This window comes from Clostridium sp. AM25-23AC, from assembly GCF_003435125.1.
Taxonomy (GTDB): domain Bacteria; phylum Bacillota; class Clostridia; order Lachnospirales; family Lachnospiraceae; genus Pilosibacter; species Pilosibacter fragilis.
Genome location: NZ_QWGI01000018.1, coordinates 34,078 through 78,347, shown reverse-complemented (window position 1 = coordinate 78,347; position 44,270 = coordinate 34,078). Strand labels below are relative to the sequence as shown.

48 protein-coding genes and 2 pseudogenes are annotated in these 44,270 nt (G+C 46.8%); 3 read left to right on the top strand and 47 right to left on the bottom strand.

Annotated elements, in window-relative coordinates:
• Positions 1-271 precede the first annotated feature (271 nt).
• Both DW677_RS11960 and DW677_RS11955 read right to left on the bottom strand, forming a co-directional pair.
• Positions 272-463, bottom strand: coding sequence for a hypothetical protein (locus DW677_RS11960; protein WP_117567369.1), 192 nt, complete (start codon positions 461-463; stop codon positions 272-274).
• A gap of 18 nt (positions 464-481) precedes the next feature.
• Entirely contained in the window at positions 482-1,009 is a 528-nt protein-coding gene (locus tag DW677_RS11955; RefSeq protein ID WP_117567367.1) for a helix-turn-helix transcriptional regulator, read from the bottom strand.
• A 335-nt stretch (positions 1,010-1,344) separates the two neighbouring features.
• On the opposite strand from DW677_RS11955, the gene DW677_RS11950 reads away from it, so the two are divergent.
• Both DW677_RS11950 and DW677_RS11945 read left to right on the top strand, forming a co-directional pair.
• Positions 1,345-1,566, top strand: a complete 222-nt coding sequence (locus DW677_RS11950) for a hypothetical protein (RefSeq protein WP_022356662.1) — start codon at positions 1,345-1,347, stop codon at positions 1,564-1,566.
• 17 nt (positions 1,567-1,583) lie between these two features.
• Positions 1,584-2,573 (top strand): site-specific integrase, encoded by a 990-nt coding sequence (locus DW677_RS11945; RefSeq protein ID WP_117567365.1) that lies wholly within the window; start codon positions 1,584-1,586, stop codon positions 2,571-2,573.
• A 23-nt stretch (positions 2,574-2,596) separates the two neighbouring features.
• Here DW677_RS11945 and DW677_RS11940 read toward each other — a convergent pair whose 3' ends face one another.
• The 23 genes from DW677_RS11940 to DW677_RS11825 all read right to left on the bottom strand — a co-directional run bounded on the left by DW677_RS11940 (position 2,597) and on the right by DW677_RS11825 (position 21,991).
• On the bottom strand, positions 2,597-4,138 hold the full coding sequence (locus DW677_RS11940) for a recombinase family protein (RefSeq protein ID WP_117468782.1): 1,542 nt from the start codon (positions 4,136-4,138) through the stop codon (positions 2,597-2,599).
• Positions 4,123-5,772, bottom strand: coding sequence for a recombinase family protein (locus DW677_RS11935; protein ID WP_117504589.1), 1,650 nt, complete (start codon positions 5,770-5,772; stop codon positions 4,123-4,125). Before DW677_RS11935 ends, DW677_RS11940 begins: the two co-directional genes overlap by 16 nt.
• Complete coding sequence (locus DW677_RS11930) at positions 5,773-7,401, bottom strand: recombinase family protein (RefSeq protein ID WP_117504587.1); 1,629 nt, start codon at positions 7,399-7,401, stop codon at positions 5,773-5,775.
• A 135-nt stretch (positions 7,402-7,536) separates the two neighbouring features.
• On the bottom strand, positions 7,537-7,752 hold the full coding sequence (locus DW677_RS11925; protein ID WP_005361189.1) for a DUF6870 family protein: 216 nt from the start codon (positions 7,750-7,752) through the stop codon (positions 7,537-7,539).
• A 600-nt stretch (positions 7,753-8,352) separates the two neighbouring features.
• Positions 8,353-8,775 carry a hypothetical protein gene (locus tag DW677_RS11915; protein ID WP_015542925.1) on the bottom strand — a complete coding sequence of 141 codons (423 nt, stop codon included), beginning with the start codon at positions 8,773-8,775 and terminating at the stop codon, positions 8,353-8,355.
• A gap of 505 nt (positions 8,776-9,280) precedes the next feature.
• Positions 9,281-9,673 (bottom strand): winged helix-turn-helix domain-containing protein, encoded by a 393-nt coding sequence (locus DW677_RS11910; RefSeq protein ID WP_117504585.1) that lies wholly within the window; start codon positions 9,671-9,673, stop codon positions 9,281-9,283.
• Positions 9,674-9,804: 131 nt separating this feature from the next.
• Positions 9,805-10,062 carry a sugar ABC transporter permease gene (locus tag DW677_RS11905; RefSeq protein ID WP_117504583.1) on the bottom strand — a complete coding sequence of 86 codons (258 nt, stop codon included), beginning with the start codon at positions 10,060-10,062 and terminating at the stop codon, positions 9,805-9,807.
• Positions 10,063-10,637: 575 nt separating this feature from the next.
• Positions 10,638-11,261, bottom strand: coding sequence for a VanZ family protein (locus tag DW677_RS11900; RefSeq protein WP_025580950.1), 624 nt, complete (start codon positions 11,259-11,261; stop codon positions 10,638-10,640).
• Positions 11,262-11,341: 80 nt separating this feature from the next.
• Positions 11,342-11,521 carry a cysteine-rich KTR domain-containing protein gene (locus tag DW677_RS11895; RefSeq protein ID WP_074021989.1) on the bottom strand — a complete coding sequence of 60 codons (180 nt, stop codon included), beginning with the start codon at positions 11,519-11,521 and terminating at the stop codon, positions 11,342-11,344.
• A gap of 128 nt (positions 11,522-11,649) precedes the next feature.
• Complete coding sequence (locus DW677_RS11890) at positions 11,650-12,300, bottom strand: ABC-2 transporter permease (RefSeq protein WP_117468893.1); 651 nt, start codon at positions 12,298-12,300, stop codon at positions 11,650-11,652.
• Positions 12,293-13,153: an ABC transporter ATP-binding protein gene (locus DW677_RS11885; RefSeq protein WP_004611597.1), complete on the bottom strand. Its 861-nt coding sequence runs from the start codon at positions 13,151-13,153 to the stop codon at positions 12,293-12,295. Before DW677_RS11885 ends, DW677_RS11890 begins: the two co-directional genes overlap by 8 nt.
• Complete coding sequence (locus tag DW677_RS11880) at positions 13,146-13,529, bottom strand: GntR family transcriptional regulator (protein ID WP_002578893.1); 384 nt, start codon at positions 13,527-13,529, stop codon at positions 13,146-13,148. Before DW677_RS11880 ends, DW677_RS11885 begins: the two co-directional genes overlap by 8 nt.
• Before the next feature lie 262 nt (positions 13,530-13,791).
• The gene (locus tag DW677_RS11875; protein WP_117468892.1) at positions 13,792-15,201 is read right to left on the bottom strand and encodes a relaxase/mobilization nuclease domain-containing protein; all 1,410 of its coding nucleotides are present in this window, start codon (positions 15,199-15,201) and stop codon (positions 13,792-13,794) included.
• A gap of 88 nt (positions 15,202-15,289) precedes the next feature.
• Complete coding sequence (locus DW677_RS11870) at positions 15,290-15,580, bottom strand: CD1845 family protein (RefSeq protein ID WP_117567363.1); 291 nt, start codon at positions 15,578-15,580, stop codon at positions 15,290-15,292.
• A gap of 85 nt (positions 15,581-15,665) precedes the next feature.
• Positions 15,666-16,010, bottom strand: coding sequence for a plasmid mobilization relaxosome protein MobC (gene mobC, locus DW677_RS11865; protein WP_117468891.1), 345 nt, complete (start codon positions 16,008-16,010; stop codon positions 15,666-15,668).
• Positions 16,007-16,705, bottom strand: a complete 699-nt coding sequence (locus tag DW677_RS11860) for a hypothetical protein (RefSeq protein WP_117567361.1) — start codon at positions 16,703-16,705, stop codon at positions 16,007-16,009. The genes mobC and DW677_RS11860 overlap by 4 nt, the downstream gene beginning before the upstream one ends.
• Positions 16,705-17,625 carry a DUF4316 domain-containing protein gene (locus DW677_RS11855; RefSeq protein WP_117567359.1) on the bottom strand — a complete coding sequence of 307 codons (921 nt, stop codon included), beginning with the start codon at positions 17,623-17,625 and terminating at the stop codon, positions 16,705-16,707. The genes DW677_RS11860 and DW677_RS11855 overlap by 1 nt, the downstream gene beginning before the upstream one ends.
• 13 nt (positions 17,626-17,638) lie before the next feature.
• Entirely contained in the window at positions 17,639-18,271 is a 633-nt protein-coding gene (locus tag DW677_RS11850; RefSeq protein ID WP_117504573.1) for a hypothetical protein, read from the bottom strand.
• A 153-nt stretch (positions 18,272-18,424) separates the two neighbouring features.
• Positions 18,425-18,793, bottom strand: coding sequence for a cysteine-rich VLP protein (locus tag DW677_RS11845; protein WP_117567357.1), 369 nt, complete (start codon positions 18,791-18,793; stop codon positions 18,425-18,427).
• 5 nt (positions 18,794-18,798) lie between these two features.
• Entirely contained in the window at positions 18,799-19,182 is a 384-nt protein-coding gene (locus tag DW677_RS11840) for a hypothetical protein (RefSeq protein ID WP_117567355.1), read from the bottom strand.
• Positions 19,179-21,287, bottom strand: coding sequence for a DNA topoisomerase 3 (locus tag DW677_RS11835; protein WP_117567353.1), 2,109 nt, complete (start codon positions 21,285-21,287; stop codon positions 19,179-19,181). The genes DW677_RS11840 and DW677_RS11835 overlap by 4 nt, the downstream gene beginning before the upstream one ends.
• Positions 21,288-21,290: 3 nt before the next feature.
• Positions 21,291-21,416, bottom strand: a complete 126-nt coding sequence (locus tag DW677_RS11830; protein WP_081017347.1) for a DUF3789 domain-containing protein — start codon at positions 21,414-21,416, stop codon at positions 21,291-21,293.
• A gap of 65 nt (positions 21,417-21,481) precedes the next feature.
• Positions 21,482-21,991, bottom strand: a complete 510-nt coding sequence (locus tag DW677_RS11825) for an SLOG family protein (RefSeq protein WP_055158503.1) — start codon at positions 21,989-21,991, stop codon at positions 21,482-21,484.
• A gap of 149 nt (positions 21,992-22,140) precedes the next feature.
• On the opposite strand from DW677_RS11825, the gene DW677_RS11820 reads away from it, so the two are divergent.
• Positions 22,141-22,455 (top strand): helix-turn-helix transcriptional regulator, encoded by a 315-nt coding sequence (locus tag DW677_RS11820; protein ID WP_005361112.1) that lies wholly within the window; start codon positions 22,141-22,143, stop codon positions 22,453-22,455.
• Between the two features lie 119 nt (positions 22,456-22,574).
• On the opposite strand, the gene DW677_RS11815 is transcribed toward DW677_RS11820, so the two are convergent.
• From DW677_RS11815 to DW677_RS18795, 22 genes and pseudogenes are all read right to left on the bottom strand, one after another.
• The gene (locus DW677_RS11815; protein WP_055158506.1) at positions 22,575-22,988 is read right to left on the bottom strand and encodes a deoxyuridine 5'-triphosphate nucleotidohydrolase; all 414 of its coding nucleotides are present in this window, start codon (positions 22,986-22,988) and stop codon (positions 22,575-22,577) included.
• Positions 22,985-23,752: an FAD-dependent thymidylate synthase gene (locus tag DW677_RS11810; RefSeq protein ID WP_222847488.1), complete on the bottom strand. Its 768-nt coding sequence runs from the start codon at positions 23,750-23,752 to the stop codon at positions 22,985-22,987. The genes DW677_RS11815 and DW677_RS11810 overlap by 4 nt, the downstream gene beginning before the upstream one ends.
• The gene (locus DW677_RS11805) at positions 23,748-24,089 is read right to left on the bottom strand and encodes a hypothetical protein (protein WP_227274983.1); all 342 of its coding nucleotides are present in this window, start codon (positions 24,087-24,089) and stop codon (positions 23,748-23,750) included. The genes DW677_RS11810 and DW677_RS11805 overlap by 5 nt, the downstream gene beginning before the upstream one ends.
• A 59-nt stretch (positions 24,090-24,148) precedes the next feature.
• Positions 24,149-25,147 carry a nucleotidyl transferase AbiEii/AbiGii toxin family protein gene (locus DW677_RS11800; protein ID WP_055158508.1) on the bottom strand — a complete coding sequence of 333 codons (999 nt, stop codon included), beginning with the start codon at positions 25,145-25,147 and terminating at the stop codon, positions 24,149-24,151.
• Positions 25,144-25,761 (bottom strand): DUF6088 family protein, encoded by a 618-nt coding sequence (locus DW677_RS11795; RefSeq protein ID WP_055158509.1) that lies wholly within the window; start codon positions 25,759-25,761, stop codon positions 25,144-25,146. The genes DW677_RS11800 and DW677_RS11795 overlap by 4 nt, the downstream gene beginning before the upstream one ends.
• Positions 25,762-25,942: 181 nt before the next feature.
• Positions 25,943-26,425, bottom strand: a complete 483-nt coding sequence (locus tag DW677_RS11790; protein ID WP_015542949.1) for a hypothetical protein — start codon at positions 26,423-26,425, stop codon at positions 25,943-25,945.
• A 62-nt stretch (positions 26,426-26,487) separates the two neighbouring features.
• The gene (srtB, locus tag DW677_RS11785) at positions 26,488-31,398 is read right to left on the bottom strand and encodes a class B sortase (RefSeq protein ID WP_117468866.1); all 4,911 of its coding nucleotides are present in this window, start codon (positions 31,396-31,398) and stop codon (positions 26,488-26,490) included.
• A gap of 39 nt (positions 31,399-31,437) precedes the next feature.
• Entirely contained in the window at positions 31,438-32,550 is a 1,113-nt protein-coding gene (locus DW677_RS11780) for a DUF4366 domain-containing protein (protein ID WP_117468867.1), read from the bottom strand.
• Entirely contained in the window at positions 32,540-32,785 is a 246-nt protein-coding gene (locus DW677_RS11775) for a DUF4315 family protein (RefSeq protein ID WP_025577937.1), read from the bottom strand. The genes DW677_RS11780 and DW677_RS11775 overlap by 11 nt, the downstream gene beginning before the upstream one ends.
• Positions 32,786-32,803: 18 nt before the next feature.
• On the bottom strand, positions 32,804-35,482 hold the full coding sequence (locus tag DW677_RS11770; RefSeq protein ID WP_117468868.1) for a CD1108 family mobile element protein: 2,679 nt from the start codon (positions 35,480-35,482) through the stop codon (positions 32,804-32,806).
• Between the two features lie 33 nt (positions 35,483-35,515).
• The gene (locus DW677_RS11765; RefSeq protein ID WP_117442489.1) at positions 35,516-37,792 is read right to left on the bottom strand and encodes a VirB4-like conjugal transfer ATPase, CD1110 family; all 2,277 of its coding nucleotides are present in this window, start codon (positions 37,790-37,792) and stop codon (positions 35,516-35,518) included.
• A 97-nt stretch (positions 37,793-37,889) separates the two neighbouring features.
• Positions 37,890-38,324 (bottom strand): PrgI family protein, encoded by a 435-nt coding sequence (locus DW677_RS11760; RefSeq protein WP_071144312.1) that lies wholly within the window; start codon positions 38,322-38,324, stop codon positions 37,890-37,892.
• Between the two features lie 36 nt (positions 38,325-38,360).
• Complete coding sequence (locus DW677_RS11755; RefSeq protein ID WP_242992163.1) at positions 38,361-39,107, bottom strand: hypothetical protein; 747 nt, start codon at positions 39,105-39,107, stop codon at positions 38,361-38,363.
• Positions 39,104-39,661: an MT-A70 family methyltransferase gene (locus DW677_RS11750; RefSeq protein ID WP_005361089.1), complete on the bottom strand. Its 558-nt coding sequence runs from the start codon at positions 39,659-39,661 to the stop codon at positions 39,104-39,106. Before DW677_RS11750 ends, DW677_RS11755 begins: the two co-directional genes overlap by 4 nt.
• Positions 39,661-40,113 (bottom strand): SpoVG family protein, encoded by a 453-nt coding sequence (locus DW677_RS11745; protein ID WP_064785871.1) that lies wholly within the window; start codon positions 40,111-40,113, stop codon positions 39,661-39,663. Before DW677_RS11745 ends, DW677_RS11750 begins: the two co-directional genes overlap by 1 nt.
• Before the next feature lie 38 nt (positions 40,114-40,151).
• The gene (locus tag DW677_RS11740) at positions 40,152-41,015 is read right to left on the bottom strand and encodes a VirB6/TrbL-like conjugal transfer protein, CD1112 family (protein WP_005361084.1); all 864 of its coding nucleotides are present in this window, start codon (positions 41,013-41,015) and stop codon (positions 40,152-40,154) included.
• A 10-nt stretch (positions 41,016-41,025) separates the two neighbouring features.
• Positions 41,026-41,241 (bottom strand): Maff2 family mobile element protein, encoded by a 216-nt coding sequence (locus tag DW677_RS11735; RefSeq protein ID WP_005361081.1) that lies wholly within the window; start codon positions 41,239-41,241, stop codon positions 41,026-41,028.
• A gap of 244 nt (positions 41,242-41,485) precedes the next feature.
• Positions 41,486-42,316: pseudogene (locus DW677_RS11730) on the bottom strand (TraM recognition domain-containing protein); the annotation flags it as partial.
• Between the two features lie 95 nt (positions 42,317-42,411).
• Positions 42,412-42,777, bottom strand: coding sequence for a hypothetical protein (locus tag DW677_RS11725; RefSeq protein ID WP_117567351.1), 366 nt, complete (start codon positions 42,775-42,777; stop codon positions 42,412-42,414).
• 77 nt (positions 42,778-42,854) lie between these two features.
• Positions 42,855-43,049, bottom strand: coding sequence for a transposon-encoded TnpW family protein (locus tag DW677_RS11720; RefSeq protein WP_015533371.1), 195 nt, complete (start codon positions 43,047-43,049; stop codon positions 42,855-42,857).
• A gap of 43 nt (positions 43,050-43,092) precedes the next feature.
• On the bottom strand, positions 43,093-43,956 hold the full coding sequence (locus DW677_RS11715) for an ATP-binding protein (RefSeq protein WP_117567349.1): 864 nt from the start codon (positions 43,954-43,956) through the stop codon (positions 43,093-43,095).
• Positions 43,953-44,270 (bottom strand): annotated as a pseudogene (locus DW677_RS18795) (replication protein); the annotation flags it as partial. The pseudogene DW677_RS18795 and the gene DW677_RS11715, both read right to left, overlap by 4 nt.

Sequence of the window (44,270 nt, the reverse complement as noted above, 5' to 3'; positions counted from 1 at the left end):
TTCGGGTGGACAAGAGGGTGATTCTTGGTGGGACGAGAACAAACAAAAATGCTTAGTAAACCCAGCGTTTATGCGGGTTTGCAGCACTTTTAAAAGTCTTTTGATAACAAATTGATAACAGTTGCATGAGCGCCATTATTCTTGTAATCCAGTGGTTTTAGGGTTAGAGAATGATTGACAGGTGGTTGTGCAACCAATAATCCATATTATAAACGAAGCCCTTAGCTGTGGGTAAAAACTCATGGCTAAGGGCTTTTTGTCGTGCTTATTTTTAGTCGATATCTTCGGAAAATATTTTTTTAAAACTCTGAAAGTTATCGCCAAACTCTTTGTAAAACTCTCGCTTTGATATAGGTTTCTTTGTGGAGAGTTTTTCATATAGGGTGTATGCAGCAGTTACTAAAGTCAGTGTGTTGAAATCAGCAATTTCACTAATTATTTCTTCATCGTGATTGGTAATCAATGTTGTATCCTCCTTACACTAATCAGTGAGTTTATCTTTAAATGCTTCGACCAAAGCGTCGCTAAGTTCCTGTGATGGGACTTTCGCCCATGTTTGCGTGGTATCAAACTCCGGGTAGTGGTAACGCCACTCATCGTATTTGTCTTTACTGATCTCTTCAGAAGATAGCTTGTCAGCCTGCTCTTTCCAGGCATACAACATTTTCCGGAGTTCGTGAGCGTCTTTACCTTTGGAAGTATCAACTTTCAGACAGATTTCTCCGTCTGATTCACTGACAGTCAGACCGTACAAATCTTCAAGGGTAAATAAAGTGTGCATCAGTCCGATATAGCTGTCAATGTCAGGCACATCGAGGGCATGAGGGGAAACATCCAGAGCCTGTGCCAGTGCAGCAGTAAGTTCCGCCTTCGGTTTTCTTGTTCCTGTTTCGTATTGTGCTAAACGTACATCGGCACTTCGCTCAGGAAAGCCGACAATCGTACCAAGATATTTTTGTGTCATCCCACGCAGAATGCGGAAAAAATGTATTCTCTCTCCAATCGCCATAACGTGTCCACTCCTTGTATGTATTTTACAATGAGTATAGCAGATATGTTTAGGAGAAGTCAAGACAATACAAAACAAAAAAGTTTAATATTTTCCGGAAAGCCACTTGACACAAACAAATATGCTTAGTATAATGGACTTGAAATTAAGCAAATAAGCTTAATAAAAACAAAATGACCGTCCGAACAGTATAAACCGCCAAGACCTTGCCAGACAGCAAGCGAGCGCCTGACATATTATGATATATCGGGACAGCACAGTGCCGAACAGGGAATACCTGCTGGAACTTCATTCGGATAGAACGGCGATAAAAAATGAAAGAAAGGACTGATTATATGAAAAACAGATTTATTTGTGCCGAAGAAGTGGCACAGGAACTAAGCGTATCAAAGCCGTATGCCTACAAGCTCATCCGTCAGTTGAATGAGGAACTGAAAGCAAAAGGCTTTATTACAATTTCAGGGCGGGTAAACCGCCAGTATTTCTATGAAAGACTCTACGGAGCAGGAAATCCCCAAGGGGATACCACTATGTCCTACAAGGCAGGACAGGAATAAGGAAAGGAGGATGAATAATGCCGGTATTCAAGAACGAGAGCAATGGAACATGGTATGTGATGGCGAGATATGTCAACTGGAAAGGCGAACGCAAGCAGAAATGTAAGCGTGGATTTGCTACCAAGAAAGAAGCACAGGAATGGGAGCGAATGTTCCAGTTACAGAACTCCTCTGATATGGATATGAGTTTTGAAGCCTTTACCGAATTGTATATCCGGGATATGAAAAGCCGTCTGAAAGAGAACACATGGCTGACAAAGGAGCATATCATCCGCACGAAGATTTTGCCTTATTTCGGCAAGCTGAAAATCAGTGAGATTTCCACAAAAGAGGTTATCGCATGGCAGAATGAGATGCTTGCCTATCGGGATGAAAAGAAAAAGCCATACTCACAGACCTATCTGAAAACGCTGCACAATCAGTTGTCTGCTATCTTTAATCATGCGGTGCGGTATTATGAGCTGCGTTCCAATCCAGCCGCTAAAGCGGGAAATATGGGAAGTGAGGAACACAAGGAAATGCTGTTCTGGACGAAAGAAGAATACAAGAAATTCTCATTTGAGATGATGGACAAGCCTGTTTCCTTTTACGCTTTTGAAATGCTCTACTGGTGTGGTATCCGGGAGGGCGAACTGTTGGCACTGACCGCCGCTGACTTTGATTTTGAAAAAGAAACGGTCAGAATCAACAAGTCCTATCAACGATTACACGGAGAAGATGTGATTACCACACCGAAAACAAAGAAAAGTAACCGCATTATCAAAATGCCGAAGTTCCTCTGTGAAGAAATGCAGGAGTATTTGCAGATGCTTTACGGACTGAAGAAGAAAGAACGAATCTTCACAGTCACAAAAAGTTATCTTCATCACGAGATGGACAGAGGTACGAAAGCTGCAGGAGTAAAGCGAATCCGTATTCATGATTTACGACACCCGTATGTCAAGCCCACGACAAAAAAATTTATAACTTTTTTTGAAGTTTTCGGGCAGCCTCATAGCTGCCCATAGCTGTTTCAAATGGGGGTTCACGGTTATACCTCCTTTTCGGATTCCTTTGTTTCTAAGAAATCCTGTGTTGCATATTCAATCTCAATCCGATCTCCTGGAAAGACGTAAACTTTGTTGATAAGCCGGTCAATCAGAGCTTTTGTCAGCATGTTGGCGTTTCCGACTTCCTGCATAATTTCCTGTTGTTTCAACTTGATCTCATAATCACTTTTTATCTGCTTTGTCTGTGCAGTAATGACAGCATGAACATTTTTGGCTTGTACCAGTTCCGTGTCATAAACCGCTTTTCGTGTTCGATAGGTTTCCAAATCAATCTCTCCGAGTGCATACTGCTCATAAAGATGCCGCTTGCTGTCTTGAATAGAACGGAGTTTTTCTTCATGTTCGGCCTGCTGGACTGTCTGCAAATCCAATTTATCCTTATTGCTGTCAATTCCCAATGCCGGACACATCTGAGCCCGAATTGTTTCAAATACAACCTGCTCCAGATCAGCCATCTTTATGCGCACACCATGACAAGGAAGCGTTTCAGCCACCTCGGAATGACGGCAATAAAACCACGCACCATTTCGTAGAGACATTGCATGATCGCAGCATCCACAGAATACCTTACCACGGAGCAGATAATCACGCGGCTTTTTATTTGACAGAGAGAAACGCTTAATAGAAGCATTGGCTTTCTCAAATAGATCCACACTTATAATAGCCGGATGATGGTTCGGTATTTTGAACCACTCACTTTCATCCTTTAACTGTGTATGTCGGCTGCCAATCTCTTTTACCTTTCTCTTGCCAATTACATAGGTACCGATATATCTTTGATCTTCTAAAATACGCAGGACCGTTGATGTACTCCAAACGCCGTTTGTTCGGGAAACATTGTAATAGTCCTTGCCTTTAAGTTTGCGATATTCCCCAGGGGTGGGGATATTCATGGCATACAGTTTTCTTGTGATCTCGGCTGCGGTGTTGCCTTCAGACGCCCATTGAAATATCATCTGCACATTCGGGGCAACATCCTCGTCCAGTTCCATACGTCCGTCTGCACTCTTGCGATAGCCGTAAGGACAGATGACACTCTGATATTCTCCACGACGCATCTTTGCATATTTTGCACTTTTGGTTTTCATGGACATATCCCGGCTATAACACTCGCTAATAAGATACTTGAAAGCAATATCAATCCCTCCGGTGTCACCTTTGAAATTAGCTGTGTCAAAATCATCACTGACGGAAATAAAACGGGTGTGATAAAGAGGAAATACCCGCTCAATAAAATAGCCGGTTTCAATGCTGTTACGTCCAAATCGGGAAAGGTCTTTTACAATAATACAGTTGATTTTTCCGGCCTGAACCATTGTTAAAAGTTCCTGCACCGCCGGACGCTCAAAGTTTGTCCCTGTATGACCGTTGTCAATAAATTCCAAAATCTCACTGCAATCCCATTCTGGCAGAGACATAGCTTTTTCACGAAGAATCAGTTTTTGATTTGGTATGCTCAAACTTTCAGTTTTGAAATCTTCCACAGAAAGACGGATATAAAGGGCAATCACATAGTTGCGCACGGTTCCACCGCCTTTCCCTGAAATTCATTTTTGAAACGGAAGGTCACATGAATATTCCGCTCGTGATCGATCTCAATTCGTTCAATGAGCCGTTCGATCAGTTCTGCAGTCAGCACATGATCCTGTGCCAGTGTTTTTGCATCCTTTTCCATTGCACGGTATCGGGCAAGCTGGTTGTCCAGGGAGTCCATAGATTTTTCAAATACTTCAATCTCACCAGACAGAGCCTTGATAGCATATTCATAATCCGCCTTCAATTCAAAGTATTCATCATTTGTCAAAATACCCTGCACAATATTTTCATATAGACCACGGATCAGCCGGCGTGTTTTTTCAATTTCCTGCCGTTTGGCCGACATCTGAATTTTCAGCTTATCTTTTTCCTGTTTTTGTCTTGCCTCCAACTGAAAGAGAGGCAGCGACATTCCCAGCGCAACTGTCAGCTCTTTTTCAAGAATAGCCGTAACAGTAGAAATCAGTTCCTTTTCCTGCATCGTTGCGCCTTTGCAGCTATCTTTTTCTACCCGGCTGTTTGTAAGGCAGTGGAACCAATAAGTATCGGGGCCTTTCCGGCGCTCGGCACGTTGCCGGTGAAGGCTTCTGCCACAATCAGCACAGAACACTTTGCCTTTGAAAATGTTTGGCGTGTAGGGGCGTTTTGGAGTTGCTTTGCTTTCTTCACAGATCTGTTTTCTGTATTCCTGAACTGCATTAAACAATTCATAGCTAATGATCGGTTCATGGGTGCATTTGGCAATAATCAGATTATCTTCTCCAGCCTTGACCTGCTGATGATCTACAATCTTTGTTTTTCCTTGCACCAGATCGCCTGTATAGGCTTCGCTTTCTAAAATTTTCATCACTGTACGGGTCTGCCATTTGCCGCTTCCGATCAGGCCCGGACTGGTAATCTCGCCAGTAGCCTTTTTATAATGGCTCGGTGCCGGAATCCCCATCTCATTTAGATTGCGGACAATCCGGTTCAGAGACACATGCTCATGTGCCCATTCAAAAATCTGTTTTACCACAGGGGCAGTATTTTCATCAACCAGAAGTTTATGGCAATTATCAGGGTCTTTCCTGTAACCGTAAGGTGCCCGTGCACCAATATAGTCGCCATCTTTCATAGCCTGCCGCGCCTGTGCTTTGATTTTTCGTCCAATGTCCAGAGCATAGGCTTCATTGATCATATTTTTCAAAGGCAGCATGATACCACCATGAAGATTTCCGGAATCCGCTGTGTCAAACTGATCCGTAACAGCAATGAACCGAACATTATGTGCATGAAAATATTGTTCGATATAATAACCTGTGTCAATAGAATTTCGCCCTAATCGGGAAAGATCCTTAACAATCACACAGTTAATGTGGCCTGCTTCAATATCAGATAGCATTTGCTGAAATCCAGGGCGGTGAAAATTTGTCCCTGTTGCTCCGTTGTCGATATAAGTATCATACACAACGAAGTCCGGTTTATCCGAAAGAAAGTCATTCAGTACCAGTTTTTGGTTTTCTACTGAGCAGCCTCGCTTTTTGTTATCCTCCACAGAAAGACGGATATACAGAGCCACATGTACATACAAAGATGGTGCCGGCATAGGAACTGCCGTCTGTTTTCTGCTTTTTCTTGCCATTTAACCCACCATCCTTTCTTCATTTTTTGTAGCAATCTGTTTTGCCAAAAAGATTGCTTTCTGATATTCATCCTGGTAATTAAATTCAATATGCAGTTCATCTTTACCCATTACCCGTATGCTTCGGATAAGCTGCATGACTGCCCGACGGTCAATATCCTCCATAGTAGAAAATTTCATAAAATGGTTGATCCAACGGTTTCGTTCGCTTCGGTTTTCTAATACATCTGTAAGTTTTTCGTTCCATTCAGCGATTGCTTTTTGGAACAGTTCAATATCTGCATTGTATTTTCGCTTGTAAGAGAGAAATTCTTCCTTTGTCAGAATTCCACTTACCAGATTTTCATAGAGTTTTGCCTTAAAGCCCTCGGTCTGTGCCACACGCTTCTCATTTACTCTGATCTGTGCGGCATATTCCTGCGCCAATTCCCGGTTAATCCGTTCTTGACTGATACTGGACAGCAGGGCATCCAGAGAAGCAACATTTTCAATATGTCCTTTCAAACTGTCCTGTACACATTCAATCAGATCCGACTCTTTCAGCATGACCGACGATGTGCAGCCATTCTTTTTGCCGGTCGGGCAGTAATAATAGTGATACTCTTTATCTTTATAGCGGTTCGTCTTGCGGGTCATACGGCAGCCACAGCAGCCGCAGATCAAAATGCCGGAAAACAGGTAAACCTTATCCGATTTGGGAGAAGTCCTTGTGTCAATCCTGCGGAGCCTTTGCACCAGATCAAAATCGTGCTTTTGTATGATTGCCTCATGGGTTCCCTCCACACGAATCCATTCCGAAGAAGGTTTGTCCTCACGCTCTTTTAATTTGAAATGGGGCGTTGTCTGCTTGCCCTGGACCAGTGTTCCGGTGTAAGTTTCATCTTGTAAAATGCGGATGATTGTAGTTGCAGACCATTTGCAATCCTTTCGGTCTGTATAGCCACCTTTTGCATGAGGCATTCCGTGATTGCGCTTATACGCCAACGGTGAAAGAATTCCTAATCGGTTCAGTTCATCCGCTATATGGGAAGCGCTGAATCCTTCCAGCCGTTTTCTGAAAATATCCCGCACAACATTGGCAGCATATTCGTCTACTTCCAGGCTCTTGTGTTTATCGCCGGCTTTCACATAACCATAGATGGTAAAAGCACCCACAAAATCCCCGCTGCGCCGTTTTACTTCCAGGGCGCTCCGTGTCTTAACGGAAATATCCCGACAGTAAGCCTCATTCATAATGTTTTTGACAGAAACTGTGAGATCATCGGCAGCGTCATTTTCCGTATCTACATTATCGTTAATTGCGATAAAACGCACTCCATAGGCTGGAAATACTCTGCGCATATAACGGCCTGTTTCTATGTACTCACGACCTAAGCGGGAGAGGTCTTTGACAATCACGCAGTTAGCTTCGCCTTGTTCGATCATCCGCATCATTTCCTGAAATGCCGGGCGATCAAACAAAACTCCACTATAACCATCGTCAATTTTTTCTGCCACAACCTCAATTTCCGGGTGTCGGGCTATGTAATCATCGATCAGGCGCCGCTGATTGGCAACGCTGTCACTTTCTACTGTTTTATCATCCGTATAAGAAAGACGGATGTACTTAATCGCTTTGTAAACCTGCATAAAAAAACACTCCTTTCGTTGCACAGAAAAATCCCCGCAATTCAAGAAGTGTGGTTATGCCATATTCAATTCCTTTTCCGATTCTTATTCTACCATGCTTTTACGGAAAAGTCAGCCCCTTTCTTAAAATTGCGCCTATCGTAAAATACCCTTGATACATTCTTCCAGGGTAGCTCCTTCAGCAGAAAAGCTGGCCTGTACAGTAAAACGGCCACACTTAAAATGGTATGGATTTTTTATCTGCTGAACAAATTCTGCAATCCGTTCATCACGGGAAAGTTCTTTGTTGACAGAGACATCCCGAATGTCTACCAGCGTACCCACTTCACTGACAATGGTGTTCAATTCCATAGTATCAACTCCCTTCTGAAAACTGTGTTATCAAAACCACATGAATAGGTCGGATCTATGGTTATTGCACACATAAATCCGGCCCATTATATCTGATTTCGATTTTACTGCCGTATTTGCCACGCACCCCGGCAAGTCCTTCTGTTATAAGGACGGGGCTGTTACAGGCTGCGGGTAGCGTCACCGCATCATAGTCCCACATACGCCGCCGCTTTGCCAGAGCAAGCAAACGCCGCAGGAACTCTCCCCAAGTCTTTAGGAAGCTGTGAAGAAGTACCATTATGATCTGTGTCGTTATCGCGTCCGGCTTGCCACAGCCGGTTTCGTAGGTTGCGTTTATCGCTCGGACAGCTTGGATTCATCACCTCCTTAGGCTGCCTGTCACCGCGCCGCCCCATCTGCCGCTCGGAACACAGAATGAAGTACCTGTAACAGCGTATATTCGGTTGTCAAGGAACAAGCAAGGGGCATGGCAGACAAATTGATATTGCAGTTGGGGTGGGAGGATGTATATGCTTCCTTACCACACCCGTCCAGCTTGTCCCACCGAATATGTCCCTCTACTATTCAGTACATTTTTAGGGGCAAAGTTGCCGTCTGTTATAAAATTTCTTTGAAATATTTTTCCAGACTACGCAATCCGGCTTCAATAGAACGGGTGATCCGGCTTTTGTGTGTTCCTTCCGCTTTGGCAATATCTGCTTTGCTCATGCCAAGAAAAAAGTGTGCATAGATCCGTTGGCGCTGCTTTACCGGAAGTTTGGAAAGACCTTTATAAATCAACTCCGTCATTTGACGCTGTTCCCAAATTTCTGCCGGGTTAAGAGGCTTTTGCAATATCTCACGCTCAATACCTTCGTCTCGATCCAGAGAGTAAAATGCTTTATAGCGGTATGTACGAATCCGATAGGCTTCTTCCAACAACATATATTCCCGAAGCAACAAAGCAACTTCATCCGGCACCTCAACGATCATGTCCTGTGTATAATACGGGTAATAATCCCGAAGATTGATTTTCTTCATAGTAATTTCCTCCAATTTCGATGTTTGAGTTGATGGCAAAAATCGAAACCAGAGGGTGGGCTGCGGCAGCGATAAGGTCTAAGTCTCTTTCTGATTAAAAAAAGGGTACAAAAAAGCGCGCCCGTACAAAGAACAGGCGCGCCAAAGCAACAGTATGAAATTTTTCCGGGAGGTTGACAGCGAAAATGCTCAAACTTTGTCGAAACCAAAAACGCCACAATCCATACGAGCTGGACTACGACGTATAGGTGACTGAATGTAAAGCAGTTTATCTGCGGATCTGTGTTGCATAGACGCATAGGCATTTCCTCCCATCAAGGAGGGGCCTGAATCGGCTGCTTGATACCTCCTTGGGAGAAAATTATATCGATTATGTTTCCTGTATCAGTCCGCAGACATTCGCTTTTTACTCTTTATATTCGCAATTTTCTACATATTCTGCTCCTTAGAATATATGCTGCAAAAAGCAAGCCCACAAGGGGAACCGACACCTTGTGGGCTCATATTATAGTTGTTCAAATTTATAGCCGATCCCGGCGACACTCTCAATGTAGTTTGGAAGATCCGGTTCAAAACGCAATTTCTTACGCAACTTACTCATATGATTATGAATCGCTTTTCTCGAATAGAAATCACAATCCTCTTTCCAAACCAAATCGGTAATCAGTTCGTAAGTAAAAACACGTTTGGGATTGGCAATGAGCAATGCCAGTATATCAAACTCCTTACTTGTCAAGTTGATAATCCGTTCCCTAACCCTGACAGTGCGGTGTTCCAGACATAGATAAAGCTCGCCTTCTTGTATTTCTGTAAGAGGATTCTTCTCTGCTGCGGAGAAAGTGTGACAGGAATTGAATACTGTTCCATGACTGACTCCTTGTTCCAAAATATATTGCATTAGAGCATTCTTTTGTTCCTCGTTAAGAAGCAGAAATAACTTTTCACCAATCTTCTTGCCGGATTCTTCAATATCAAAAACAGCTAATGTCCCATCACATCATCACCTCCATATTTTGATAAATTTATTGATTAGAGCTCAATTCTTGCTTTCGATGGCTTATCTTCCCAATAGGTAACTTTAATCGTTGTTCCCTTGTCAGGAACGTTGTTTCCTGCACCAATCCATTTTCGGCAGATGTAATCTTTACCGTCTATCGTATATTTGACCTTGATAGTATGCGGAAAGGCTGCGCCATCCATCGCATGAACGCGGGCAGGTTTACGATTCACTTTTAACCACCATTGTTTTGTAACTGAAATTACAGTTCCCATTGTTTCTTTTTCCATAAGTTATACCTCCAATGATATTTTTGATTGATGATACCTATTTTCTATTCAGCCTTTTCTTTGTTTGTAGTAAAAGCGGAACGCTGCTGCGCCGGTGGCCGCCAACTGTACCAGAATCAGCACAGCAAACAGACCGAAGCTCTCATAGTAGAACAGTTATTTTAAAAAAATATAGTCTGTTCAAATGATGCCATTTATTGTATTCTAAATTTGTAGGTAAGCTGAACGGGTAACTTACCAAGGGATAGCGGCAACAGATGTCTATCTAACCATACTACCATTGAGATCGAAAAGTATGAATTGAAGAGTACAATAATAGGGTTGATTGAGGATCAACTTTTATTTTTTGTACCTTCATGTTAGAAGCCGTTGTGGACTATTACCTAAAAATAATAGATATAACACAAAGAGAATTATTCAATCTGTCCAAGCATAACAGGAAGGAAAAGATTGAAATTCCATAGGTAGTGGCTTCGTTGACGCGACTAAGTTCAATACGGAAAAATCGGTCTGCAGGTGTGTCAAACAGAAGACACTATTTTTTTATATCTGAGACCGATTGTTTCCGATACAATTTATGGAACATTCAGCACATCATGGACAAACCAAGTCTGAGCCGTGACCATAATGGCAAATGTGCAAATAGCAAAGAGAAGTACTTCAGCCACAGCATTGACACGGCTGGATTGAAGTTGCTTTTTCAGATTGGCAGGCAAGATTCTTGACAGCAGACAATAAACTAAAAATCCAATACAGGCTCCAGCGGTATTTGTCATCAAGTCATTGATGTCGGAAGAACCCCAGCCAAACATCTGGACAATTTCAACAGCCAAAGAAAACAGAAAGCCAGTCAATGCAACCGTCTTCATGTGATGATATTTCTTGTACAGCAGCGGCAGGAAAAATCCCAACGGGACAAACAGAATAATATTCAGAATGGTATCAATTGGCCCAGTTATCATACCGATAAATGGAGTCCAAGAAATGTTCGGGCGAAAGGTCATTGTGCTTGTAAAGCCGATGCCTGTGACGGTCAAAAGTCCGAATAAATAATAACCAAAAACAAACACTGCAGCGGTATGGAGAAAACTTTGTGTTCTCCCCAATTTTTTGAGCCACAAGAAATACAGTACGAAGACTGGAACCATAAACACATACCCACTAATTGAGCGGATGAGAATATCAGAAATTGGTATCATTATTATCTCCTTGTCAAATTCAAATTTATTGCCCATTCCAGCATTGAGCATTTTCTCATAAAGCAAACAGAATACTGTCATTAGTAACGACGGTATTCCCATAATGCTAATCGTAAGTCTAATTGTTCAATGTCGATTAGACATTCACTTTTGCATTTTGGACAAAAGAGAGGAAAATTTTTAAGTACGGTATCTTCCCGAATTTTGTCGCGTGTTTTATTCCCGCAGACTGGGCAGCGGATGAACTCTGTTTTCTCCATATTGTTCACTCCGAATTGCGATCATTCTTTTTCTTATCCCGATATTTCCGTATGAGTTTATTACGGATAGGAACGCCAACACCAAGCAAAAGCACAACTACCAAAATTGTAAAATCCATACAATCACCTCACATTTCTTTGTTCTTCATAATCCGAATGGACAAGAAGATTGAAACCGCATACATCACAACAATAGCAAAAACCGCAAGGAAAACGAGAAGTATCGGAGAAGATTCAACGACTGAAATAATTGAGTTCCCGATAGCTGGCATTTTAGAGAGAAGAAGTAAAGTCACCAAAAAACCGGCCACTGGAATATACATAAATACCCGTCCTTTGATTGAGCCGTACTTGTAATATCCCGGAATCTGGAACACGGTATAGAGTGCAAATAAGAATACTCCTGCAATAGCGGCAGTTACAATATCAAATACGCCAACTGTTTCACCCAGCACTTTCAAGACAAGCGGCTGTGCAATCAAAGAAATAATCAAGGAAAGAAGCCCCATTGCAAGGACAAAAACATAGCGTCCGATCACAAGCTCGCTTTTACGAACAGGTAAAATACCAAACAGACGATCCATGCTGTTTTTTTCTGTGATGGAAAAGGTATATCCCGTCGTCATGGCAATAAAGCACATAGCAAATGATACCCCTGTCAGCAAAGAACGATTGATTGCGGCAAACACAATCGGCAGGAGCAGGGTAAAGCAAATCGTCTTAAAATATGGTTTTACCAATGCAATATCTAATTTTGTGGATTTCAAAATATTACTCATAATCGTCACCTTTCTTGCTTGTAAACACTACAATTTCATCAATGGTGGCAGGATCAACGGTCAGGTTAGGAAAACCGCTAATATCTTCGGTTTTCATCAGAGCCTCAAATCCCGTAGGGAATGTACGAATACCAGCCGCCTTATTTTTCAGATCATCGGACAGTTCCTCAATTCCACCTTTTACAATGCGGAACATATCTACAAAATCATCTTTGCTGCCAGTAAAGTACAGCTCGCCATAACTGATGTAGGTAATATAATCGGCTGCACGCTCCAAATCGCCTGTGATATGGGTGGAGAACAAAACACTATGCTCGCCATCTTCAATATACTCTGAAAGAATTTTCAAAAGTTCATCTCTGGAAACCGGATCAAGTCCACTGGTCGGCTCGTCGAGGATCAGCAGTTTGGCGTCGTATGAAAACGCACAGGCAAGCATTAACTTCATCTGCATACCTTTGGAAAGTTCTTTTACCTTTTTGGTTGGTGCAATGTGAAATTTCCGTAACATATCCGCAAATTTCTGGCTGTCCCAATTTGGATAAAATACCGAAATGGATTTTTCAACCTGCGACACTTTCCAATCATCACTGAAATAATTTGTATCGAAAACAACGCCCAGCTCTGATTTTACTTTTTGTTCTTCTGCGATATTATCCAGCCCCATCACTTTGACTGTGCCACCGGTGCGCTTGAGCATATTCAAAATCAGTTTGATTGTCGTTGTTTTGCCAGAACCATTCGGGCCAATCAAGCCCATAATATATCCCTTTGGCAAAGTAAAGCTGATATTGTGAAGCTGAAAAGAATCAAAAGATTTCGAAAGATTCGTTACCTCTAAATAATTAGTCATCTGTTTTTACCTCCGTTAAAATGTCCAAAAGGCGATGTAATTCCTCTGTGGATAGATTTGCCATTCTTGCAGCTTTTATTGCTTCGGTGAGATTGTTTTCTACTTTGCAAATAAGCTGCTCCTTAATCAGTTCTGAACCAGACCCCATTACGAAACATCCACGCCCCTGCACATTTTTAACAAAGCCCTCTTGCTCTAATTCTGTGTATGCCTTTGTCACTGTTAAGACGCTGATCTTTAAGTCTTTGGCAAGTGTTCTAAGGGAGGGCAAAGTTTCTTCGGCTTGAAGCTCGCCAGATAAAATAGCCGCCTTGATCTGCTGTTTAATCTGCTCGTATATGGGGACGCCAGATACATTTGAAATAATCAGTTTCATTTCTGCATCCTCCGTGTGTTTTAACTGTTATGCTGTTGTGTATAACAGTATAACACAAACGCGGCTAAGATGTCAATACATGGAGCTAAACTTACTGGCAAGCAATGCAATCTTACGTAAGATTGCGTATTTAGCAGAAATCCCGTTCCCGGAATTCCTGCTAAATGCTTGTTGGTGACATATCCCCAAACCCCTGAGATCATTGCCGGTGGCAATGGCTGCGCGTTCCGTTGGAACGCTGAAAACGAAAAGCTGACAAACCTTATTGACGTGATTTTTCTGTGCTGCGCTGCGGTAGCGGTGGGGAAGAAATCTCTAATAGATATTCCACATTAGCCCGAACATTATGAAGTTCTTTCATATCATTTTTGGCCTGCTTATAGGCAGAATAGGCTTTCCGTTTTTGTTCCAGAAGATCGGTGTATTCCTCCCGGAGAGATTTAACAGAGGGGAGCTTTTGGATTCCTAGCTCGTCAAAATGATTCTTTGCCGCCTGGTGCAGCAGAATTTCAGCCTCATGTACTATTCGGTATTTTTTGCTGTACCCGGCTTTGCGATATTCTACATAGACAGCCCGCGTTTTCGCATAGTTTACGATCTGCTTTTGTAGCTCGGCATTGGCGTTCATTCTTGACTCTAAATCTTTAATTTGAACGGATAAGGTATTGAAATTAGTGGTAGCGGCGTTGGCTTTTTCCAGAAGATCCTCATAACCCATATCGCCATGTTCTTTTAAGTAGAGCACTGCCTGGGAAAGCTGTTTTAAGTTGAACACTTTTGCCCAACGCTCATAACCGGGACCTTTGCCGGAACGGATTGCAGCCTCTATATCTACCAGCAATCCAACTTTGGAAACCGGTTTTTTTGAAAAAGTATGGCGGGATTTTACTGTCCGTGTACCGGCAATTCGTTCTTTGATGGCCTGTTCTGTATAATCGCCTTTGAGCGTATCGCATCGGGTATAATTTTCTTGTCCCGGAACTCGGAACCGAAGATGTTTTCTTTCACGGTTAACTTCAATCCCGGCAGCCTCCAGCTTCTTTAGAAGTTCCTCAAAATCTTTTGGCATTTCCTCTAATGCAGCATCAATAGCAATACGTATCTGCTCCTGAAAGGAAGGCTGCTTTTTATTTCCCAGCCATGTGCCATAATGCTCTCGGCTGGGTTTCGGATTTTCAACAATCGAAAGTCCATGCTCCAAACACAGCTTGTCATTCATTCGCCGGATTGCCCAGGTAGAGCCCCAGAAGTTGCGAAATTTTTTCTGACAGTCCAGTGTAGTAGAGTTGATAATGATGTGATTATGGACATGGTGCTTATCTACATGGGTACAGACGACAAAGGCATGTTTTCCTTTTGTGAGTTTTAGCGCCAGCTCCCTGGCGATCTGATTGGCTTCTTCCGGCGTAACTTCGCCGGGCTTAAATGCCTGACGGAGATGGTAGGCGATCACATCATCCGCCCCCTGGTTTCTGCCGGTCAGATTTGCATACTGTCGTTTAGAAAGAAGAAACTCTGCATCAGCAAGCCGGGTATCACACTCATAGCCATAAATGAATTTTCCAAAATCGGTTTTCTGCGGATTTTCTACATAATCAATAATATCTGCAATCGCAGTAGAGATGTCCCGACCTTTTCCTACATGCAGAGGCATCAGTCTTGTGGTCGCCATTTTCGTCACCTCCTTAACTTAATTTCAATCAGAGAAGTTATAATTGCAGAAAAAGAGCGGGGCTGCCTATGCGCCCCGCCAAATCTGCTTAACCAAATATAAAATCCTTTAAGGCACTGTTTGTCCCACCAATGATCCCTACCAGCCATGCAGCCGCCAGAGGCAGACCGTATGGACTGATAAGAAAGGCGATCATAAGCCAGGCAAGACCCGGCAAAAATCCTGCGACAAAGAACAGCACCAATGCTGCCAAAAAGATGATCCCGGAAAGAATCCCAAGTACCGCACCGGAAAGGACCACCAAAAATTTACATACCAGATAAAGAATCCCCGTAACCAGCATAAAGGGAAGTGCCAGTAATTTACCTATCAAACGCATACGCTTTGCCTCCTTTCAGAAGGGTATCTGCCCTTATAAAAATTTTACCGTGACGGCAAAAAGAAAGCAACGGCTTTCCGGCTGTTTATGAAATGTTTGCAAATCCCCGGATCAGTTTGTCCATGCCATCCCAAAGGCTGTCCAGACGGGTGCGGATGTCCTCTATATCTGCGGCATAAATATTGCCGGTCTCATTGGCCCGTCTGGTATATTGGTTTAAGTTATTGGAACAAATGCGGAGAAGCCGGATCATTTCTTGAATGTCTCCCATATCAAGGTGAATGATGTAACCGTCTACGGCCATCTTTCGCAGATATGCCGACAGATTGGTAATGCCAAGTTCCGCCATGCGTTCTTTTACCAGTTCGGCCTCCGCTTCGGACATGACAAATTCGACGCGGACAGATTTTTTGTTATGCCTGCCCTTCATCGTTCCAACCCTCTTTTATGAGATGAGACCTCCTGTGTTGAAACCACCGTCTTTGCTCTTTTGAGTTTTTCCCGCAAGGTGGTCTTTTCCAGCTTATCAAGATATTCCTCCAGATTTCCGGCTGTCGCATGATAGCTGCGTTTGAAGCGTTCCCGTTTTAGGATCATCATCAACTCCGGCTCATTTTCTGGCAGATACGTCATTGTTTTAGGTGCTCCATGCTCTGGCATAAGCCGGTTCATAAGCTGTCTCCGTTCCTGATAGGGAATCGTGATAATATTTCCATCCTCAAATGCAACGGCTACATTTCCGATTGGACAGGTCAGTTTTTTCATCCGTTCCACATGTTCTCTGTAATTTAGCGGATAGAGATCGCCAAATATTTTTCCGTCCCTGACTTCTTTCAAAGAGATAGCATAAGCCAAAACGGGATCATTTGTCTGTTCCTGGTAAAACCGCCACACTTTGTTTTCATGGCTGCCCTCCAGATAAACTTCCCGTTCACGCAGGGTATAGGTTCCGCAGGGGCGTGACATCCAAAGAAGCTGTTTATCCTCTGAACGGTCTGACACAGCCAGTTTTGAGATCAGTTCTTTATCCAGGTCAAAGTCCTCTTTATAATGTTGGGTATGAAGATCTACGATACGGGAAAGAGCACCCAGAAGATCTACATCCTCAAATCTTACCCCAGCCATCAGCGTTCCCTTTCCGGCACCGGAGGGATCATCTGCCTTGCTTCATGCTCCGGTTTATCTGCTTTCAGACGGTCCATCAAGGACGGCTTTGCTTCCGGCACGAGCTCCCGGATTTCTTCATCCGTCTGTCCATCTGTCAGATCCGGACGCACAAGAGGTTCGTTGTTCAGCCTGCCATCCAGCATATTGTAGTTGCCGGTTTGTCCTTCCTCATAAAGTTCCGCATTGCGAAGATAACTTTCTGGCGCTTGAAATGGCTGTCCGGCAAACAGGATTTCTCTTTGTGTGGTAAACTGTGCAAGGACGCCATTTTGCAGTCTCGCAAATTCTTCATACTGGCGCAGGGTAAGCCCTCGTTCCAGCATTTCCGTCTGGGTATGCGCCCAGCCTTCTCCATAAAGAAAATAATACATGTCGGGCTGATCACAGACAAAGCACAGGGAACCATCCTGATTGTCATAGTAAGATGGCTGCATATCCTGACAATGGCAGCGTTCCTCACGCCCCAAATACACACGGTTGTCCGCACCCAGCATAGCGACCATGCCTGCGTAATTACTATGAACCGCAGAGCGGATTTCTACCAGCGGATCTGTTTGAGAAGGAATCTGTCTGCCCGGAATCTCATTTTGTTTTTCCGATGCATCATTTCTTGGTGTCACTTCTTCATGGCTGCGTGCATCCAGCTCCGGTTGAGATGTTCCTTTCCGAACAGCACCGGGTTCCGGTTCTTTTTCTTTCACATAGTATCGGACATTTGCTGTCGTATGCTCGTTGGCTTCCTTTGCATAGTTTTCAGCATCGGCTTTGCTATCAAATTCCAACAGTTTTCCATTTTCCTTGCACCAGCTTTGTGCCGGTCCGAAAATAGAAGTGCTGCTTCGTACCGCCCATACACCATAGGTCAGTTTCTTTTCCATTCCGCATCCCTCCTTATCGTTCCTGCTGTTTGGAAGTTTGCTGCTTTTTTACCGGGTCTGCCGGTTTTGTTGCTTTTAGCTGCTGACGGAGAGAATTCTTATGCTCCGGTTCGGAATCTGTGATGTTGACATATTCGCCAATGATACAGAGCGCTTCTCCATAACTGCCGGAAGCAAATACCCGATCAGACATTTCTTTTGCCTGTTCTTTCAGACCATGCTCCCGCAAAGTACGGGAAGCAATACCCAGCAGATTAAAAATGTTCCCATCTGCTCCGATCAGTGGACAATCCGGTTTATCTGCCAACGCTTCCGGTGTTTCTATAAATCCGCCTAAATAATTCGGCACAAAGTCCGACAGCCATGTGCCGCCATAGACTTCATGGGTCTGTAAACGCCACAGGGCAAGTTTTCCTATATCCAGTTTCACATCATCAAACGGGTAAAGCAAACAGGTCAGTTCTCCGTGCTGAAAAGCAAACACATTCTCAAACTGACTGCCATCTTTCAATATGCCTGCCTGTGTCAGCATTTCATTGATTCCGTCTACCCATTCTGTCAGATCCCCGCCACAGCCCTGTAAAATCAGTCCTTCCTTATCCGGCGTACGGCGAAGATCCTCCGCAGTAATCGTGTTGATATTCAAAAAATCGCCTCCTATCGTTTTTGTTAAAATATATGTTTTGTCCGCAACTTAACCTCATTTCAAAGCACTGGAGTATTCTTATACAGCGCCCTTGAAAACAGGTGCAAAAAGCCCTTGAAAATCAAGGACTTTTGGGGCTAAGTTGCGTACATATCATAGTTGGTTTTGCCGCTTCCGGCGTTTGCGTTCCCGCTCGGATTTCCGTCTTGCATAGATCCGGCAGGCATCAGAACAATATGCCTGGCTGGTTATAGGAAGATACACTTTTCCACACACAGGGCATATTTTCTGTCTCATGGAGGTGTCCTCGCCGGTAATGGCTGATTCCAGTGCTGCATCCACCGGCAGCACCGCTTTTTCAAAGTACCTGCAATAAGCACCGGTCCACCATTTATTCAGCATATAGCAAGGACTGTCCAAAGGAAGGCAGATCTTATCCTGAGAGTCATAGTTGGCGCAAAGCTCCGTAACCAGCTTTCGGATCGCAGCCCGCTCCGAGCGGTTCAATTCTCTCTCTGCCATAACGCCTACCTTTCCGGGGCACTTCTTTGCCGGCCGCTGGAAAATCCGGTTATATCAGTAACATTCCTGGACTGTGAAAGGGCATCGGCAATAGAGTTCCGCTTTTTCTGTTTTGGTTCATGGTAAATAAAAAGTTCGTTTTTCCCCGGCACATACAACAAACCATTTTCTTCGCACCGGAAAATGTCACATTCTTTGTCGGTTGCGACGGTATAAAAGTCTTTGTAATCATAAGGTGCTTTTTGCCGATCCTGATAGGTACACAACCCTAAGTTGAAGTCACTTGCCAGCCGTTTCGATATGACGAAAAAGTCGCCTTCTTTTTTGTGAAATTTTCGTATGGGCGTGAAGTGATAACCGCCATATTCAAAGGTTTTTCGGTCACTCATTTACGCCTGCCTTTCTTTACGGGAAATTCCAGCTTGAAATTCACATATTTACCGCCGGTATCATCCAGGATCACTTCCGCATCATAGGTCTTTCCTGTTTTTTCACTGTAAAGCCCGGACATAGAAATACGGCCCTCTTTCAAAAGAGCCGCTGCCACAGACTTTGTGATGGACTTTTTCTTGCTGGAAAAGAAACGGTTATCTTTCCAAAGAGCAAAAGAACATTCCCTGTTGTCGCAGAAAAAACCTTTCTTTCCTTCATATACCGGGGCTCCGCAGCGAGGACATACCCCCACGGCTTCATGTGCAGTTTCTCTGGAAGAAGGGAACAGATCCGCAAAACGTTTCTCCGGGGCGGTATGTTCTTTTACCAGCGTCCGGCTCATATCTGCAATCTGATCCATAAAAGATGTTGCCGACAGTTCGCCATGTTCCACTTGTTTCAGCATAGATTCCCATTCTGCAGTTAAAATGGGAGATTTGATATTGTCCGGCAGGACTGCGATCAGGTTCCTTCCTTTTTCCGTAGAAATGAGCTGCTTTTTCTTTCTCTGTACAAATCCGGCAGAAACCAGCTTTTCCAGTGTTGCCGCACGGGTAGCCGGAGTACCCAATCCTTTACGCTCGGCATCGTCCGGCATATCTTCCGCACCGGCCGTCTCCATAGCGGACAGCAGCGTGTCCTCCGTATAATGTTTCGGCGGTGAAGTTTTCCCTTCACGGAGACTTGCTGACACAGTTTCAAAAGTCTGTCCTTCCTTCAGCACAGGGAGAGCGGCATCTTCATTTTCTCTGTGTTCCGTTTCACTCTGCCTGATACTCATACGGTGAATCCGTTCCACCTCTTTCCAGCCGGACTGTAAGATGGTCTTTCCTTTTGCCGTAAAAGTATATCCCTGGCAGTCTAACATAGCGGTGACCGCTTCAAACCGGTTTGCCTGCGTTGTGGCACAAAGCAGTCTGACGGCAAGCAGGGTAAGCACATCCCGCTCCCCGGAAGGAAGCTCCGACAGGTCTGTCCGTGCAATCTCCACAGTTGGGATGATGGCATGGTGGTCGGTCACTTTGCTGTCGTCTGTTACCCGGTCAATGTCCGGCTCTCCGGCGCAGCCTTTTCCAAAGGGCATATTGTCACGCAGCCATAGGATCAGGGAAGCGGCGGTTGCCTGCATGTCCTTCGTCAAATACTGGCTGTCCGTTCTCGGATAGGTTGCCAGCTTCTTTTCATAGAGAGATTGCACATAATCAAGGGTCTGTTGAGCCGTATAGCCATAAATACGGTTACATTCCCTTTGCAGAGTTGTAAGGTCATAAAGGCGGGGAGGCTGTATAGTTTTTACCTGCTTTTCCGCAGAACGCACAAAAGCGGAGTTGTGGTCACAGTCCATACGGATTTTTTCAGCCTCGGATCGTTCCGTCATTTTTTCGCCGGAAGCAGTAAAACCTCCGCAGGTGATTTCCGGCACATAAAAAGGCTTGCTGATGAAGGATTCAATATCCGACTCACGCTGTACCAAAAGTGCCAGCGTCGGTGACATAACACGGCCGACATTTAGTGTGACACCATACAGGACAGAAAAAAGCCGGGTGGCATTGATCCCGATCAGCCAGTCGGCTCCTGCCCGGCATACTGCCGCATCATAGAGTTTATCGTAATCACTGCCGGGACGGAGATGGTCAAAACCCTCACGGATCGCCGCATCCTCCATACTGGAAATCCAAAGGCGTTCCATAGGCTTATTACATCCGGCATATTCATAGACCAGACGGAAGATCAGTTCTCCTTCACGCCCGGCATCCGTAGCGCATACCACAGAATCAACCCGTTTGTCCTTCATCAGCCGGCACAAAAGGGCAAGCTGCTTTTTCTTATCCTTTGGAACTTCATATTTCCAGTTTTCCGGTAGGATCGGAAGGTCCTCATACCGCCATTTGGCGTACTGTTCTTTGTAAGCCTCCGGCTGTGCCAGTTCCAAAAGATGTCCCACGCACCAGCTCACCAGATAACCGGAACCTTCGAGATAACCGTCTTTTCTTTCCGTTGCGCCTAATACTGCTGCCAGTGACATAGCAACAGAGGGCTTTTCTGCAATCACAAGTTTCAATTTTTATTCCTCCTTCATAGTTTCAAATTCTTTATCCGCAAGTTTTCCGGTTTGCATAAGACACATCAACATAACGCCGGAAGCCATTCCTCCGGCAAAGGTAAGGAAATGTGAAATCAGGTTCCACATAAGCATTCCTCCTAAAAATGGGTAAAGAAAAACGCCCACTTCAAAGTGAGCGCATCAACAGGTATCTATTTTGTTTTTGGTTTCAAGTGATCCGGCAGGACGATCTCTCCAACCGGGATTTCCCGCAGTTCCTTTTTCATCCGATGGGTGAAGCGGATCGTCTTTGCCGTACCGCCGGTTTCCCGTCCGTCATATACAGCGATCACTCGGTCGGAGTGCTCCACCATATAGCGGTTTCTGTGGGAGTAGACGCTTGGGAGATATTTTTCCTGTATGACAACAACATCCGCACAAGCCTCCAGCAGTTCACGGGTTCTTGTTTTCTTATTCAGGCTGTCCAGACGTTTGCGGTAAGGGATCACTGCGATCAGCTCCAGCGCCGGATTAGTCTGCTTTCTTTCCAACACCAGCTCTGCAAAATACTGATCCACGCCATCTGCAAAGCCACTCATAAAACAGGTAAATCCATCTGTAACGGCAGCATCGATCTCATGTTCCAAAGCGGCTTTTATTTTGTTGATCTCATTCTGCGGCAAATCCCTGTGTCCGGTAACACAGCAAGTCTTTCCTTTCATCGGTCATCCCTCCATCTGATAGGTAAATTTCTTCACTTTTCACATAGTAATAGATTTTATTTAGCAAGTCAACGATAATACCCTTTTTCTCTTTGCGGATAATAAAGGGGTGTAAGGTACAATCTATTACAGAATGGGAGGTGAAGGCGATGTATGAAGATTTTGTCCCGGAACGATTAGCGAAGCTGCGGACACAGAAAGGAGTTTCCGCACGCGATATGTCTTTATCGTTAGGTCAGGCAAACAACTACATCAATAATATTGAGAATAAAAAGTCACTTCCCGCTATGCAGTCTTTTTTCTACATCTGCGAATATCTGGGTGTGACTCCGCAGGAATTCTTTGACGAAGGAAATACTTACCCGGAAACCTTGAAGGAATTCATTGCAGAGGCAAGACAGCTTGATCCTCAATCCATGCAATATATCCTTGGTATTATGAAAGAACTCAATAGCAGAAAGTAGGCGGTCACGGTAATGGCCGCTTTTTTCGTGACTTTCTTTATTATATTTTATAATGTTCTCGAAATGTCCGCTCCCTATACCGATAAGTATTCAAAAACTGTTCCCCAAACAGCCTTTTTCTATTCGCCGGTACTGCCAAAGCTGCCGGTTCCTCGCTCTGTTCCCAGATCTGTTACAAAATCCGCAATGACAGTCGGCGTGATCACAAGCTGCCCGATACGGGCTCCCTTAAAAAGAGACTGCGCCTGATTGCTTACATTGCTGATGATCGCATGGATCTCTCCTCGGTAGCCGGAATCCACAGGCGGCAGTTCACAGACCAGACCTTTTACCGCCATACTGGTACGGGGAAAGATATATCCCGCATACCCATCCGGTATTTCCAGTCCAAAGCCAAGAGGAATTTTGGCGATTTCTCCGGGCTGTAAGGTGCAGTCATAGGGCAGATAAACATCTGCTCCGGCATCATTGCCATGAGGACGGTAAGGACGCTGGTGCTCCGGCACGCCAAAATCGATTAGTTTTATTTTCATCGGCAGCCTCCTTCCCAAAGAGCGGGATAGTCTTTTTCTAAAATATCCTCTGGCGTCATATCTGCCTGCAGTTTTCGCCCGCAGGTCATTTTCCCTTCCAGACATCGATCCAACTGACAGAAAGGCCCGGTCAGTGACGGGGCAAACAAGGCAGGGCTTAGGTCATAAAGTTCTTTCCAGACCTTTAACAGCACGATCCTTGTTTCATCTGTATTTCTTCGGCATACCCGCTGGCCGATGATATGTTTCCACTGATAAGGGGTGGCGCTGATGAGCAGTACATTCCGTAATCCCTGGGGCGTGGCATAACCGGCCGCATCGTGCCCGCTTCCGGCAGTGCACAGGGCTTCATAACATTTCATGCTTTCATTACAACTTTTTAAGTACAGCTCCTGTACCACAGCCGGAGCCGTCATAATAGAATACGGGACAGCGAAATCCGCCTGTCCCGTATAGTTGCTGTACTGCAGCGATGCACTCATAAATTTTACTTCGTTCTGGTGGCGGGTGATCTGCGCCAGAAAACGCCTGCTGGCGCCGACAATGGCTACCGTGATCACCGCAAATTTCTGGATGGTAGGATGGGGAAGCGCCCCCATAGCTGCTACTGTCTGAACGCTGAATGATTTTTCGTAGAGCTCCATCAGGTCGTCCATTGAGGCAATCTTATGTCCCTGCTGGGTAAGTCTTGCCGCAAAGACCATGTTTTTTTCTGCTTCCGCTACCGCCTGGCAGTTCAAAATTTTTACTTCAATCTGTTTAATTGGTATGTCCCTCCTTTACAATCGCTTTCAGTAAGAACAGATAGTTAAGACTGTCTGTGATCTTTTCGTCCCATGTGTCCATCGGATAAACTGTTTCCTCGGCAAAGCACATATCGTATAGAGAAACAATATGCTTTGCCAGCATACCGGCAAGGGCACGCTGGGGCGTTGTGTGCTGTAAAGCTGCCGCTGCCTTAAATGCACCCAGCCGGTCCGGATCATCCCCGGTGTATTCTTTGGTTTTCCGTTTCAAGGTATCAGCACAGAGCCGCACCTGTTCGTCAAAAACGGCATTGACTTCATTTTGCGTAATATAGCATCCCTCCTTTGAAAACAAGAAACCGGCTATTCTAAAGCATCTTAGAATAGCCGGCAAATAAATGGATATGTAATTGTTTATAGTGTATTGATCTCTTTTTCCAGTTCCTGGACCGCTGCTATGACTGTCTCAAATGTCGGAATATCCCCATACAACATATCCTGCATAGAGTTATAGTCCGTTTCCAATGCTGCGAACCGATATTCCGGCGGGAGTAATTTTAATGTGCCCGGCACAGCCTCCGGGTACTTCGCCCATGCTCTGGGATAGAATTTCATTTTGAAATCTACAACTTTCTTCAGGAGATCCAGCCTGGAAAAAGCAGCTTCTTTGACCGGTGTTGCAGCCATGCGGTAGAGATCATAATAATGTCTGGAATACCGCTGCGGCATTTCCAAATGTTCCGGTCTGTTCGCTTCATGGTGCAGGATTGTGGCTTTTTCCCAGAAGGTCCGTTCCGGGGCAACGGTAAGGATTGCGGTTTCTTTTTGCTCAAAAATCTTCGGATAATATTTTGCCGCGTATGGTTCGATCAGCGCTGTTTTTGCAGGAGTCCACGCTGCCAGCGCACCAATCTCTAAACGGATCACCTGTAAAGTCGCCGTATTCGTAAAAAGGTGCGGATAGGCGAAAATGACCGTCTGTTTATCCTTTTCATCTATGTAGACATTTGCTTCACAACCGATTTCCTGGGATAAGCCGGCTTTGACTGCCGGGCAGAATGTTTCGGACAGAAATACCTCTGCACGCACATTGGCTTCTTTGTTAAAAGCATCCTGTTTTGTATTGGAACGTTTCTCCCATGGTTCATCTTTGCCATATCCCAATACACGCCAGTCCAGAATCAAATCAATATCTTCTGAAAACCGGCTGATCAGGTGAAAGGCTTTTGAAAGGCTGGTACCACCCTTAAAGGTGATGGACTCTTTCCATGGTGAGCGGTGAAATAAATAATCCAGCGTAAAACATACCCAAAAGTCTTTTTCCACGATGGCATCATTCAGCCCCATTTTATCTGCTGTATTTCTGAACAGCTCCCTGCGGTCGTTATCTGAAAGTCTTGCTATATTTCTCATTGTACCTTTTCACCTCCACAAATCTGCCGTATCGTATCGTAAACCCAATCCGTAGACTCGGTTGCTTCCTTCAAACAAGCCTGTTTATCCTTGTCTGTCAGTTTTTCGGAAAGCATCTGTATGACTTCTGGCGTAACATTCGATCTGCCAAGCGTTTTTAATGCCTGTATAACCAAACTTGTCATATAGGACAATCCGGTAATCTCCTTATTGGTCCGGTGTTTAAATTCCAGCTTTGTAGAGTTCCACTCGTAGGTCTTATATGGACCATCGCTGATATAGGACCATACTGCTGTTACCTGTGTTGAAAGACCTAACAGGTTCAATGCTGTATTCCCACATGGGGCAATCGTCCAGTGATAACTTCGTGCCAATGCGTTCGCCACCGCTTCCGGGTCTGCCGCCACATATTCATCCAGAAGTTTGCTATATTTTGGTTTTTCATAAACTCCTTTCAAAATACGGCGCAATGTTCCTGATTGCACTAAACGGCTTAAACTTTGACGAATAGTGGATGTATCTGCAATATCCGCAAAATCAGACATCACAAAAACAGTTCCATCTTCAAGAGAAAGAACACGCTCTCGTATTCGTTTTGTATATCCGTTGTCCACAATACCGCCTCCCTTCATGTCACGAATATTATATATTATTCGTGACATGATTGCAATAGGTCCTATTCCTCTTATTTTGAGTGTTCCCATTAAAAATCTGATTTATACATCAAAAATCAAAAATTTTGCAAGGCAGTACAGTTTTCATATATGTCACATATTTTATATATTATTCGTGACATCAGGCAGTTGGCAGGTAGATCCAGTCGTGCATCAGGCACACGCTGGGTTCATCCTCCCTGGGAACCAGACGGTAGGTACATTCCCCATAGACCGTGCGTTTGTCCTCGATCTCCATGCCATAGGCTTTATAAAAGCGGTATTCCAGATTGGAGATAATACAGCGCAGGGTTTGCAGAGCCTCCCTTTGAGCTGATACGATCAGGTCACGGTCAATGCTGCGCTTCAAAAACAGCAGCGATTTGTAAAGCTGTACCTCTGTGCGGTAAGGGCGGCAGTCTTTCGTTTCCAGCCATCCGCAAAAAGCGACCGGTCCGCTCTGGATCACACTGCGGTCCGGGTGATAATACTCATAGCAGTCCAGGTTTGCCGTATTCAGAAGATAGAGCATTTCCCGGACTTCATTTTCCGGCATGTCGTAAAACCGCAAAAGCGAGCGGTAAAGATGGACATAGCCGGGAATGGAAATCATGGTATTTACCATAAAATAAAATCCTCCTTGTAAACAGCAGGTGCGGGAGCTTTTGCCCCCGCACCGTCTAAAATCTATATTTCGTTATCTACTTTCACGAGTTTTCCCATGACAAGAAAGCGTCCTGTGCCGCCCGGCGTACAGGTAGAAAGGGTCAGTACCTTATCGCTGCAGGTCACAGTCACATCACTTTCCACCGCAGAACGTTCCTTCATAGCTGTAAGCCAGGTAGTATAAGCACCGTCATCCTTCCAGGAAAGCTGCCAGGGAGAAGTTTTACTGCCGGATTCTTCCGGTTTTGCTGCAAATGCCGTAAAGATCTCCATGACATAACCCCCCTTCGGAGTAACGAGATACATCTGCCTGTGAGTATCAAAGTAACTTTGTTCATCGTACCGGTTCAGCAAGGCAAACATGGAACCATCCCGCATATTATGACCGTAAATGATCGTATTGCGGTCTGAAAAATCTGCCCGGTTTTCATAGTCGGCAAACAGGCAGCCAACCTTGTTATAGGTCCCGTCATAAAGATGGTTCAGGTAATACTCGTTGTTGTCGGTCTGCGTCACCGGATAATTGAGCACCGTATCAGGAAGAGAAAGCCATCCGATGATGTCCGGTCCATTTTCACGGAGCGTTTCAAAGTCTACCGAAGGCAGGACAATATCGGTATCGTCCCGTTTTGGTTCTGTCGGATCGGGTGCCGACTCCGGGGAAGCTGTCTGCTCCGGCACTTCCACATATCCGGCAAGATCTCGATAGGCATCTTTACTCTCAGCATACTGGTTCAAGTCACGGAACACCAAAAAACCGCTGCCAAGAGCCACCAGAACGCAGAGTGAAAGGACAGAAACCCCGACAGCCGTTCTTTTCAGGGAAGTCCTGCTGTATTTTCCCTTTTTGAAATAATACACAGCAAATACGCTGCCGCCGATCAGTGCGGCTGCCAGCAGTCCGCCATACAGGAAAATATACGGATCATCCCCGGTCTGCGGTACCGGCTTTTGAGGGGTGGAAGGATTGGAGGGAACAGAAGGCTTTTCCGGGTTCTTTGGGTTATCCGGCTTTTCCGATTTTTCATTAAAGAACTGGACCGTAGATGTCTGATCTGCCTTGATCTCCACCGTAGCGGCATCAGGAATGATGTAATCCTTGCTTGCCCGGTTTGCAACTTCTGTTACGGTATAAATACCGACACGAAGGCCCTTAACTTCAATCACGCCGGATTTTGGAGTGGTGAATGTCTCGCAGTAGGAGCCGTCCGCACTCTTAACCTCGATGGCAAAACCATCTTTGCGCCCGTCGCTGGAATCCTTTGTGATCTTTAAGTTGCCGCGGTAAGCCTCATTGGTAAATCCGTGCCCGGCTTCTCCATTTTCCACAACTGCGACCTGTCCATCTTCTGTGATGGAAAAATAGTAAGCGTTTGAGTCAGGCTGATAGCCCTCCGGCGCTTTGCTTTCTTTGATAAAGTAGCCGCCAGCCAGAAGGTTTTCCGCCGTATGATAGCCTGCATCGGTTTCTTTCAGCGTACCGATCTTTTGATCGTCAGGATCATATTCCTGGTTGGCGTTGGAATCCGCATACAGGTCGAACACTGCACCGGGCAGGAAGCGCAGGAAAGAATTCTTGTCTTTCTTATCCTCCTTTTCCACAGGGGACGGTTCCTCCACAGCTTCGGTTTTAGTTACCTGCACACTGCCGCGGATCAGGGTGTTTTCCACACGGATCTCGATATGCTGTCCGTCTGCACCGATATATACATGGTGCTGCTGCGGGCTTACCGTATAAAGGTCAGGGGCAGAGATCTCCTTGACGATCCAGTGTCCGTAAGGAATGTTCTCAAAGGAAAAACTGCCGTCTTTTCCGGTAATAGCAGTAAGCAGCGCATTTTCTTCAGTAAATTCTTCGGTATCAGGTCTAAACAGACCCATGAGCGCACCGGCAAGCGTGACATCCTCGCCGCCTTCCGGGTTTTCCCCGACTTTTACACCGTCTACACGCCCACGGAGAAGTTCATTGGAAACAGCCTCGCCTTCATTGACAAGGATCTGTACCAAGGCGGTTTCCTGACCAGCATACTCAAAGACAACCGGATATTCCTGATTCGAAAGGATATAGGCGCCGTTGGTTGTGCGTTCCTTGACATAATAGCTGCCAAAAGGCAGGTCGGAAGCGAAGGAAGCGCTGTAACCGCCGGATTCCTCAGACGAAACAGAGACCACTTCCAGAAGTCCACCTGCCGGGATTACGCTGCCATCTGCCGCCGTCAGGTCTGCGGAAGCATAAAGTCCAAAGGAAATATCCTTATATTCCTCGTTCATGCCAAGACCGAACAGGTCATCGGTCTCCATTGCCTTGAAAAGTGTGACATCCACTTTCTGGCGTTCGTCATAAAGACCGGCCGCTGTCTGTGTAACCTCTACGGTCTCACCCGCATAGGTCAGTTCCACATATTCCGGTTGAGGATTCAACACACAGCCGGAAGGCGCCTGACGTTCCTCCAGACGATAACGGCCAAGATAGAGAGACCCGCTTTTCGCTGTGCCGTCCTCGCCGGTCGTAAGTGTTTCCACAACCGTATCTTTTTCTGCCCGCAAGGTACCGTCACCGGTATAAATATCTTCATCTGCGATCACATCATAGACCGCTCCAGGAAGTCCGGCAACCTCATATACCGGTTGGTACAGTCCGTCGTTTTCCTGGACAGAAGCAAATACTTCTCCGGTCTTTGTGATGGTAAGCTGGCCTTTCTGCGGCATATTGTACTGAGTGACCGTCACAACCGCCTCGCTGCCGTCAATGGTAAACGGTACCGGCTGATCGGAAAGCACATAGCCATAAGGGGCAGCCACCTCATAAAGTTCATAATCCCCGGCGGCCAAAGGCTCCGGCAGCATCAGCCAGCCCTCGTCAGAAACATAGAAGGTATCCAGTGTTTCCGGGTTCGGATAGTAGACGGTCTGGGTGATAAATTCCCCGGTGGAAAGATCCTTGATCTGAAAACCGGTTCCGGTCACAGGGATAATCTTTCCGGTCTCTGCGTCACATTTTTCAACTTTCAGACGGGCTGTGATGGTGCGGTTGTTCAGGATATAGCTGTAAGTCTTTCCGTCAGAGGAAATGAATACCGTAAAGTCCGGGACAAAGGCTTTGCCTTCCTCGCCTGCGATCTGATGGACCGTATAATGTCCATAAGGAAGCGGTTTACTGGAAGCAAAACCATCCGCATCCGTGGTAAGAAGGTCACGTTCACTTTCCTTTGCCGCGTCATAGCTCCCGGCTGCCTTTAAGTAAACTTCAAAGACTGCGCCTGCTTCCGGGCGTTCGATGATACCAGCATTGGGATCGTCGGTATTTTCGCCCTCAGGCACATCCGGGTCCAGGTCATCGGTGTGCTTGACAAGCTGGATATTTCCGTAAATAACCGTTTCCGTCACCTGATTTTCTGTGGTATTGAGTTCCACTTCATACAGGGAAGGGGATGCACCCACTTCATAAATGGTTTCATTCAGAAGATACCCGGTGCTCGGTTCGATTTCCCGGATCGTCCAGCCATCCCCGCATACATAATAGCGGGTCATAAAGCTGCCATCCGGTCCGGTAGTATAAGTGTCGATCAGTTCGCCATCACGGAAGATCCCATAGGCCGCCCCTGCAAGCGTGGCATCCCCCTGAGCATTTCCGGTGTCAGCATCACTCTTTACCACATGGACGCGAAATTTCTTCAGAATATTGCTGAAATGTACCGAAGAAGTCTGCCCGCTTTCAATGGTCACGTACTGTGCGGAAGGGGTCACATAGCGGTCCACCGGAAGTTCTTTTACCAGATAGGTTCCCGGCAGGAGCTTCTTTTCAATCTGGCCGTTTTCTCCGGTCGTAACTTCCTCATTGACTTCATTTCCCAAAATGTCCGTACCGGAGATATGGAAGGTGATACCGGAAACAATGCCGTCCTCACTGGTCTTGACAAGTTTTGCGGTACCGTAAGTTTCCGTTTTGAATTTTACAAAGAAGGAAACCGGATCGCTGGCGCCGGTCATCATGGTCTGGTAGCCGGGTCTGCCCCAGATCAGCATGTCGTTTGCCACCGGGATATTCTTTCGGAATTCAAACAGCACCGGGTCCATCATCATCTGCCTGCTGGTAAAGGTGTATTCATTTCCGTTTCTTGTCACAGAAACGCCGCTGCCTTTCAAAGCCTCCAGATCGATCTTCAAGTTATTGGTATCTGTGACCGTCAGGGTATAGACCTTTTTTTCTACATCCCATTTCAGTTCCAGTTCCGGTGCTTCGCTTTTCTTAGAAGAAGTAAAGGAAGGTACTGTGGAATGGGAAGCGACCTGTGCAAGAATCCAGTCATAGGCTTTTTCTGCCGGTCGTCCGGCGATCACGCTGAAATACTGGTCGGCGTCTGCGTGGCCGTTTCCGTGGCGGCTGTACGGATCGCTTCTAAGTTGCTGCTGGTATTCCCAAAGGATGATCTGGGTTGCCATCTTATAGTCATCCTCGTTGATTCCGGAAACAGGGAGCGCCGCACCGGGTTTCCAGCCATAGATCGCAGTCAGGGTGATCCCCCTCCTTGCCTCGGCAGGAAGCAGGTTCAGGTATTGGCTGTTGGTCCCGCTTTCCGAAACATAGGTATTTTCCGAAGTATGGTAAGGAATCCCGCTCTCCACACAGTAAACCTGGTGGCTGATCCCGTCAGAATCCGTCAGCATATAGTGCCGGTAAGCATTGCCCCCGGAACTGGTGTGTACATCGATGGTTCCGTCTGCATGGTAGGCAAGATAGGTGTAAGGCGCCGGGGCACGGTAGTGGTTCCCATCAGAGCCCACATACTGGTCGCCCAGCCAGGAGCTTGCCGTCTGTCCGACAGACATGGCAAAAGCCTGAGCCGGAAGAAGCCCCAAAATGCTTGCCATACAAAGCAAAAACGCCAACAGCTTGCGAAAGCCGCGGCGTCTGGTTATGATATGTTCCATGAAAAAATCCTCACTTTCATAAAATCTAAAAGGACAGCCTTATTTGCTGTCCTTGTCGTCAAAATCATCCTCGGAAAGATATTCCGGTTCCCCGTATGCCTCATCCGGGTCAAAGCCTTCGCCATAACCGTCATCCTCAAATTCCGCATCGTCCTCGGCCTGCTGTTTCGGACGCACGATTTTTACATAGTAACCGATCCCGCCGACCGCAAGTAAGGCAGCAAGGATAAACAGGATCGTGCCGACGCTGCCGGTTTCTTTCTTCGGCTTTTCCGGTTCTGCCGGTTTTTCAGTTTCCGCCGGCTTTTCTTTTCCTTTGCAGCCATTTAAGTCATTTTTGCAGACCGGACAGCCGGTATTAACCTTTCCTGCCTCACATTTTTCTGTGCAGTTACAGCTTTCTTCCTGGGGGATCATGCTCATGCTGCCATTGTTCTTTTCTGCAAGTGCCATCAGGTCGGACTCTGTGACGCCGTTTAAGAAGTAGACATTGTTATCTTCCCGTTTCCCGTCGATCACCAGATAAAAGACATTGCCCGCGTCCGTAGTGATGGTGTAAAACTGTTTTTCCCCATCCGTACCGCTGATGTTGTCCTGTACCGTTCCGGTGCCTTCCGGGGTAAATGCACCTTCCGGGATCGCAGAAGTATTTTCCTGCTGTCCGGTACTGTTATCTGAACCGGAAGAATTTCCGCCGCCGGAAGGGGTTGCAGCGTTTGAGCCGGAAGGTTTTTCTTCCTTAGGCGGTTTTGTCTGTGTACCGGACGGACTCTGGGGTGCTGTCGTAGCAGGTTTCTTTTCAGGAGCCGGTTCTTTGTAATACGGATTATCCAGCTTTACCACATCAGAACGGTTGCCGGCATAATCTTTTGCGTATATGCTTACCTGTTTTTCTGTTCCGGCATAATCTTTCAGTGCGACCGACGCTTTCCCGTCGGTGAGGGAGTTGATACGGTTTTCATCAACAAAGACCGCCTCCACGCCGGATAGATCGTCACTGCTTTCTATTTTCAGGGCATCGCCCTCCATGGAAGCAGTCAGCGTTGGCGGTGTGGTGTCTTTGGAACCGCCGGCATGAGCTGTTACAGGTAATGCGCTGACACTTACAAGAAGCGTAAGCGCCAGCAGCAGGGAAAGTTTTTTAAGCCTCATGCACATCCTCCTTCTCCTGCGGTAAAACAGTTTCCGAAGGGGCTGCCTGCTGTGATTTCAAAAAATCCGCAAGCTGCTGGGGCGTCAGTTTGAAACTGCGCGCCACCGCTACATAATCGGTATTTTCCAGCTCTGTTTTCTGTTCCTCCAGCTTATGGAGCTTTGCCTGCATTTCCGCAATCTTTGTTTTGGTCTTTTCAATTTCCTTTTCCAGTTTTTCAATTTTAGGATTCAATTTATTACCTCCAATCTGTTAAGGCAGACGCCCAAATGTATAAAAATGCTGCTGCCAGTAGCTTGTATTGATGTTTGCATAAGAAATCGGGTCTCCACAGTGGATCATCATTCCATTTCCCACATAGATCCCTACATGGCTTGCGCCGCTGGTGTTGTAGGTCCCCTGGAAGAAGATCAGGTCGCCCGGTTTTGCATCCGCACTTGATACCGGCGTACATACACCTAAAAGACCATCCGCGGTCAGCCTTCCGAAATTCCAGCCAACGCCGCAGTTGTTGATCACCCAGGACACATAGCCGGAACAGTCAAAGGAAGTGGAAGGGCTTGCGCCTCCCCATACATACGGATAGCCAAGATATTTTTCCGCCTCGGCCATCATTGCGGCAAACTGTTCATCCGCAAGGGCTTCCGGTGGAATGTCATAATCGAAGTAGTTTCCTGTGCCGCCTGAACCAACTTCCGGCAGGTGCCGTTCGCTGGTATCGCCGGTATCGGCAAAATACAGGGGATTCAAATACTGGCCGTCAACCAGGACTTCTAAGTGCAGGTGGGCCCCGGTAGAATTTCCGGTATTCCCGACCTTTGCAATCACATCCCCGGCTTTGACCTCCTGCCCGGCAGAAACAAGGATCTGGGAACAGTGCCCGTATTTGGTCGTCAGGGTATGTCCTTCGTATGCCTCGCCTTCAATAGCGACACACAAGCCATAACCGCCGGCATTTCCCGCAAGGGTGACCGTTCCGTCATGCCCGGCAAGGATCTCTGTGCCCTCCGGCATCCCGATGTCCACACCGGTGTGATAGTTCTTTTCCCCACTGATGGGATGTACCCGGTAGCCGTAATAACTGGTCACATAAGGGAGCCAGTTGGTGCCAAAGACATTTTTGACATACTGGCGGTTTCCTTTTGTCTGCAGCAGGATCTCGCAGATCTCTTTCTGGTCTGCGTTCATCCGGGAAACGACCAGGTTTTCTAGAGGTGTGACTGTGAGCTTGACATTTAAGATGCGCCATTCATAAGGCACTTCCTCCTGGGTTTCTTCCCCGGTTTCCGGATCAACGGAAGTTTCGGTGCGGTAACGGATCTCGGTTTCTTCTGAAAAGGACAGGGTATATTGTTCCTGGAAAAGCTGCCGCAGCACGCTTTCCACTTCATCGTAAGTAAATCCCTGATAAGCAGAAGTCAGATACCCCATCAGCACATACGGGTCATGCTCGATTGCGCCCAGGTTATACCGGTATTCGTCATAGCCGGGGCGGTCTGATTCCACCCGGTCTATTTCCATTTGCAGATCCGTTTCCCATTCGGTATAGGTAAGCTCCGCCTGGTTGATGTCCTGATCATCTGCAAGATAGGTAGAAGCAGCCAGACTTCCCAAACCGCCGGTCCCGATATTGGAGAACGTGGAAAACAGGGATGTGATCAGGAAAATTACCAAAAGGAGAAGCAGGAGGACAAGGCAGATTACAGGGTGCCGTTTGACCGCATGGACAATACCGACGCTGACCCTCTCTGTTGCGACTGCGGCATTTTTTGCCTGTTTCCCGGCTTCACGGGCAGCCTTGGCATACTGCCTTTTCAGTTTTTGTTTCTGCCATATCCGGGCAATCGCATGTTTCTTCAGCTCCGGGTGGTCGCTAAGAGCCTGCCGGTAAGCAAGTCTTGCGTTTGCTTTTGCTGATTTTTGCTGTAATTTCGCTGCCTTTCGGTAGGGGGCAGTTTTATGCCGGTGATATGCCGTGCGAAGCCCTGCCTCGCCCACAAGTTCAGAGCGGTGGGCTGCCTTGATGCCCACATTTTCATCCTCTGCCTCATAAATCTTTTTATGAGCGTAACCAATGGCAGTATTGGCGCCCGCCTTGACCGGACGCAGGGGTACAGGTCCTTTTACATGGACCTTTTGGGATTTGACCTCCTTTTCAAATTTTAAGTGTTTTTTGGCTTTTCCGGTCTCCGGGTCGGAAACCGTCTCCATGCGCAGTTTCTTCCGGGCAGGTAGACGATTTTGCGCCTGCTCTGCTTTTTGTGCAGTCCGTTCCGCCTTCCGTTTTGCATGGGTGAGCTTTTTATCCTTTGTCTCCGGCGGTAGTTCATCCGCAGTAAATTCCAGCTTGGATGTTTTCGGCGGTTCGCTATCCATACCCTTTTCCTTCTGCGCTGCCTGTTCCTCCGCCTGTGCCGCTTCCTGAAAACGCTGCTGATATTTGTTCCCATGCTGGTGTGTTCGGTAACGGTGTTCCTGACCGGATCTGTCTGTGCCGTTCGGTGGGGCTGAGCCTTCGGAAGAAGGAGCATATTTTCCGGTATCATGGTCTGTCACATCCTCTGTTACAAAAGAACGCCTGGAAGCCTCCTGCCGGAAATTGCTTCGCACGTTGTCCTGTATCGGGGGCGCTGTCCTGGTAGCATCCGGTGTCTCAAAGTGTTCCGAAAAACCATCCAAAGCGGTTGCATACGCTTCGCCCTGTTCCAGCAAGGACGCCGGTGTTTCCGGTGACAGATGGGAAAATTCCGTCTGTACAGGGATGTCCTGCCTGTGTGTCTTGCCGTTGACAGAAGAAGGGGTGTCCCGTGCCCTGCGCAGGTCAAAATCCTGTTCGGTCTGCCTGGCTGCCGGTTGATCCTCCCCGTGGGAATCACGCACCGGCATCCGGGTATCTTTGCGCCTCCTTTGAAATTCCCTGTCGTGTGCCATTGTTCTCACCTCCGATCCATTTTAATTTTTGTCTCACGCTTTGGTCCCCGCTACTTCATCCGGTCTTGTGGTAAGCACGCTGTACAAGAGTGTGTCCTTCGGGAAGTGGTCCACAAAGGGGATGATCACATTTCCAAAGAACAAAAGCCCCTCGCCGGGACCGGAATGGGTCACATACGAAAGCTGGTGCGGGGAGATTCCCAACTGCTTTGCCAAAATCTGACGGTCTCCCTGGGCCTGGTTGAGCATATAGATAAAGTCCGAGTTCTCAAAAATATTTTCGATCTCACGGGAAGCCAGAAGGTCCTTGACATTCTGCGTTAAACCTGATGGAATTCCGCCCCATTTACGGAAGCGTTTCCAGATCTCCACGCTGAAACTTCCTGTCTGCCCTTTCAAAAGAAGATGGAATTCGTCGATATAGAACCAGGTTGTTTTATGTTTGGAGCGATTGGCCGTGACACGGTTCCACACCGCATCCTGCATGATCAAAAGCCCGATTTCCTTTAAGGCTTTTCCCAGTGACTTAAGCTGGAAACACAGTACCCGGTGTTTATCCATCTGGATATTGGAACGGTGGTTGAACACGTTAAGGGAACCATTGACATAGATTTCCAGCGCCGTTGCGATATTCTGTGCCTCCGGTTCAGACTGTTTCAAAAGCAGCTCGTAAAGATCACCTAAGATCGGCATATTTTCCGGGCACGGGTCCTGCAGGTATTCCCGGTACACCAGTCTGGTACAACGGTCGATGATCGTCCTTTCAATGGGGGAAAGTCCTTCTTTGCCGCCGATGATAAGGTCACACAGCGACAGGATAAAATCACTTTTCAAAGTGATCGGGTTTTCATCATCGGAATAGTCCAGATTGATGTCCATCGGGTTGATGTAGTTCGTGGAAGTAGGGGAAATATCAATGACCTGCCCCTGGGAACCGAACTGCTGTACCAGCGGCCCATACTCATTTTCCGGGTCGGCGATAATGATGTCGTCCTCCGTCAGAAGGAACACATTGACGATCTCACGCTTGGCAGAGAAAGATTTGCCGCTTCCTGGGGTACCGAGAAACAGCCCATTGGGGTTTTTCAGCGTTTTTCTGTTCGCCATGATCAGGTTATTGGAAAGGGCGTTCAGGCCGTAATACAATGCCTCGCCCTCCTGGAACAGTTCACAGGTGGTAAACGGTACAAAGATCGCTGTGCTGCTGGTCGTAAGCCCGCGCTCAATTTCAATCTGGTTCGTACCAAGAGCAAGCGAGGACATAAGCCCCTGTTCCTGCTGGTAATCCAGCCGTTTTAAGGCACAGTTGTATTTCTGTGCCACACCCGAAGCGGCAAAAATATCATTGAACAGCTTCTGACGTTTGGCAGCGATATTTTCCACCAGTACCGTCACAAGGAACATGCGCTCATTGCGGCTCTGTAAATCCTGCAAAAGATTTTTGGCTTCTTCTCCATAGGTGGCAAGGTCGGTGGGAATGATGTCCATGTCATACCCAGATCGGACCGCTTTCTTTTGTTCCTCAATGGTCATTTTCTGCAGGTCCGACATTTTACGCTTGATGTTTCGGATCGCCTGCGCCTGGTCGATAGACTGGATATGCAGGTTGACGGTCACGGCGTCGTTTAAGTCAAGAAGATCCGCTAAAAGCCGGTCGGTAAGCTCCGGCGCCAAAATCTGCAAAAAGGAGACAGCACCGGAATGATCGCCTACCCGGAATGTCTTTCCATCCTTTGAAAAAGACAGCCCGGATGGGGAAATGAAGTCTTTGGTAGAAAGACCGGTCTTAGGCAGATCCGACCACTGGAAATGAAACTTTTCCTGGCCGTCCGGGTGAAGCTGGCTGTGAAGAAGCTCCAGACGTTCCAGTCCGTTTAAGGATCTTGCCTGGACTCCAAGGGTCTTGAAATTTGCCAGCACATCCGTTTCAATGCGTTCCAGACGCATTTTCGCAGTACGCAGGTCATCTGCCTCGATCCCAAAGGTAATGTATTTACGTTTGGTGAGACCGTTATTTCCTTTCTGCAACTGGTTCTTTAACATATCCCCGTATTCCCTGCGGATTCCGTCATACTCGTCGCCGCGGGGAGGGATGTCAATGCTTCTGGTAAAATCCTGCATATTGGCCCGCTGGTTGATAAAGGTAAGCTGCACATGGATCGAGGCGTCGAAGTAATTTAAGAAATCGCAGTAACCCTCGAAGATCTGTGCTTTATCATCTGCCTGTGCAAGCTGATAGTTAATATCAAAAAACTGCACCGTTTTGGTGTAAAGGGTATCAGTCAGCCGGCAGATCCCATCCCGGTACATTTCACGGTAGGGAATGCTCTGCTGGACCGTCTGCGGGGCATCTGCTTTCAGCCCGGCAAAAAAGCCGCCTTTTTTAGACGGCTTGGAACGGGCAGACTTAGTTTTGCCCTGCTTTGCATCGGCTCTGGTCTTTTTGGCCTGCCTGATGTTTTTTTGCAGACGCTTTTCCTGAGCTTCCTGCTGCTTGTTTTTTGGCAATCTTTGTAACCTCCTTCTTTGACATAGATTTATACAGGTTATCCGTCCTGTATGGACGGTCCTTCGGCCAGAGCTTATAACGGAGCCGGTTCTTCAAAATCTTTTCTGCCGGCTGCCCGTCACGCTCATACATGGCGAAGAAGAAAAAGGGCATCATCAGCCCGATCATCAAAAGTACAGCCGCCGAGTTCCCGATCGCCCCGCGGGTAAAGAAATACACCGGAAGGCCGACAAGCCCGGCAAGGCTGAAACAAATAAGCTGGCGCTTCGTCAGATTGAAGGCCAGCTTGGTCTTAACTTTGGTTAAATCCTTTGGTACAGGTACATAAGGCATCTATACACCTCCCATCGTAATATAGTTTCCGGTCCATTAGCGTGCACCAAAATCGCGTACCGCTTTCTCCGCAGCCGGACATTCCCGCACTTCCTGAGCCGCATTTTGCAGCCGTGCCAGGACAGAAACAGCCGGTCCTCTCTGACACAGGTATTCCTGGCTGTCTCGGATTCCGGCAATATTTTCCCGAATATCCATATCCACGTCGAATACATCCGAAACTGGCAAAAGCCAACGGTCTGCAAAGTATTTCAAAGGATTCTCAAGCGCCAGCACATCATCCAGCATTTCATCCCTGAACTCAAACTTTGTTGTCAGATAGGAATACGCCTCCTGCATGGCTGTAATTTCAGCAGCTTTTTCAATTAAGGATTCCTTATCCTTTGACATAAGGCTTTCCCGGTAGGCAAAGTAATTCTGTCCCAGTCGTTTCATCAGGAGCGTATATTTGTCCTGTGCGGAAGGCTCGCTTGTGAAATGTTCAAATTTTTGCTCTGCATCAATTTCTTTGAGAAGATCGCAGATCGGGAAACTGTGTTCATGGTTATTTTCTTCCCAGCACCATCGGGCTACATCCAACGGGTCCTGAAAAGAAAGAAGTGCCTCTACTTCCGCCGGAGTAAATACATGCTCAACCTTCAGATAATAGTGGAGTTCCGAAAGTCCCTGCAACTCGTAAATGCTGCCGATGTTCTGTGCATCCAGCATATCCGCATGAACCTTCAAACACTCGTCCAGCCGTTCCATAAGCAGCCGCTTTGCATCTTGTTCTATCAAAATCACCCCTTTCGCTCCGGCATAGTCAGCGTACAGTTCACTTCATTGCCCCATACATCCCAGCCGGGAGTCTTTTGTCTTGCAAACAGTTCCACTCTGGGCTGATCGCCCATGAGTTTTACGATCTTATCCCGCACCTCGTCCGGTTTCTTGCTGTGCTGCTCAATATGGGAGATCACAAACTGATGGATTCCCGCACACTGGCGTTTCGGACGGCCTCTGGTTGCCAGCAGGCAGACCTCCGCGTTTGAGCGGGTCCAAAAGCCCATGCCATAAAACCAGCTATCCGCTTTCCGGTTCTGTTTGAGCCATAGAAAAGCCAGCGTTTTATATTTGAACCCCCAGGCGTCGATCACCCGGAAGGCTTCATTGAGCTGTGGGAAGGTCGCCCACAGAAAGAGGGCGCTGTCTTTTGCGGCAAGTTCCGATACCGGCAGGGCACAGATTTCTTCAATGCTCATTGTGGGGTAATGGTTTTCCGCAACGCCGCTTCCATGTTTCCTGTCATAATGCCAGGGCGGATCGGCATAGATAATGCCGTACTGTTTCGTTTCCGGCATTAGCGAGCCTGCTCATTCTTAGATGGGGCAGGTTTAGTCGGCTGTTCTTTGACCTTACCGGCATTTTCCTTCAATGCACCGGTCAGGGAAGGCTTTTCCGCAGCTCCCTTTGTTGCTTCAAGAGTTGCCTGCAAATTTTCAATAGCCTGCCCGTACCCATCGATCAGGGCATCGTTGAGCTGCTTGCGGAACTCTGCCGTAACCGGCCAGCAGACATCTTTCCAGTTGCCTCCCTTATCCTGGGTTGCGGGCATATTGACATACAGCCCCTTTTCACTGGAACAGATACGGAAACCGTCAATCTTAAAGCATCCGCCAATCGTAACATTGGCAAACGCCAGCAGGTTTCCCATTGGGGCGATTGGACGCACGCGGACATCCAGCTTCATGCCGTTTGCCATTTCCGGCGTCTGTGTCTCCGGCGCCATTTTTTCTGTATTGGTTTTACTCATATATAAAATCCTCCTTTTTAGAATTGGTTTTGTTCATGCTATCTTGCATTAAATATGGATTTGGATAACGAACCTGTCTTAAACAGGGCAAAGGCCAGCAGCACCGTATAACCCGCCGTTCCCCAGATCGCGCCGTGCACATCGCCGGACGATGGGATAGACTGGACCAGCACTGCATAAATGGCAACACAGATCAGGATCAAAAAACCCTGAAAACCCAGGGCAAAAAGGGAACGCAGATACCCAGTTCCCATTTGTCCCCATTCCCGGTTTGCCATTGTGGAAAACGGGATCGGTGCAAGGCTCACGGTTAAATAAATCTCGATCATACGGCCATATACAATGACAAAGATCACGATGGACAGTACCCACATACACAGATTGATGATGTTGGTTTCCAGCCACAGTCCAATCAGTTCCCACATTCCCATTGCTTCAAGCTGGGTTTCCAGATCAGACAACGCCGCCTGCACATCCAGGTTCCCGTTTATGACACCGGCACTTTGCGACACCACATTTTGGGCCACATCAAAGACCGCCATCACAATCGTAAAACAGTTGGTGAGCAGGTAAGTGGCAACAAAAGTCTTGAAAATCCACTTGAAGATGTTGAATGTATCGAATTCGTGCATGTTGTTCTTTTCGAGAATCATCTGGATCAGTTCATACACAAGAACAAAGGTAAGGATCATGCCCGCAATGGGAATGACGACGGTTTCCGAAAGATTCTGGATCATGGAAAACACGCCGCCATTCCAGCCCTGCGGGGTCTGTCCTACCTGATTTGCCACATCCGCAACCTGGTTGTTGACGGAGTTGAAAATACTGGTGTACTGTCCGGTGATCGCATCGATCAGGCCCTCTTTAATCCAGTCTGTTATCCATTCAAACAGACTGCCCATAAGTCAGCCCTTAACCGAACAGGCCGGAAAGCAGCGGGATCAGCGTTGCACCAACCAGAGCGATACCTCCGCCTGCCATAAGCTGCTTGATCCCCTGGGATTTTGCACCTGGGTTATCATTTCCGTAACCTTCGAGAAGGTTTACAACACCCCATGCGCCCAGACCTGCGCCCAGGGCGATCACAAGGATCTTCAAAGTATCAATCGCGCTTGCAAAAAATGCCATAATGTTCCTCCTTTAATTTCAGAAATTTTAATTTGTGATATGGCCGTATCAGGCCGGAAACAAAAAAAGCCGCCGCACTGTTTTTAGAAAAAATCTGTTTCAAACAGCACGGCGGCATGGGGCAGGAAAAATCCTGCGGTTATTTACTTTTCAGGGAGAATCACGAATCCTCAAAAAATCCTCCTTTCATCGTGACAAAAACAAAGCCTGCCAGGGCGTCATGCTTTGACAGGCAGGAACAACTTTATAAAGTCTGGGAAGCCAGATCTTCGGCTGTGACTTCATAATTGCGGTATCGTTCACCGGGACGCATCGGCATCCGGGTAGAAAGAAACTTTTCGATATTAAAAGCGTTCTTCTCATTAAAATCGGAAAGCAGTTTGTAATTTGGGTGTTTGGTTATATCGTATTTCCGGGAGAGGAACGGCCGCACACCCCTGATCTGCAACAGACATTTACCCCCGTCCATGACTGCCAGTTCATCCACCGACATCAGATCCTTTCCCAGCTTTTGAAAATTTTGTCCGTGGGATTCCTGATTGCCCTTTGTGACACTGGTGTTATACAGGTCGATGGTCTCTTTCCCCAATAGGGAGTTCCAGCTTTTTAAGGTGGTTTCTTCTTTGCCTCCTAAGAAAAGGGAGGCGTCACAGTTACCGATGATGGTGTCCATGTTGTCTTTATACAGGGCTTTGAGTTGGCTTTGCGCCTGCAGCACCAGGCAGGCAGAGATCTCACGGCTTCGGATGGTCGCCATAAGACGCTCCAGGTTCGGGATCTGCCCGATATTTGCCGCCTCGTCGATCAGGCAGCGCACATGGATGGGAAGCCTTCCACCATATACATCATCCGCCCGCTCACACAAGCGGTTAAACAAAATGGAATAGATCAGACTGATCAAAAATGCAAAGGTCCCGTCCGTGTCACTCATAATAAGGAAAAGAGCAGTCCGTTCATCTCCCAGCATATCCAGATCCAGTTCGTCATACATGGTAATTTCCCTGACTTCTTTAATGTCAAAAGGAGCCAGTCTGGAAGCACAGGAAATAAGGATCGACTTGGCTGTTTTTCCGGAGACGAATTGTCAAGGACTTTTTCATCAAATTCACAAAAAATCCACAAAAAAGGTGCCAGAAGCACCGTATGGCTCCTGACACCTCGTTTGATAGATTACATTTTTCCGTTCAGCAGGTCTTTGCAGAGATACGCATAGTCTGGCAGCTGGTTGATATATGGCTCCCAGCGCCGCTTGATTTCGGCTAATTCCAGCGGGTCAGCTACTTCCAGTGCATGATCGTTGCCCGTCATATACAAAACATCCGTAGCAACATCGTCCAAACACCTGCCGCAGAGATCGGCAGCTGATTCTATCCTGATACCGGTATCCACATAAAGCGGATTTACGCCAATCGCCAGCCAAACATAGCCTACCTTGTCCGACCAGAGCAGTTCAAAATCAGGGCTTTGCCGCAGATGTTCCGCAAAGACCTCCTTTACTCGTTCAATTTCATGCTTCTCTTTTTCTGTGTAAAGCATTTTCGTGTCCTCCTTGACAAAAATTTTGGTGCGTACCATCATCAGTTTAGCACAAGGTGGCTTCGTTTATCAGTCTATCACATCTGCTGAATTTCATTTTTGAGCATACGCTTGATTTTATCGCTCATGGTTTCTGTGCTGGTATTGCTGAAATGGACATGAACCTTGTAGGTTGTCTTACCGATTTTCTTTACCATCGCTGGCGTGTTTTCCGGCGCTCTGGACGCAGTAGCGGCGTCTGCCACCTGCATAGTACGGGGTTCTCTGTTCATGGCGCTCCTTTCTCCGAACGGGTCTGTGCCGCCCGGTAAAAAATCAGTCGTGCTTACTGCTTACAATGTCTTTTGCTGCCTGTCGGGTAGCACCGGCATTTTCTTCCCTGAAATTCTTCCCGTCAAAAAGAATCGGCGCACACCGTTCCAAAATACGGTCATAGATACGGGCGTGGGCCAGATCAGGCGGGTTTTTCAGCTCGGACAGTTTCAAGTTTGTTGTGATAATCATGGGCCTGCGGCTGCGATAGCGGCTGTCGATGACGAAAAACATCTGCTCCATAGCATATTCGGTACTGCGCTCTACACCCAGATCGTCAATGATAAGCAGGTCGTACTCATCAAAGCTGGCGATAAAGTCGGCCCTGTCCTCGGAAAACATCCCCGTCAGGCGGTTCAGGATGGTGGGGAAGTTCGTCATCAGCACCGGCACATCCCGGTCAAGCAGGGCGTTGGCAATACAACCGGCGAAAAAGGACTTGCCGGTTCCCACATCCCCGAACAACAGCAGGCCGGTGTTGTTTTTATATGCCTCCTTCCAGTTCTCAACATAGGCGTGAGCCTTGTCCATCAATGGGTTTTGCCCGTTATCATTGGAAAATGTGTAGTCATAGAGATAACGGTCTTGCAAGCCCTGTGCCTTTCGGCGTTTGATACGCTCCATGCGGCGCTGCCGTTCTTCAGCAGCCTTGCGCTGCTCCTCAGCCTCCCGCTGGCACTGGCAGATGCAGCGCGGCATAAAGTAGCCAGATTTCCCAAAGCATGGCACAACGGTCTGCCTCTGGCCGCCGCATTTCTTACAGTGAATGAGCCCATCTGACGGGTCTATATACTCGTCCTCAGCCAATTCCACACCGGCAGCTGCCTTGTCGATGAACGCCCGGATTTCTGCGGTAATCTCAATCATACAGTTTCATCCTCCTTTACGCTGTAATCCCGGTTGCGTGAGGGTGTGACAGTTTTTTTAGCGTCCTCACCGGCCCAGCGCCGGATGGTTGCTGCATGGCTCTGATAACGCTTGCCGGTAGAAGCCATGTACTCGGACAGCTTTTCAATGTACTGTTCCCATACAACAGGAAAACTGGCCTGCAAGTCTGCCAGTTCCTCGTCCGTCAGGAAAACATTCTGGTAACGGCCATAGGCGCGGGCGGAGCGTCCCTTCTCTATCTCTCTCTTTATATCTATCTCTTTCTCTAACTCTATCTCTATCTCTGGTGGACG

Excerpts from the sequence above, each read along its gene's own strand:
- DW677_RS11765 (WP_117442489.1), bottom strand. The coding sequence starts at position 37,792 with ATGTACCGGGATGGGATCTGCCGGCTGACTGATACCCTTTACACCAAA.
- DW677_RS11825 (WP_055158503.1), bottom strand. The coding sequence starts at position 21,991 with ATGAAAGGAAAGACTTGCTGTGTTACCGGACACAGGGATTTGCCGCAG.
- DW677_RS11915 (WP_015542925.1), bottom strand. The coding sequence starts at position 8,775 with ATGAAGAAAATCAATCTTCGGGATTATTACCCGTATTATACACAGGAC.
- DW677_RS11740 (WP_005361084.1), bottom strand. The coding sequence starts at position 41,015 with ATGGGCAGTCTGTTTGAATGGATAACAGACTGGATTAAAGAGGGCCTG.
- DW677_RS11945 (WP_117567365.1), top strand. The coding sequence starts at position 1,584 with ATGCCGGTATTCAAGAACGAGAGCAATGGAACATGGTATGTGATGGCG.
- DW677_RS11790 (WP_015542949.1), bottom strand. The coding sequence starts at position 26,425 with ATGGTAAATACCATGATTTCCATTCCCGGCTATGTCCATCTTTACCGC.
- DW677_RS11900 (WP_025580950.1), bottom strand. The coding sequence starts at position 11,261 with ATGATACCAATTTCTGATATTCTCATCCGCTCAATTAGTGGGTATGTG.
- DW677_RS11955 (WP_117567367.1), bottom strand. The coding sequence starts at position 1,009 with ATGGCGATTGGAGAGAGAATACATTTTTTCCGCATTCTGCGTGGGATG.
- DW677_RS11720 (WP_015533371.1), bottom strand. The coding sequence starts at position 43,049 with ATGAACAGAGAACCCCGTACTATGCAGGTGGCAGACGCCGCTACTGCG.
- DW677_RS11875 (WP_117468892.1), bottom strand. The coding sequence starts at position 15,201 with ATGGCGACCACAAGACTGATGCCTCTGCATGTAGGAAAAGGTCGGGAC.
- DW677_RS11725 (WP_117567351.1), bottom strand. The coding sequence starts at position 42,777 with ATGCTTTACACAGAAAAAGAGAAGCATGAAATTGAACGAGTAAAGGAG.
- DW677_RS11885 (WP_004611597.1), bottom strand. The coding sequence starts at position 13,153 with ATGACTAATTATTTAGAGGTAACGAATCTTTCGAAATCTTTTGATTCT.
- DW677_RS11895 (WP_074021989.1), bottom strand. The coding sequence starts at position 11,521 with ATGGAGAAAACAGAGTTCATCCGCTGCCCAGTCTGCGGGAATAAAACA.
- srtB (WP_117468866.1), bottom strand. The coding sequence starts at position 31,398 with ATGGAACATATCATAACCAGACGCCGCGGCTTTCGCAAGCTGTTGGCG.
- DW677_RS11890 (WP_117468893.1), bottom strand. The coding sequence starts at position 12,300 with ATGAGTAATATTTTGAAATCCACAAAATTAGATATTGCATTGGTAAAA.
- DW677_RS11715 (WP_117567349.1), bottom strand. The coding sequence starts at position 43,956 with ATGATTGAGATTACCGCAGAAATCCGGGCGTTCATCGACAAGGCAGCT.
- DW677_RS11780 (WP_117468867.1), bottom strand. The coding sequence starts at position 32,550 with ATGAGGCTTAAAAAACTTTCCCTGCTGCTGGCGCTTACGCTTCTTGTA.
- DW677_RS11840 (WP_117567355.1), bottom strand. The coding sequence starts at position 19,182 with ATGAGTGACCGAAAAACCTTTGAATATGGCGGTTATCACTTCACGCCC.
- DW677_RS11950 (WP_022356662.1), top strand. The coding sequence starts at position 1,345 with ATGAAAAACAGATTTATTTGTGCCGAAGAAGTGGCACAGGAACTAAGC.
- DW677_RS11830 (WP_081017347.1), bottom strand. The coding sequence starts at position 21,416 with ATGTGGAACCTGATTTCACATTTCCTTACCTTTGCCGGAGGAATGGCT.
- DW677_RS11760 (WP_071144312.1), bottom strand. The coding sequence starts at position 38,324 with ATGCCTTATGTACCTGTACCAAAGGATTTAACCAAAGTTAAGACCAAG.
- DW677_RS11860 (WP_117567361.1), bottom strand. The coding sequence starts at position 16,705 with ATGGCTGGGGTAAGATTTGAGGATGTAGATCTTCTGGGTGCTCTTTCC.
- DW677_RS11845 (WP_117567357.1), bottom strand. The coding sequence starts at position 18,793 with ATGGCAGAGAGAGAATTGAACCGCTCGGAGCGGGCTGCGATCCGAAAG.
- DW677_RS11745 (WP_064785871.1), bottom strand. The coding sequence starts at position 40,113 with ATGAGTAAAACCAATACAGAAAAAATGGCGCCGGAGACACAGACGCCG.
- DW677_RS11930 (WP_117504587.1), bottom strand. The coding sequence starts at position 7,401 with ATGCAGGTTTACAAAGCGATTAAGTACATCCGTCTTTCTTATACGGAT.
- mobC (WP_117468891.1), bottom strand. The coding sequence starts at position 16,010 with ATGAAGGGCAGGCATAACAAAAAATCTGTCCGCGTCGAATTTGTCATG.
- DW677_RS11925 (WP_005361189.1), bottom strand. The coding sequence starts at position 7,752 with ATGGAATTGAACACCATTGTCAGTGAAGTGGGTACGCTGGTAGACATT.
- DW677_RS11750 (WP_005361089.1), bottom strand. The coding sequence starts at position 39,661 with ATGCCGGAAACGAAACAGTACGGCATTATCTATGCCGATCCGCCCTGG.
- DW677_RS11935 (WP_117504589.1), bottom strand. The coding sequence starts at position 5,772 with ATGGCAAGAAAAAGCAGAAAACAGACGGCAGTTCCTATGCCGGCACCA.
- DW677_RS11905 (WP_117504583.1), bottom strand. The coding sequence starts at position 10,062 with ATGGAAAAAGAAACAATGGGAACTGTAATTTCAGTTACAAAACAATGG.
- DW677_RS11770 (WP_117468868.1), bottom strand. The coding sequence starts at position 35,482 with ATGGCACACGACAGGGAATTTCAAAGGAGGCGCAAAGATACCCGGATG.
- DW677_RS11735 (WP_005361081.1), bottom strand. The coding sequence starts at position 41,241 with ATGGCATTTTTTGCAAGCGCGATTGATACTTTGAAGATCCTTGTGATC.
- DW677_RS11800 (WP_055158508.1), bottom strand. The coding sequence starts at position 25,147 with ATGAGAAATATAGCAAGACTTTCAGATAACGACCGCAGGGAGCTGTTC.
- DW677_RS11870 (WP_117567363.1), bottom strand. The coding sequence starts at position 15,580 with ATGCGTTTGATAGGTAAATTACTGGCACTTCCCTTTATGCTGGTTACG.
- DW677_RS11880 (WP_002578893.1), bottom strand. The coding sequence starts at position 13,529 with ATGAAACTGATTATTTCAAATGTATCTGGCGTCCCCATATACGAGCAG.
- DW677_RS11855 (WP_117567359.1), bottom strand. The coding sequence starts at position 17,625 with ATGGAAAAGAAACTGACCTATGGTGTATGGGCGGTACGAAGCAGCACT.
- DW677_RS11820 (WP_005361112.1), top strand. The coding sequence starts at position 22,141 with ATGTATGAAGATTTTGTCCCGGAACGATTAGCGAAGCTGCGGACACAG.
- DW677_RS11815 (WP_055158506.1), bottom strand. The coding sequence starts at position 22,988 with ATGAAAATAAAACTAATCGATTTTGGCGTGCCGGAGCACCAGCGTCCT.
- DW677_RS11910 (WP_117504585.1), bottom strand. The coding sequence starts at position 9,673 with ATGCAATATATTTTGGAACAAGGAGTCAGTCATGGAACAGTATTCAAT.